Here is a 55,937-nt window from a genome sequence, read left to right as displayed (position 1 = left end):
ACGTGGATGTCGCTGAGCTGGACGATGGTGAAGCCGGCCAGCTCCGGCGGCAGACCGGCCAGCGGAATATCGACGCGGACCACGCCGGCCACGCGCCGTGCATTGACGAAGCCGACCACGCTGAACAGGCTGGCCAGCCCGACGACGGCCAGCGCCGTCGGCTCGGCCGCCGACGGTGCATCGGCAAGCAGCAGGCCGGCATCGCGCAGCACCGTCAGCACCAGCAGCGAGGAGAACAGGCCCATCGCCAGATTGCCGAGCCAGGACAGCCGGTCGGCCAGCGCCTGGTTGGCCACGACGAAGTGCCCCAGCAGGCCGAGCGGCACGAGGCCGGCGGATAGCACCAGCCCGCCGATAGCCAGCGCCAGGCCGGCCGTGCCCAGGTCGAGGGCTGGCAGCAGGCGCCAGCCGATGTAAGCGTGCAGCGCGCCGATCAGCGGCAGCATGCGCCACAGCGCGCGGCGCAGGCGGCTGGGCAGGGCATTCCGGCCGGTCGTCGGCCGTATCTCGGTTCGGGTCTGGGGCATGGCTGTATTCCGTTCCTGTCGTCTCAGGCGGTGCCGGACGGTTTGTCGTCGCTGCCGCCAGTGCTCTCCGGTGTTTCAACCTTGCCCGGCACCCCGCAGCGGCCCCAGCGGCTGTGGAAGCGTCCTTTGAGCTGCTGGCGCTCTTCCGGCGTCAGGCTTTCCCACTGCGCCCGGCGCTCGCGCCAGTGGCCGTGGCAGCCGCCGCGCAGCCCGCCGAAGAGGATCCGGCTGAGCACCAGCACGCCCAGCGCCTGCCAGTAGCCGATGCGCGAGACGCCGGCGAACAGGTCGGGCAGCAGGCAGTTCCACAATTCCATGACGACCCAGGTGAGGGCGCCGACGCCGGCCACGGCCAGCAGGCCGATCTTGATGCAGCGCGACACGCAGCTGGATTTCTCGGTAGAGCATTTCATCTTGGTGGTTTCCCGTTCAGTTTCGTTCGTCGTAAAGGGGCTGGAGGCGCTCACGCAGGTGCAGTACCGCCTGGCGTTTCCAGCCGAGCAAGGTGTTCAGGGGGACGCCGCCGTCGGCCGCCATGTCCTTGAAGCTGCGCCCGTCGATCTCGTGGCCGATGAAGGTGTCGCGCGGCCCCGGTGGTAGTTCGTCGAGGGCCGCCGCGATGGCTTCCAGCCACAGCCGCCGCAGGTGCGCCGCCTCGGGCCCGCCATCGCTGGCCGGCAGCGCGTCGTCCAGCCAGTGCGCGTCGTCGTCGCCGTCCTCCGGCCCGGCGAGCGGCAAGGGCTCTTCGCGCCGCTTGCGAAAGCGGTCCACGATCCGGTTGCGCGCCACCCGGAACAGCCACGCGCCGACCTGCTCGATCGGCTGCGGCAGGCGCCAGGCCTGGACCAGCTCGAAAAAGACATCCTGCAGGATGTCCTCCGCCTCGCCCGAATCCGGCACCCGCTGACGGATGAAACTGCCCAGCCGCCCGCTCTCGCGGGCGATGGTTTCAGTCAGGCGTTGGTCCTGCTCGGCCATCGGCGTGGGCTCTTCGTTGGGCAGAGGAAGTGAAAACGATGCGTCCATGCCTGGGTAGACGAACGCCAGGCGGGGATATTGTGGGGCGGGGGAAAAATAGTTGGGGGCGCGCCTAGGGGATCAGCCGGGCCAGCGTCTGGAGTTCTTCGCCGTTGAGGTCGGACACGGCCCAGAACTGCATGCCGGCGTTGCGCCAGCGGACGAGCTGGTAGCCCTGGTGGTTGTGCACGGTCGGGGCGGTCTGGCCATCGGCGGGCCATACGAAGAGGTTGATGAGGTGGCCGTGGCGGCGGTAGACCAGGGCCGCGACGGGGCGGCCGGCCACGTAGTCGAGGCGGCCGCCGATGAGCGGGTAGCCGTCGTCGGCGAGGTCCTTCACCGGCGGCGAGTAGTCCAGCTTGCCCTGGAACCAGGGTTTGACGGTGTGCTGGTCGGACGAGGCGACGTCGGTGAGGTGGGCGACCATCAGGGCGCGCACGTGGCTGCTGGCCAGTTCCTGTTCCAGTGCGCGGGTGCCGTCCGCCGGCGACAGCAGATGCAGCGTGACCGCGCTGGCCAGCACGCCGCAGGCGAAACCGGCGGCGGCGAGGCCCCAGGCCGGCCAGCGCCAGCGGCGGCCGGCTGGCGGCGTGGCCTGGCGCCGCTGGCCGGCCGCTTCCAGGGCGATCTCGGTGCGCACGGCGGATTGCAGCGCGTCGCCGGCCCGGTGGCGGGTGGCGTGTTCCCGCAGCAGGCGGCCCACGGCCCGGTCGGCGTCTTCTTCGTTCATGTCATTCCGTTCCAAGCAAATCCGCCAGCGCCGTGCGCAGGGCTGCGCGGGCGCGGGACAGGCGGGACATCACCGTGCCGATGGGGATGGCGGCGATCTGGGCGATCTCCGCGTAGGAGAGGTCTTCCAGCTCCCGCAACACGATCACTTCCCGGTAGGGCGGTTCCAGCGCGCGGATCGCCGCGTCCACCATCTGGCGGCGGTAGGCGTGCCACAGCTCGGTCTCGGGCGTGGCGCCGCGGCTGTCCGGCGGCACCGGCACGGCCGCCAGCAGCGCGTCGTCCGCGCCGTGGGCCACCCAGCGGGCGCTCATGCGCTCCTCTTCCAGCCAGGCGTAGCAGTTGTTGCGCACGATGCCCAGCAGCCAGGGCTTGGCGGCGTCGCCGCGCAGGGCGTCGAAGTAGCGGTAGGCCCGCAGGCAGGCGTCCTGCACCATGTCGTCGGCCACGTGCTCGTCCCGCACCAGCCAGCGGGCCAGGTTGTAGGCCGCGTCCAGGTGGGGCAGGACCAGCGCCTCGAAATCCCGCGTGTGCGCCATGGTCCGTCAGGTTTCCACGATCAGCATGCCGTTCATCTCCTCGTGGCCTTCGCCGCAGAAATTGTCACACAGAAAGGTCCAGCGCCCGGCGGGCAGATCGGCCACGCGGATGCGCGTCACCCGGCCCGGCGGCAGGTCGCTGCGCAGGCCCAGCTCGGGCATGCTGAAGCCGTGCACGAAATCCACCGAGCGGATGGCCAGGGTCAGGGTCTCGCCGGCGCGGGCGTGGATCTCGTTGGGCGTGTAGCGGAAGCGCCGTGCCTCCAGCTCGATGACCCGGCCTTCGCCCTCGGCGGCCCGCACGTGGCCGACGCCCAGTTCCAGCAGCGGCAGCGCCACGGCCACGCCCCCCAGGCAGCGCAGGACGTCGCGCCGCTTCATGTCGCCACCACCGGGAATTCCTGGATCGCCAGGTGGGCCGTGCGGGGCTCGGCGTCCACCTCGCGGAAGCCCAGGCCCTGGTAGGGCACCGCCGGATTCCACGGCAGTGGTGTGCGCTTTTCCTGGGAGCCGGGGGCGGGCAGCGGGAACATCAGGGACTTGGCCGAGTGGTGGGCGATGTGGCCGGTCAGGTGGTGGTGTTCCTGGTGGATGTGGCCGTAGAACACGGTCAGGTTGCGGTAGGGCATCAGCGTGGCGATCACCTGGGCGCCGTCCCGCGTGGCCCAGTCCCACTTGGGCACCAGGTCGAAGAGGGGACGGTGGGTGAACAGCACGATGGGAGCGTCCTTGTCCTGCCGCTCGAGGTCTGCCTTCAGCCACTCCAGCTGTTCGGTGCCGACGCGGGCTCCGGGGTCCGACACGTTGTCGAGGACGATGAAGTGGATGCCCTTGTGGTCGAAGGTGTAGTGGGTGGCGCCGAAGTACTCCTGGAAGGCGGCGCCACGGTCGAGGGAGGCGTCGTGCTCGCCGGGCATGAAATGCACGGTCGGCACCTTCAGCCCGGCCGCCACGCCCTTGAACTCGGCCATGCGCCGCCGCCGCTCCTCCGGGTCGTCGGTGGTGTGGGTCAGATCGCCGGTGAAGACGATGAAATCCGGCTGCCGGGGCAGGGCGTTCACCGCCGCGATGGCCTTCGGCAGCGTGCCGGTGGGGTCGGGGTTCTCGGGGCCGCGGAAGCCCCAATGCACGTCCGACAACTGGACGAAATAGAAGTCCGCGGCGTCTGCGTTCTTCGCGGTGCCCAGGCTGGAACAGCCGGTCAGCGCGGACGCGAACACCGCGCCGCCCCCGAGCCCGCACAATTCCAGAAACCGCCTGCGATCCATGGTGTTCATGTTGGTCCTCTCTGTGGGTCGGAATGCCCGGAAAGGGCGTCCCTACAGTGCATACTGTGCCGGGCCGCGGTTTATTCCCGCTTGCCCTGGCTTTTGAGGAATTCGATGAGATCGGCCCGGTCGCGGGCGTCCTCGACGCTCACGTTCATCCGCTGGCCGGGCAGGAAGCGCTCCGGATCGGTGAGCCAGCGGTCCAGGTTCTCTTCGGTCCATACGCCCTGGGCGTTGCGCAGCGCCGGGGAATAGTCGAAGCCCGGCGCCCGCCCGATGGCGCGCCCCACCACGCCGGCGTGGGCCGGCCCCTGGCCGTTGTAGCGGATCGAATGGCAGGCCGAGCAGCGCTCCCTGTACAGCGCCTGGCCCCGCTCGGCGTCGCCGGCGGCCAGGGCCGCGCCCAGCCCCAGCAGGCCCAGCCCGGCCACGCTGGCGCGCAGGACGACAGGGAATTGCAGAATGCCGCGTCCCATGGGGTGCTCCTTTCTCGAACGGGATCTCCTGCATTGCAATACCGGGTGAGGGCCGGATTTATTCCCGGCTCCCGTGGCGGGCTTGTCTTCAGGGAGCGCGTTCGCTCTAAAGATCGCAGAAATTCGCATAAGCACTGCCCTCTCCGCGCAAGGTTCGCCCCAGCCCCGCGCGTTATCATCAGCGCCCCTGCATCGCGCCCACCGGGCCCCGCGCCATCATGTCCCTGATCCCCCGTCGCCTGCCCCTGGCCGTGTTTCTTGCCGTACAGATGCTGATGCCCGCTGCGGAGGCCGCGGGGAAAACCGAGGCGGCCTTGCCCAAGGTGGAGGCCGAGGCGGGCGGGTTTGCGTCGTACCGGCTGGCCAATGGCTTCAAGATCATCCTGGCGCCGTTTCCGTCGGCGGCGAGCGTGCGGGTCGAGCTGCTGGTGAAGACCGGCAGCAAGCAGGAGGGCTATGGCGAGACCGGCATGGCGCATCTGCTGGAGCACATGCTGTTCAAGAGCGCCGGCCCGCGCGCCGACCTGAAGCGGGACCTGACCGCGCTGGGGGCGACGTGGAACGGCACGACGTCCACCGACCGCACCAACTATTTCGAGGTGGTGGCCGCCGAGCCGGAGAAGGTGGACGAGGTGCTGCGCCTGGAGGCGGACCGCTTCATCCGCGCCAGCTTCACCAAGGCCCACCTGGCCAGCGAGATGACGGTGGTGCGTAACGAGCTGGAGCGCAACGACACCGATCCGGGCAGCGTGGTGATGCGCGCGCTGCAGCGCCAATCCTATTTCTGGCACGGCTACGGGCGGCCGACCATCGGCGCGCGCAGCGACATCGAGGATGCGCCCTTCGAGGCGCTGCAGGCCTTCCACCGCAAGCATTACCGCCCGGACAACGCGGCGCTGATCGTCACCGGCAACTTCGACACGAAGCGCGTGCTGGCGCTGGCCAGCCGCCTGTTCGCCGAGGCGCGCAACCCGGCCGAGCCGAAGCCCGCCACGTGGACGCGCGAGGAGCCGCGCGCCGTCATCAACCGCAGCGAGTTGTTCCTGCCGGCCGGCACCACCATCGCCGCCAGCGGCTGGAAGCTGCCGGGCATGCGCGACCGCAGCGTGTATGCCTTCGACCTCGGCGTCAGCGCCATCTGCGCGCAGGACTGGGGCAGCCTGCGCAAGGATCTGGTGCTGGAGCGCAAGCTGGCGGTGTCGGCCCAGTGCCGCACCCAGATCCAGCCCGATTACAGCCTGCTGGTCGGCAGCGCCTCGGCGGGCAAGGACGCCGATGCCGAAGCCCTTGGCCGCGCGCTGCGCGAGCACCTGGAGACGGCGGCGCGCCAGGGCATCAGCCAGGAGCAACTGGAGCGCGCCCGCCAGGCGGAGCTGAACGGCTACGAGCGCCTTGCCAGCAACCACGAGAGCGTGGCCAGCCTGCTGTCCCGCGCCGAGGTGGCCGGCGACTGGCGGCTGTTCTTCTGGCAGCGGGACAGGGCCCGCGACGTGACGCTGGACGAGGTGAACGCGGCGCTGCGCAAGTGGGTGGTACCGACCAACCGGGCCGATGTGCTGCTGCGCCACGGCGACCAGCCGGAGGTGCCGGCGTGGACTGCCGCGCCGGCGGCGCAGGAACTGGTCGCCGGCGGCAGCTGGCCGGCACTGGCCCAGGCCAGCGACCCGATCCCCGCCAGCGCGGCGGAACTCGCCAAGGCCAGCGTGCTGGTGCCGCTGCCCGGCGAGACGGCCAAGGCCGTGCTGATCCCGCGCAAGACCCAGGGCGCGTTGGCCTGGATCAGCCTCAACAACGACTATGGCAACACCCAGGCCTTCACCGGCCGTCGCGTTGCGTGCAACTTCGGCAGCAGCCTGCTGGCCTACGGCGGCGCCGGCCTCGACCGGGACCAGCTCGACTCCAGGCTCGAAGCCCTGCAGGCCCAGTGGTCCCTGAGCCTTGGCGAGATCACGCTGGAAGTGCCGCGCAAGAACGCCGAGGCGGCCCTCGACATCCTGCTGTCGGTGTGGGCCAAGCCGAGCCTGCCGCAGAACGAGTTCGAGCGCATGAAGGCGGCCTCCATCGCCCGCCTCGAAGCCGCGCTGAAGGACCCGGCCTCCGTGGCTTCCAGCCAGGCCGCGCTGCGTTTCGACAATTACCCGGACGAGCATCCCAACCAGCCCTGGTCGCTGGAACGCCAGCTGGCCGCGGTGCGGGCCGCCACCTACGAGCAGGCCCACCAGTGCGTCGCCGACCTGCACGGCATCGGCCGGCTGCGCCTGGCGGCGGTGGGCGACTTCACGCCGGCCGACGTGCAGGGCGTGTGGGACAAGGTCGCCAGGCTGCCGAAATCTCCCGTGCCCTACGAACGCATCCGCGAGGAGGCGGCGCCGTCCGCCGTCGATACGGCGCCCATCGTGGTGAGCATGCCGGCCAAGCCGAACGCCTCGGTGGTCGGCCAGGCCCTGCTGCCGATCACCGACGATTCGCCGGATTTCCCGGCCCTGCGCATTGCCGCCAAGGTGCTCGGCGGCGACGCGGACAGCCGCATCTGGCAGCGCCTGCGGGAGAAGGAAGGCCTGGCCTACGGGGCCGGCGTCAGCCTCGGTGGGCGCAGCTTCGACCCGCGCAGCAGCTTCCGGCTGCAGGCATCGGCGGCCAGCCCGCAGGCGGAGGCCGCGCGGGCCAGCCTGCAGGCCGAACTGGCCCGTGCCCTGAAGGATGGTTTCAGCGAGCAGGAAGTGGAACGCGCCAAGCGCACCTGGCTGGAGGAGCGCAAGACCGGGCTGCGCAGCGAGAAGGGCTTTGTCGGCGTGCTGTCCGCCGGCCTGGAAAACGGCCACGACTACGCGTGGATCGCCCAGTACGACGAACAGATTTCCCGCCTCAGCGCCGCCGACGTGACCGCGGTGTTCCGCAAGTACCTGCAGGGCGCGCCGCTGGTGTGGTCCGTCGGCCGCGGCGAGTAGGCATGCCGTAGCCGGCTTATTGAGCCGGCGGCCGGGGCCGCAGCTCGTCCTGAGCGCCTCCAGGGCCGGGCTGTGAGCCCAGCCCGGCCTCCGCGGGAGCAGGAGTCCTGGGGCGCCTGGCGTTTCCTTGAGGGGTTTTAAGTCGCGGGTTCGGCGTGGACGGCGGCCAGGTAGTGCGCCATGTAGTCCTCGAAGCTGCCTTGTTGCTCCGCTTCCAGCCTGGCCTGGGCGGCCAGGGAATCGCGGGCGGCCTGCTCGAAGTGGGCTTCCGTGGCGGCGTCCAGCGGGTGCTGGCGGAACCATTCGGCGTGGCGCTCAGCCTGGCGGCGGCCGAAGGCGAACAGGCTCAGCTTGTCGTCCTGCAGGCTCTTCAGCACTTGCGCGGACGGGGTCAGCGACACGTCTTCCAGTTTGGCCCGCTGGGCGTCCAGTGCGCAGCGGTGCTGGTCGTGGCCGAAGGCGGCGTCGAGGCGGTCGGCACAGGCGCCGATGCGTTCGAGCAGTTCCAGCCCCCACGCCTGCAGGCCGATCGGCTTGCCGTGGCGGTTCAACTGCAGGCCCGGCTTGCGGCCTTCATTGACGCTGCGCGCGAAGTTGCCGGTGCATTCGCCGCATTCGCCGGAGATCAGGCCGGGGCCGTCCTCCAGCGCGCAGAACAGCAGGAAGGCGTCGAGGAAGCGCGTCTCGGTGAGGTCGATGCCCAGCGGCAGGAAAGGGTTGAGGTCCAGGCAGCGCACTTCCACGTACTGCACGCCGCGGGCGCCCAGCGCCTGCAAGGGCCGTTCGCCGCTGTTGATCACGCGTTTGGGGCGGATCGTCGAGTAGTACTCGTTCTCGATCTGCAGCACGTTGGTGTTGAGCTGCACCCACTCGCCGTCCCGCTGTGTGCCGATCGCCGCGTAGGGTGCGTAAGGCGTGGACACGGCGCGGAGCAGGCTGTCCAGGTAGCTGTCCAGGCTGTCGTAGCAGGGTGTCAGACTGGCCTGGGCCTCGCTCTGGTAGCCGAGGTCGCTCATGCGCAGGCTGGTCGCCCACGGCAGGTACAGGGTTTCGGCGTCCAGCGTGTCGAGGCGGTGCGGCTGGCCGCGGAAGAAGCTGGCGCCCACCGCCGGCGAGGCACCGAACAGGTAAGGCAGCAGCCAGCTGTAGCGGCGGAAGTTGCGGATCAGCGCGATGTAACAGGCCGATTGCCAGTCCTGCGCCGGGCGCGTGTCGCCTTCCTCTTTCTGCAGCAGCGGCCACAGGGCTTCGGGCAGCGAGAAGTTGTAGTGGATGCCGGCGATGCACTGCATCGTCTTGCCGTAGCGCACCGCCAGGCCCTTGCGATAGACGTGCTTGAGGCGGCCGACGTGGCTGTTGCCGTACTCGGCGATGGGGATGGTGGCCTCGTCCGGCAGCCGGCACGGCATTGAGTTGGGCCACAGCCGCTCTTCGCCGAGGTGGGCCTGGACGAAGCGATGGATGCCGTCCAGCTCGTCCAGCGTGTCGGCGGCGTCTTCGCGGGCGTCGGTGATGAACTCCAGCAGCGCTTCGGAGTAGTCGGTGGTGATCTGGGTGTGGGTCAGCGCCGAGCCGAGGGCCGGCGGGTGGGGCGTCAGCGCCAGGTCGCCGGCGGGATCGACGCGCAGGCTCTCCCTCTCCACGCCGTGTCGGCAGTGACGCAGCAGATCGTGCTGGTCGGCACGGTCGAAGAGGGCCAGGCGGCGCAACAGGGGATCGCTCAAAAGTCGGATTCCTAGGGGCAGATTCAGTCGGGGCGGATGGGGCGGCCGGGTCGCAAGGGGGCTGACCCGGCGCGGCTTCATCCTCCAGTATCGGGCGGCATTATGAAGTAATGGCGGTGCATGCACGCTTATTGTGCGCGCTCTATACGGAGCTGGGGACTGGGGGTTCCCGCAGTGGGATAGCCGGGCGCCGCGTTGGTTCCCGGCGCAAGGGGTGTCGTGACGCAAAAAAAAGCCTCCGCGCCGGGGACGGCGGGGAGGCTGAGGAGATGCGGATGCCGGGGCATCCGCGTCAGGGATCAGGCTTCGGCGAGCTGCAGTTGGGCTTCCGCTTCGATCTGCGAGCTGGCGCGGGTGTCGCGCATGAACCAGCACACCAGCAGCGTGCACCCGATCACCGCGGTGGCGTACCAGTAGAAGCCGCTTTCGAGGCCGGACTGCTTGAACCACAGGGCGATGTATTCCGAGGTGCCGCCGAACACCGACACCGCGAAGGCGTAGGGCACGCCGACGCCGGTGGCGCGGATCGACGCCGGGAACATCTCGGCCTTCACCAGCGCGTTGATGGAGGTGTAGCCGGACACGATGAGCCAGGCACAGGCGATCAGGCCGAAGGCTTCCCACGGGCCGCTGGCGTGGCGGATGGCGGTCAGTAGCGGCACGGTGAAGAGGGTGCCGAGCAGGGCGAAGCCAACCAGCAGCGGGCGCCGGCCGATGCGGTCGGACAGCGCGCCGTAGAGCGGCTGCAGACACATCGCGAAGATCAGCGAGGCTGCCGACACGGCGGTGGTCTGCGCGTCGGTGAGGCCCACCGACAGGCGCAGGAACTTCTGCATGTAGGTCGTATAGACGTAGAAGGCCAGCGTGCCGCCCATGGTCAGGCCGACCACCAGCAGCACTTCGCGGGGGTGCTGGGCGAGCTGCTTGAGGCCACCCATCGGCGAGGCCTGCTTGCGGGCGTTCTCGAAGGATTGGGTCTCCGGCAGGTCGTGGCGCATGCGCAGGGCCAGCAGGGCCAGACAGGCGCCGACGACGAAGGGGATGCGCCAGCCCCAGGCGCGCAGTTGCTCGGCGTCGAGCAGGAAGTTCTGCAGCACGAGGAGCAACAGCAGGGCCAGCAGCTGGCCGCCGATCAGCGTCACGTACTGGAAGCTGGCGTAGAAGCCGCGATGGCGCGAGTCGGCCATCTCCGACAGGTAGGTGGCGCTGGCGCCGTATTCGCCGCCGAGGCTGAGGCCCTGCAGCAGGCGGGCGAGCAGCAGCAGGATCGGCGACAGGATGCCGGCGGTGGCGTAGGTGGGCGCACAGGCGATCAGCAGGGAGCCGAAGCACATCAGCAGCACCGACAGCATCAGCGCCACCTTGCGGCCGTGGCGGTCGCCGATGTGGCCGAACAGCACGCCGCCGAGCGGGCGCACGAAGAAGCCCAGCGCGAAGATGCCGGCGGTGGACATCATCTGCGCGGTGGGGTCCTGGGCCGGGAAGAAGGAATTGGCGAAATAGAGGGCGAAGGCCGCGTAGCAATAGAAGTCGAACCACTCGACCAGGTTGCCCGCCGAGCCGACGATGATCGCGCGCAGGCGTTGCCCGCTGATGCGCTCGCCGCGGGTCGCCGCCAGCGGGCGCTCCAGGGCCAGATCTGCCGTACCAGTGCTCATGTCTTGTCTCCTGTGGAACCGCGTCTGCCCCCCGGATGGAGGTTCGCGTTATGGGGCCAGTATCCGCAGGCGGCGGGGCGGGCACATCCGCAGCATCAACCTCCGGCCTCTGCGTAAAACTACGCAGGGCGCCGCCGCCAGCCCCGTGGCGGGCGGCGGACGCGCTATCGTTGACGCATCCTCAATGCCGTTTCGCCGATGACGCCGCCCGCCCGTTTTTCCTTCCTGCGCCACTGGCGCTGGGGCCTCGCCGCCCTGGCCGCGCTGCTGCTGATCGTGGCGGTGGGGCGCTGGGCGGAGAACCGCGAGTTCCAGCTCAAGGCCGCCACGCTGCGCCAGGCCGCCGCCGCGCATGCGCTGGGCCTGCGCGGCATCGTCGAAAAGCACGACTACCTGCCCTACGTGGCGGCCCGCCATCCGGACGTGCTGGGCCTGCTGCTGCACCCGGCCGACCCGGCGCTGCCGGACCGGGTCAATCGCTACCTGGCCGACCTGCAGCAGCGCACCGGCGCCGCTGCGCTGTTCGTCGTCGATGCCCAGGGGCAGACGCTGGCGGCCAGCAATTGGGGCACGGCGATGAGCTTCGTTGGCCAGTCCTACCGCCAGCGCCCGTATTTCGAGGATGCGCTGCAGGGGCGGCGCGGGCTGTTCTATGGCCTCGGCCTGACCACCGGCCAGCCCGGCCTGTTCATCGCCGAGCCGGTGCGCAGCGGGGCGGCCATCGTCGGCGTGGCTGTGGTCAAGCTGGGGCTGGAGAGGCTGGAGCAGACCTGGTCGCGCAGCGTCGATCCGGTGGTGCTGCAGGACAGCCGCGGTATCGTCTTCCTGAGCTCGGTGCCGGAATGGCTGTACCACAGCGACCGGCCGCTGGAGCGCGCCGATCTGGACTGGCTGCGCCAGCACGGCCAGTACGGCGCGCGGGAGAACTACGAGCGCCTGCCCTGGCAGCTCGACAGCAACGGCGACGACGGCGGCTTCACCTTGCAGGCCAGCCTGCAGAGCCGCCGCAAGGACTATCTCGCGGTGCAGACGACGTTGCCGGAGCTGGGCTGGACGCTGACCGTCACCAGCGATCTGCTGGAGGTCCGCCAGGCCCGCCAGGAAGCCCTGGCCCTCGCCACGCTGGCGGCCGCCGTGCTGCTGCTCGGCGTGCTGTACTGGCGCCTGCGCGAGAAGCGCTACATCGAGCAGCGCCAGGCCCGCCTCGAACTCGAACGCCGCGTGCAGGAGCGCACCCACGACCTGCAGGAAGCCCACGCCTTCCGCAAGGCGATGGAGGATTCCCTGCTGATCGGCATGCGCGCCCGCGACCCGCAGGGCCGCATCATCTACGTGAACCCGGCCCTGTGCGAGATGGTCGGCTACAGCCAGGAAGAACTGCTCGGCTGCATGCCGCCTTATCCCTACTGGCACCCGGACGACCTGGACAAGCACATGCGTGAAAGCGACGACGCGCTGCAGGGCCGCGCCGCGCCGCACGGCTTCGAGTCGCGCATCCGCCACCGGGACGGCCACGACGTGGTCACCATGGTCTACACCGCGCCGCTGATCGACGCCGAGGGCGAACACCAGGGTTGGATGAGCTCGGTGGTGGACATCACCGCCCAGAAGCACGCCGAGGCCCGCCAGCGCGAGCAGGAGCGCCAACTGCAGCGCAGCGCGCGCCTCGCCAGTGTCGGCGAGATGGCGTCCACGCTGGCCCACGAGCTCAACCAGCCGCTGATGGCGCTGTCGAACTTTGCCGTCGCCGCCCGCGCGATGATCGGCCACTGCCCGCAGGACATGCTGGTCACGGCCCTCGACGAGATCGTCGAGCAGGCCACGCGGGCCAGCGAGATCGTCAAGCGCGTACGCGCCTTCATCAATCCCCAGCGGGGGAGCTACGCGGGGCTGGCCATCGACGGCGTGATCGCCCACTCGCTGGCACTGCTGCAGCCCGAGCTGCAGCGCGGCCACGTGGCGGTGCGCAGCGTGCTGGCGGACGGCCTGCCGCCGGTGCGCGGCGATCGCGTGCTGCTGGAACAGGTGCTGGTCAACCTCGTCCAGAACGCCGTGCAGGCCATGCACGATACGCCGCCGGCGCGGCGCCGCATCGAGTTGACCGCCCGCCAGGCCGGGCCGGCCGTCGAGGTGACGGTGGCCGACAACGGCCCGGGCATCCCGGCCGAGCAGCTGGAGCAGGTCTTTTCTGCGTTCTTCAGCACCAAGTCCGAAGGGCTGGGGCTGGGCCTCAACATCTGCCGCACCATCGTCGAGGCCCACGGCGGCCATCTGGCGGTGGCCAACCGTCCCGGCGGCGGGGCCGCCTTCACCTTCACCTTGCCGACAAGCCCATGAAAGACACGCCGCTGACCCTCTACGTGGTGGACGACGACGAGGCCCTGCGCCGCTCGCTGCTGATGTTGCTGTTCTCCCAGGGGTTGGCGGTGCAGGCGTTTGAGTCCGGCGAGGCCTTCCTGGACGCGGTGGACATGCGCCAGCCCGGTTGCGTCATTCTCGACCTGCGCATGGGCGGCATCAGCGGCCTGGAGGTGCTGGAGCGCCTGCGCTTCGGCCACAGCCCCCTGGTGACGCTGTTCCTGTCCGGCCACGGGGACATTCCCACCGCGCTGGAGGCCATGCGCAACGGCGCCTACGACTGGGTCGTCAAGCCGGACACCCAGCAACTGCTGCAGAAACTGCCCGCCGCAATGGCCGAAGCGCGGGCCCGCAGTACCGCGCTGCGCTTGTGGGCCGAGCTGACCCCACGGGAGCGGGAGGTCGCCCGCCTGGTCGGCGTCGGCCAGCCCAACAAGGAAATCGCCCGCCTGCTGGTGCCGCCATGCAGCCCGCGCTCGGTGGAAACCCACCGCGCCAACCTCTTCGCCAAGCTGCAGATGGCCAACGACAACGAACTGGGACGCTGGCTGGCGTCCCATCCGTGGTTGGCTTGACGGCGTCAGGGCGTCAGCGGCCGGCCTTGAGCTCGGTATATAGCCACTTCACGAAGCGTTCGGCGGTCTGCGGCCCCTGGGGCACCTGGGCGTCGAACTCGGCGGTGGGGCGGCTGGCCAGCACCTCGTCCAGGCTGCGGCCGGCGGCCACCGCCGGGGCGAGCTTGTCGCGCACCGCCTCCAGCAGATCGCGCTGGGCGATCAGGCCGTTGCGGTCGCTGATCGGGCCGTGACCCGGCACGACACGGGTGGCCTTGCCGCTCAGCCCGATGGTTTGCCCCAGGCCGTCGAGCAGGCCCTTGAGGGAGCCGCCGTTGTTGAGGTCGGCGAGGGGATAGCCGGTGGTGCGGAAGTAGTCGCCGATCGCCAGCACGTCGTGGTGCACGAACTGCACCAGCGTGTCGCCGTCGGTGTGGGCGCGGCGGATCGGGATCAGGCGGATCTCCTCGCCGTTGAGATGGATCGTGACCGGACCGTCGTAGGTGATCACCGGCAGCGCGCCGGCCGGCGCCGGCACGCCGGGGCTGCCGTCCGCCGCCGGGGCGGGGTGGATCAGGCGGTCGCGCAGCTGGTCGCGGCTGAAGATGGTGACGCCCAGCCTGGCGAAGTTCTCGTTGCCGCCGACGTGATCGGGATGCACGTGGGTGTTGATGAGGAAGCGCAGCGGCTTGTCGGTGAGCTTGCGGATGGCGTCGACGAGTTTCGGTGTCAGTGGCGCGAACTGGGCGTCCACCACCAGCACCCCTTCTGGACCGGTGAGCACGGTGATCGTGCCGCCCTGGCCTTCCAGGGTGTACAGGTTGTCGGCGAGCCGCGTGGTCTTGATTTCGACCTTCGAGAAATCCGGGCCGCGGGCCGGTGCAGCGGGCGCGGTCTGGGCCAGCGCGGAGCAGGCGGCCAGCGCCAGCAGGGCGCCGGCGAGGGCCTGGCCAAGCCGCCGGTGGGCGGCGCGCAGCGGGGAGCTTGTGTGCATGGTGTGCGTGAACGTCGGGATCATCCTGAATTTATAGCACCATCCATGCCATTTGGATGTGTTTGATTCAATTGGGAAAGATGCCCGGTGCCGGCGGCTGGCTGCTGCACTTCGCGCTGCGCTGCTGGGTTTGCAGCGGCGGCCTGTCCAGTCGCCGGCCGGACGTCAGCCATGTGGGATGGGCAGTGGGTCCATGTCGCGGAAGCCGGGAATCGCCGCCACGCGCGCCAGCCAGGCCTGGATGTGGGGGTAGGGGGCGAGGCTGATGCCGCCCTCCGGCGCGTGGGCGATGTAGGCGTGGCAAGCCAGATCGGCCAGCGTCGGGTGGTCCGCGGCGAGGAAACGGCGCTCCGCCAGGTGGGCTTCCATGAAGTTGAGCAGGCGCGCGGCGATGGCCTGCGCGGCGGCCAGATCACCGGGCAGCTTCCACTGGCTCACCGCCCGCGCGATGGCCGGGCCGAAGCGGACCTCGGCGGAGGCGATCGACAGCCAGCGCTGCACCTCGGCGCGGGTCAGCGGATCACGCGGTAGCCACGGGCTGTCCGGCGCGTATTTCTCCGCCAGGTAGATGAGGATCGCGGTGCTGTCGCAGATCACCGCGTTGCCATCCACCAGCACCGGGATCTGCCCCAGCGGATTCAACGCCAGGAATTCCGGCGTCTTGCGCACATCGGCCGTCGCCGTCACATAGGTGTAAGGCAGGCCCAGCAGGGTCAGGAAAACCTCCACTCGGTGGGCATGGCCCGACGGCGGGGTTCCGTAGAGGGTGATCGAAGCGGCGTGGCTCATCGCATTTCCTCGGCTTGATGGGGGAGGGGAGATGCTGAATGATTCGGCGGCGCGCCGCAATCGCGAATCGGCCCCGCGTCACCCGCCGTGATAGAACAGGTAACCCACGATGATCGCCCCGACCAGCCCGACGGCGTCGGCGATCAGGCCGCAGGCGACGGCGTAGCGGGTGCGGGTGATGTTGACGCTGCCGAAATAGACCGCCAGCACGTAGAAGGTGGTTTCGGTCGAGCCCTGGATGATGGCGGCGAGGCGGCCCTGGAAGGAGTCGACGCCGTAGGTCGTCATGACGTCCACCATCAGCCCGCGGGCGCCGCTGCCGCTGAGGGTCTTCATCAGGCCGACGGGCAGCGCCGGCACGAAGTCGGCGTTGATGCCGAGGGCCACCACCACGTGGCGGATGCCGTCGATCAGGTAACCCATGCAGCCGCTGGTGCGGAAGATCGAGATCGCCACCAGCATGGCGATCAGGTAGGGAATGATCTGCACCGCGACGCCGAAGCCTTCCTTGGCGCCCTCCACGAAGGATTCATACACGTCCACGCCGCGCCACGCGGCGACGCCGACGAACAGTACGATCAGCGAGACGATGATGCCGCTGCCGAGCAGGCCGATCATCTGCGCCATGTCGGCCGGCGGCAGTGGCGCGAGCCATGCGTAGAGCCCGCCCATCAGCAGCCCGAAGCCGGCGAAGAAGGCCAGTAGCGGGGCGGACAACAGGTTGATGCGCTGCCAGGCGGCCACCGCGACCAGGCCGGCGCAGAAGGAGATGAAGGTGCTCAGTAGCGTCGGCAGGAAGATGTCCGCCGCGTTGAAATGGGTCAGCCCCTGCTGCACGGCCATGCTCTGGCGGATCGCGATCACCGACGTGGGGATCAGCGTGATGCCCGCCGTGTTGAGCACCAGGAACATGATCATCGGGTTGCTGGCGGTGTCCTTGCGTGGGTTGATCTCCTGCAGCTCCTGCATCGCCTTGAGGCCCAGCGGCGTGGCGGCGTTGTCCAGCCCGAGCAGGTTGGCGCTGAAGTTCATGACGATGCTGCCGCTGGCCGGATGGCCCGGCGGAATGTCCGGAAAGACGCGGCGAAAGAAGGGCGCGACGAGCCGCCCGAAGAGCTGGATCAGGCCGCCTTTCTCGCCGATCTTCATCACGCCCAGCCACAGGCTCATGACACCGGCGAGGCCGAGGGCGATCTCGAAGCCGCTCTTGGCGGTGTCGAACAGGCCGGTCAAGAGGCGCGAGAAGATGTCGAGATCGCCCTGGACGGTCTGGACCAGGGCCGCGACGAAACCGACGAGGACAAACGCGACCCAGATCCGGTTGAGCACGATGACGGGAGCGGCCCGGCGCCTTGCGGGGCGCGGGCGGGGAAGGGTTGAAATGCCGGCAGTCTATCGACGGTGCCGGCGCCTGTCACCGCCGGGGCAGGCCCCAGGCGTGCTGGTTGCGGGCGAACTCCGCGTCCGGCAGCTGCACCAGCAGCGGCTGGCGGGCGCCGTCCAGCCAACTGGCTACGGTCTGCATGCCGGCCAGGCTCATCGCGGTGCAGCCCGCTGTCGGCGTGTCCGGTGTTTCCCACACGTGCAGGAAGATGCACGAGCCCGCTCCCGGCAGCGGCGGCGCGGCGTTGTGGGCGACGACGGCGCCGGCTTCATAGCGCCGATCCTGGCGCAGCATGTCCTCACAGGAGGCCCAGTCGGCTGCCACCACGGATTGATCGACGAGGCAGTTGTAATGGGCCGACGCCGGATCGTCGACGCATTTGAGTTCGGGGCGCGCCGCGAAGTAGGGCAGGCGCAGGCCCGCCGTCCACCCGTCGCCCGCCGCCGCGTACCCGAAAAGCCCGGTGATCGCGAAGACCCCGGCCGGCGCCCGGCCATCGCCTTCGCATTTGCCGGTGCCGTCCATTGGTGGATGTAGCCCGCGCCCCCACGCCATGCCGCTGCGCCCGAGCGTTACCGCGATCGGCGAACCCACCGCCTGCCAGTCTCCGCCGGCGCCTCGTTCGAAGCGCTGCAGGTGGCCGGCCGGGGCGTCCCAGTTTGGGGAAAGGCACACCAGCAATTGGGTGGAGTGGTCGGAAATCATGGCTGCATCGTCCCGCCGGCATCGCCCTGCACGTGCGGGCTCCTGAGCGGCAAGCTTACGACGAAGGTGCTGCCGACGCCGACCTCGCTGGACACGTCAATGCTTCCGCCGTGCTTCTTGATGATGTCGTAGGACAGCGACAGCCCGAGGCCGGTGCCTTTGCCGACCGGTTTGGTGGTGTAGAAGGGTTCGAAGATCCGTTTCAGCACGTCGGGCGGCATGCCCTTGCCGGTGTCGCTGATCTCGATGCGGGCGTGGTCCTGGTCGCTGTGGGTGCGGATCGTGATCGTGCCGTGCTTGTCGATGGCCTGGGCGGCGTTGACGACCAGGTTCATCACCACCTGGTTGATCTGCGCGGCGATGCACGGCACCGGTGGTAGCGCGCCGAAGTCCCGTACCACGTCGGCACGGTATTTCAGTTCATGGGCGACGACGTTCAGCGTGCTGTCGATGCCGGCGTTGAGGTCCGCGTCCTGCCATTCGGCGCGGTCCACGTGGGAGAAATCCTTCAGGTCGGCGACGATCTTCTTGACGCGGGTCAGGCCGTCGCTGGATTCGCGGATCAGGTCGACAATGTCCGTCTTCAGGTAGTCGAAGTCGATTGCGTCGTAGTCGGCCTCGCCGGTCTCGCCACGACGGCAGCGTTCCAGCAGGTCCACGAGGCTCGCGCTGTAGCGGTTCAGCGTGCCCATGTTGGAGCTGACGAAGCTGACCGGATTGTTGATTTCGTGGGCCACGCCGGCCGCCAGCTGGCCGATCGCCGCCATCTTTTCGGATTGCAGCAGCTGTCCCTGGGTGGTCTGCAGTTCCCGCACCTTGTCGTCGAGTTCCAGCCAGCGGCGTCGCAGCTGCTCCAGCAAGAGCCAGCCGATGGCGGTACCGAACAGGAACACCGCGCTGTGGGTGAGCAGCGAGTCGCGGATGCCGGTGTCGGCGGCGTCCTCTATCGGCTGCTGCCGTTGCGACACGCTGAGGCCGCCGCGCACGTCGCCGACCTTGTAGCCCTGGTTGCCATGGCACTGCAGGCAGCTCGCCTCGACCTTCAAGGGCGCCATGAAGCGCAGCATGCGGCCGTCCGGCCCGCCGGCGTTGCCGATGTACTCTCGCGCGCCGTGCTCGAAGGCACGCAGGGCTTCGGCCTCCCACGGGTCCGGGGCGTTGCCGGGGCGCAGCGGCTTGAGGCTGGTGAGACGGAACACCGCGCCGGACGAGGATTCAGCCGTCTCGCTGATGAGGCGAGTCATGTAGGCCGGGTTGACCAGGGTCAGCTGCTGCCCGTCGGTGGTCAGCACGTCCCGGTTCGGCACGTGAAGGTAGGGGTTGGGCTGCGTCTGTGGCGTGACCGGCACATAGACGCCGCCGTGGCTGGCGTTCCAGTTCCGGGCCAGCAGCACCGAGCGGAACATGTTGCGGGCGCCCTCGATGGCTACAGCCGTGGTTTGCAGCTTGATCTGCTCCACATGGGTGTATAGCGACAGGGCCGTGGCGGCGAACCACACGGCGAGCAGGAGCAGCCACCAGCTGCGGTTCCGGATGCTGCTGGGGACACGGCTGGCGGGGGGGGCCGGATTTTCCGGTGGGGGAGGCGGGCTGCTGGCAGGCATGGCGCGGGCGGGCGTGGATCGGATGGAGCCTAATTTATAGCAAGCCAGGCTTCCGCTTCCTTGAGACATATCATCACGGCGGCTCACCCGACCGCCGGTGCGCCCCGGACGCGCCGTTCAGTGCCCCGCCAGTGCCTGGCGCAGCACCAGCACGATCACCACGATGGCCAGCAACACGGTGCTGCATTTCCAGAACAGCACCGGGTCGCGTTCGATCAGCGGCGTGCTCCGCTGGCTGCGGAACTGCTGGCCGGGGGCGTGCAGGTCGTGGACGAATTCGGAGACGACTTCCTGGCGTTTGCCTGGCGTGACTTGCAGCGCCTTGCCCAGCACCGCGTCCACCCACGCCGGCAGATCGGGGCGGTGGTGGCGCAGCGGCACGTAGCGCAGCCGGCGCAGGTCCTGCGGGTTGCGCACGCGGGCCGCGTCGAGGCCATAGGGGAGCTGGCCGCTGAGCATGCGGTAGGTGAGCGCGGCGAGGGCGTAGAGGTCGGTGCGCGGGCTGCCGGCGTGGCCGAGCAGGCATTCCGGCGCCAGGTATTGCAGCGTGCCGGGGGCGGCGTCGGCGTGGCGGTCGGGCTGGTCCTCGGCCAGGCCGGCAACGTGGACGGTGGCCAGGTCGATGAGCTTGACCGTGCCTTGCGAGTCGATCATCACGTTCTCGGGGCGCAGGTCCTGGTGCACCATCTCGCGCCGGTGCAGGGCCTGCAGGCCCTGGCCCAGCTGCGTGACGATGGCGCGCACGCTGTCCAGCGCCGGCTGTGGGTGGTCCACCATCCACTGGGCGAGAGTCTGGCCGTCGATGTATTCCATCGCCACGTAGAGGTGGCTGCGCGGCCGCTCGCCGGCCCAGGCCTTGATGACGTGGGGGCTGTCCACGCGGCGGGCGACCCATTCCTCCAGCACGAAGCTGTCCAGGTAGGCGGCGTCCTCGCGCCGGTCGACGGATGGCGCCTTGAGCACCACCGCCGCGCCGCTGGCGTCATCGATGGCGAGGAAGACGTGGCTGCGGGCGCTGACCTGCAGCTCCCGCACGATGGTGAAGCCTTCAAAGGCCATCCGTGGCGCCAGTGGCGGCGGCAGCGCCAGCCCGTCGCGGCGCAGGTCGGCACGCGGCGCGCCGGCGTCGGGCAGCGCGTCGATGCGCAGCAGCTGCAGCGTGGCGTCGTCGCTGCTGCCGCGCAGGCGGGCCTGCTCCACCAGCCATGCCGCGGCGGCGTCCAGGTCTTGCGGGTGGCGGTGCAGCGCGTTGTGCACCGTGGCCGCGTCGAGCTGGGCATAGGCGCCGTCGGTGGCGAGCAGGTAGAGCTCGCCGGCTTCCGCCTTCCAGCTGCGGTAATCGATTTCGATGTTCGGGCCGATGCCCAGCGCGCGGCCCAGGTAGGATTCGACGGACGACAGCCGGACCCGGTGGTCTTCGGTGAGTTGTTCGAGGGCCTGGGCATGCACGCGGAAGATGCGCGAATCGCCGACATGGAACAGGTGCAGGTCGCGCCCTTTGAGGATCAGCGCGCTGAAGGTGCACACATAGCCCCGGTCCTTCTCGAAGCGGGCGTCGCTGGCGATGGTCTGGGAGTGCAGCCAGGAATTGGCCGCGCTCAGCACCCGCTCGGCGGCCCGGCGTACCGACCAGGCTTCGGAGGTGGCGTAATAGTCTTCGAGGAAGGAGCGGACGGCGGTCTGGCTCGCCACCTGGCTGACCTGGCTGGAGCTGATGCCGTCGGCGATGGCCAGCGCGATGCCCTTGCCGGCGAGCTGGCTGCCCCTGGGCAGCACGGCGCCGTGGAAGTCCTGGTTGGTGTCGTGGGCCCCGGCCAGGGAAGCCTGGCCGAGACTCACGCGCAGGGCTGCCGACATGGGGCGGCGGTCCGTGCGTCCGGGCCGATCAGGCGGCGCGGCGCTTGGGGGCGGTCTTGTAGTGGGTGGAGTACAGCGTGGCGCCGACGAAGGTCAGGCCGCCGACCACGTTGCCGAGCACGGTGGGGATCTCGTTCCAGATCAGGTAGTCCATGAAGGTGAAGTTGCCACCCAGCATCAGGCCCGACGGGAACAGGTACATGTTCACCACGCTGTGCTCGAAGCCCATGTAGAAGAACACCAGGATCGGCATCCACATGCCGATGACCTTGCCGGACACGCTGGTGGACATCATTGCGGCGACCACGCCGGTGGACACCATCCAGTTGCACATCACCGCGCGCACGAACAGCGTCAGCATGCCCGCCGCGCCGTGGGCAGCGTAGCCGACGGTACGGCCCTCGCCGATGTGGCCGATTTTCTGGCCGATGGCGTTGGGCGCCTCGGAGAAGCCGTTGGTGAAGATGATGGCCATGAAGACCGCCACCGTCAGCGCACCGGCGAAGTTGCCGGTGAACACCAGGCCCCAGTTGCGCAGCACGCCGCTCCAGGTGGCGCCGGCGCGCTTGTCGAGCACCGCCAGCGGGGCCAGCGTGAACACGCCGGTCAGCAGGTCGAAGCCCATCAGGTAGAGCATGCAGAAGCCGACCGGGAACAGCAGCGCGCCGATCAGCGGGTTGGCGGTGTTCACCGACACCGTCACCGCGAAGGCGGCGGCGAGGGCCAGGATCGCGCCGGCCATGTAGGCGCGGATCAGGGTGTCGCGGGTGGACATCAGCAGTTTGGATTCGCCGGCGTCCACCATCTTGGTGACGAACTCGGCGGGAGCGATATAAGCCATTTCAGTTCCTTTCCGGAGAGGGGCCGGGGCTCAGCCCAGGGCGACCAGCACGCGCTTGTCGTCGATGCGCACCGAGTGGGCGCGCACCGAGTGCTCGGGCGCTTCCAGGCAGGCGCCGGTGGCCAGGTCGAAGTGGTTCTTGTAGAGCGGCGAGGCCACCACGACGTGTTCGCCGAGGTTGCCCAGCAGGCCGCGCGACAGCACGCTGGCGCCGGACTTCGGGTCCACGTTGTCGATGGCGTAGAAGTCGGACTGGCCGACGCGGAAGACGGCCACGTGGCGGTCTTCCACCAGCGCGCAGACGCCGGTGTTGGGCAGGATTTCGTCCACTTTGCAGACGGTGGTCCAGACGAGGGGGGCGATGCTCATGTCGGGTCTCCTCAGGCGGGAATGGCGTTGTCGTCGAGTGCGTCGGTGGAGCGTTCGTCGGCGCGGGCGGGGCGGATCTGGCCACGCTCCTCCACGAAGACGATGTGCTCGTCGGCCTTGTCGCTATTGACGAAGGAACGGAAGCGCTGGCGCACCTCGGGGTTGGTGACGGCGGTCTTCCACTCGCACTGGTAGGTGTCCACCACGTGCTGCATCTGGCCCTCCAGCTCGGCGGCGAGGCCAAGGCTGTCGTTCACCACCACGTCCTTCAGGTAGTCGAGGCCACCGTCCAGGTTGTCGCGCCAGGTGCTGGTGCGCTGCAGGCGGTCGGCGGTGCGGATGTAGAACATCAGGAAGCGATCGATCAGTTGCACCAGCTGGGCCTTGGTCAGGTCCGCGGCGAGCAGCTCGGCGTGGCGCGGTTTCATGCCGCCGTTGCCGCACACGTAGAGGTTCCAGCCCTTCTCGGTGGCGATGATGCCCACGTCCTTGCCCTGGGCCTCGGCGCATTCCCGCGTGCAGCCGGACACGCCGAACTTGATCTTGTGCGGCGCGCGCAGGCCCTTGTAGCGGTTCTCCAGCTCCACCGCGAGGCCGACGCTGTCATCCACGCCGTAGCGGCACCAGGTGCTGCCGACGCAGCTCTTCACGGTGCGCAGGGACTTGCCGTAGGCGTGGCCGGATTCGAAGCCGGCGGCGATCAGCTCTTCCCAGATCAGCGGCAGCTGCTCGACGCGGGCGCCGAACAGGTCCACCCGCTGGCCGCCGGTGACCTTGGTGTAGAGGCCGTACTTCTTGGCAACCTGGCCGACGGCGATCAGGCCGTCCGGCGTCACTTCGCCGCCCGCCATGCGCGGCACCACCGAGTAGGTGCCGTCCTTCTGGATGTTGCCGAGGAAGTAGTCGTTGCTGTCCTGCAGGCCGGCCAGCTCCTTCTTCAGCACGAACTCGTTCCAGCACGACGCGAAGATGCTCGCCGCGGCGGGCTTGCAGATGTCGCAGCCGAGGCCTTGGCCGTGCTTGGCCAGCAGCTCGTCGAAGGTCTTGATCTGGCCGACCTTGATGAGGTGGAACAGCTCCTGGCGGGAGTAGGAGAAGTGCTCGCAGAGGTGGTTGTTCACCGCCATGCCCAGGCGGCCCATCTCGGCCTTCATCACCTGCGTCACCAGCGGCACGCAGCCGCCACAGGTGGCGCCGGCCTTGGTGCAGGCCTTCAGCGCGCCGATGGTGGTAGCGCCGTCGGCCACCGCCGCGCAGATCTGGCCCTTGCTGACGTTGTTGCAGGAGCAGATCTGGGCGCTGTCGGGCAGTGCATCGACGCCCAGGCCGGGCTTGGCCTTGCCGTCGCTGGACGGCAGGATCAGGAATTCGGGGTCGGCCGGCAGCGCGATGCCGTTGAGGGCCATCTGCAGCAGCGTGCCGTACTCGTCGGCGTTGCCGACCAGCACCGCGCCGATCAGCTGCTTGCCGTCGGCGCTGGTGACGATCTTCTTGTAGATCTGCTTCACCTCGTCCATGTAGCGGAAGCTGCGGCAGCCGGTGGTGCGCCCTTGCGCGTCGCCGATGCTGGCCACATCCACGCCCATCAGCTTGAGCTTGGTACTCATGTCGGCGCCGGCGAAGGCCGCGTCAGTCTGGCCGGTCATGTGGCGGGCCGCCACGCGGGCCATGTCGTAGCCGGGGGCGACGAGGCCGAACAGCTGGTCTTTCCACGCCGCGCATTCACCGATGGCATACACGTCGGGGTCGGTCGTGCGGCAGTGGTCATCCACCGCAATGCCGCCGCGGGCGCCGACGGCCAGCGCGTTCTGGCGGGCCAGCTCGTCACGCGGGCGGATGCCGGCGGAGAACACGATCATGTCGGTCTCGAGGTAGGTGCCGTCGTCGAACACCATGCGGTGGCGGGCGCGGGCGCCGTCGGTGATCTCCGTCGTGTGGCGGCTGGTGTGCACGCGCACGCCCAGCTCCTCGATCTTGTTGCGCAGGATGCGGCCGCCGTCGTCGTCCACCTGCACCGCCATCAGGCGCGGCGCAAACTCCACCACGTGGGTTTCCAGGCCCAGGTCGCGCAGGGCCTTGGCGCATTCCAGGCCGAGCAGGCCGCCACCGATCACCACGCCGCTCTTCGAGCGCTTGCCGGCCTCGGTCATGGCTTCCAGGTCTTCGATGGTGCGATAGACGAAGCAGTCGGCCCGGTCGGCACCGCGCAGCGGCGGCACGAAGGGCACGGAGCCGGTGGCCAGCACCAGCTTGTCGTAGGACAGCACCTCGCCGTCGGCGGTGGTCACCGTCTTCTTGCGGCGGTCGATGGCGCTGGCACGGGTTTTCAGGCGCAGCGCAAAGCCGCTCTCGTCGAAGAAGCCGGGCGCCACCAGGGACAGCTCGTCGGCGCTCTTGCCGGCGAAGAATTCGGACAGATGGACCCGGTCGTAAGCCGCACGGGGCTCCTCGCAGAGGACGCTGACTTCAGTGGGGACGGATGCCAGTTGGTGAAGTTCTTCGAGGAACTTGTGACCCACCATGCCATGGCCGACAACGATGATTTTCATATTCGATCCTGCGAGTCCGGCTCCATGGGAAGCCTCGCAGGATCACCGGCGATTCACGGACGTGAATGGCACGGCGCATCAAGGGCCCCCGCGGAACGCGGCTCAAACTCGGGTTGGAACTGGCGAGCGGCGCCAACAGAGGCATCCTGCTCACTCGAATCCCGCCGTCGTTGGCGGAGGCAAAATCCCCTTCGGCAACGTTGCCAGCCGGGGTCTGGTTCCTTCTTAGCAAAAGGTGGGCCAGGAGCAAATCTGGCAGAAATGGCGCCTTTTCCGGCGCGTGAAGGCGTGAACCCGGCTGGAGATGCACTTCGTTGGTGCGCGTGAGCCCATTCTTGGAGCAGCCCCGCCACGCGATCCCCGCATGGCAGCGATCCGTCGGGCGTCGCCATCGATTCAACAAGCTGTCTGTTTCCTGACGCCAGTTTTATGCAAGTTTTATTAAAAGAATAAAAAACATATCCATCACGTTAATTGCACTTTCATTTTCAAGAATGGCCGGCACGATCAACCCGACGTACTCAATAGGCCATGAACTCCACGACATTCACTCGCAAGCTTGTTATCGGTGCCGTTGTTACGGCGGGCACCGCCACCCTCGTTGCCTGCGGCAGCGGCGGCGGCTCCGCTTCTTCTTCGTCCCTGCTGTCCGGCCAGTCGATTTCGCACGCGCTGCTGATCAGCGTCGACGGTCTGCACCAGCAGGACATCGCCAACTGCATCGCCGCCAATACCTGTCCCAACATCGCCAGCCTGGCCAATAACGGCGTGACCTACACCGGCGCAAACACCCCGGGCCTGTCCGATTCCGTGCCCGGCCTCGCGGCGCTGGTTACCGGCGGCAGCCCCAAGACGACCGGCCTGTTCTACGACGACATCTACGATCGCAACCTCTATTCCGGCACCGATACAAACTGCACAGGCAGCCAGGGCGTGGAAGTCTTCCTGCAGGAGCAGGCCGGCATCGACGGTTACAACGGGGGCAATCTGGCGCACCTGGATGGCGGCGGCGATTTCAACCCGCAGCAGCTTCCGCGCATGAAGAACGCCAATGGCGCCTGCGTACCGGTCTATCCGCACAATTTCATCAAGACCAATACGATCTTCGAAGTCGTCCGGGAGAACATGGCAGGGGCGTTCACCGCCTGGGCGGACAAGCACGCCTGGGGGACCGACTGGGTCAATGGCCCGTCCGGCAGCGGCGTGAATGACCTGGCGCGCACCGAGATCAATTCCGACTTCAATACCGCCCAGGGCCAGGCCACCGCCGCCGGGTTCGATTTCACCAACACCCCGACCCAGACCAAGGTCTTCGACCACATCCACACCCAGATCATCATCAACCAGATCGATGGCCTGGACTCCACCGGTGTCGTGAGCGCCGCAATGGGTGGTTCCGTGCCCAGCAACAAGATCCCGGTGCCCGCCGTCTTCGGCACCAATTACCAGACCCTCAGCGTTGCCCAGAAGGCGCTCAACGCCAAGGGCGGCGGCTATACCGACGCCAACTTCACCCCCAATACGCTGACCGCCGACGCGATCAAGTTTCTCGACAATGAGATCGGCCTGATCAAGACCGAACTGGCCAACAAGAGCCTGCTCAATTCCACCGTGGTGATCATCACCGCCAAGCATGGCCAGACCCCGGCCGATCGGACCAAGCTGCGCAAGATCGGCGACACCATCGGCTCCACGCTGACGGCCGCCACGCTGGGTGCCAACAGCAACATCGGCTCCGCTTCCGATCCGGTGACCGGCAACGTGCTCGGCACGGGCCAATTCACCGAGGACGACGTCGGCTTCATCTGGCTGAACGACCAGAGCGACGCCAATCGCGCTGCCGTCGTGGCCACGCTCAAGGCCAACGCCAGCTGCCCGACCGTCGACGACACCAGCAAGATCATCGTGGCCGGCCAGGTCAATCCCGGCATCTGTGCGGGGGCCGACAGCGGCAGCGGCGTCATCGACCTCAAGGCCGACGGCCGCTTCGGCGATCCGTCCCTCGGCCGTACGCCGGACATCATGGTCCAGCCCAACTCCGGGGTGATCTTCAGCAAGTCCGGCAAGAAGGATGCGGAGCACGGCGGTGCCGCGCCGACCGATACCAATGTCGGGCTGCTCGTTTCCCATCCGGCGCTGGCCAAGCAGACGATCTCCACGTCGGTGCTGACCACCCAGGTTGCGCCGACCATCCTGAAAGCCCTGAAGCTCGACCCGAACCTGCTGAACTCGGTCAAGTCCGAAGGGACGGCGGTGCTGCCCAATCTGTTCTGAGTCGCTTCTCCCTGAGCGCATCGGGGACGCTGTAAATGGATTCGCCCCCGCAGGTTGCCCTGTGGGGGCGAATCCATTCCGTGTGCCGAAGATGCCGCGCGGCTCAGGCGCAGCGCGCAAGGAGCATGGCGCGGAATGCCGCAAAGGCTTTCCGCATCACCTGGCCCTTGTAGGGGAACATATCGACCGGGTCGATGGCATGAATCCAGGCGCCGGTATCCGCCTCGAACAACAGGAGGCGCCCGTCCGGCAATTCCGAACAATCGAGCACCACGTATTCGAGCCCCAGCCAGGCCGCAATTGCCGTGAACGCAGCCCGATGGCGGTGGGCAAACGAATCGTCGAAAAACAGCATGACCTGCTTCTCTTCGTCGCGCTTCCAGGCCGCCTGATCCATGCCGGCGGTGTTGTAGTGGACGATCCAGTCATCCCCGATGGCAACGTGGCATACATGGGGCACGCCATCGATAAGCGCGACGCGCAGTTTCCGGAAATGGCCGTCCTGGCTGCGGTAGTCGATGTACTCGGATACGAAAAAGGCGGCGTCGGGGTTCGCGTCGAGATAGGCAGGCACTTCCGCCAGGTCGGAAATCCTGCTCAATCCCATACCCGCATGTGCCCCCACCGGCCGCACTATGGCGGGTAGCGGCAGGGGAAAGGAACGGGACAGTTCTTCCCTCGAGACGCGAAGCGCCTGCGGAACGCACAGCCCCGCAATGTCGCGCAGCCCCCGGCCGAGCACATCGCGGGCGCAGCGTCGCATCCTGTCCGGGCGATTGAGCAGCGGCCGCGGCCAGTCCGCAGCCAGGCGCTCGAACAGCGCGAGCACCGACTGATCATCCTCGGCATCGCTGTACGCAAGAATGGCGATGTCGTGGTCCGGCGCGCTCGTCGGAACGGGTTGGCCCGGTACGACAAAGAGCTGATCGAGACGGATATCGCTACCGCGGACGACGAACTCCAGCGGCGCATTGACCATTCGCCCGCCAGGCGCCATCAGGGCCAGCAGCCTGACCGCAGGCTGCGCAGGGTGCTCGACCCGGAAACAGGATCGGTGCTCCAGCGCCTTGCGCTGCATCTCGAGCGCAAACGGCTCGTTGCCGACGGCGTTGAATACGTAATGGCACTGGAAATAGGTATCGGCGCAATCCGGGTGTGTCTGTGCCTTCGCCAGCACCTCTGGAATGGCTGTCGGTGGCATCGTGGCCAGTGCCGCCGACGAAACAAGCCCCGGAAGATCCGGGTCGATGAGTTGAATCGGGTCTGAAGGTATTTGGGATTCGGTCATCGCGTTACAGGAGTCAGCCTTCCGGAACGAGAAATTCCGGTTGCCGGTATTTGGGCAGGCGCAGTGCCACCAACTGGTGGGCACGCGTCAGCGCAGCCTTCAATTCGGCCTCGCCAAGAGGATAGGGCAGGTCCATCGCGATCCAGCGCGCACGGGCCAGGTAGGGCGCTGGCCGGATTCCGGGGCGGTCGGTATAAGCCAGGAACAGATCACCGTCGACCTTGAAGGCCAGCCCTTCCACGCCCTTCGCCGGAGCGTTGAGGATGGCGAACATCTTCTCGTCTGCAATCGAAAAAACCCGGTTGCTGCCCCATTTGAGAGACTCATGGCTACCCGGCAGGCTCAGGCAGAACTCGGCAACCTGGTTCGGCGTCATCGACATGTGCGGCGCTCTCTTTCGGTGTGACATCGGCGCTGGGCATCGCGGATCTTCCACACCTGCCCCCGGAGGCGCCAGTTTAGTCCCATCGGCATTACCGTCTGATCCATGGCTACTTATTCAGATGCACCGGAAATGTTTCCGCGAGCCAGTCGATGAATACCCGGAGACGATGCGTCAAATGCCGGTTCTGCGGATACACCGCATGAAACGGAAACCTCGAAGGGCGCCAGTCTTTCAGCACTTCGACCAGTTCGCCACGCTGCAGCGCCTGTCGGGTGCAGTAGGCAAAGGTCTGAATGATGCCCAGACCGGCCTCGCCGGCGGCCACATGGGCATTGCTTTCGTTGATCCCGACCCAGTGCTCGGTCTTGATCTCGGATTTCACCCCATCGCGTTCGAAGCGAAACGGCATCGCCCTGCCTGTCGCGGTGGACACATAGGCAATCAGGCGATGTCCGTTCTTCAGTTCCTCGGGATAGGCCGGAACGCCATAGCGCTTGAGGTAAGCGGGTGACGCACAGGTCACCATGTCGGCATGGCCGATGGCCTTGGCGACCAGGGACGACTCGACAAGCTGGCCGCCCCGGATGACGCAATCGACGCTATCGCTGATCAGATCGACCGAGCGGTCGGAGACCCCGAGGTCGATCCGGATATCGGGATAACGCTCCAGGAAATCCGGCAGTGCGGGAATGAGCACGTCGCTCGCGGTTGAAGAACCGACATCGATCCGCAAATGTCCGCGTGGCTTGCTGCGCGCCACCGCAAAGCTCGTGTCGATATCCTCGAGATCGGCCAGCACCCTGGCGGTCTTCTCGTAATAGTCCTGCCCCTCGGGGGTCACGCTGACGCGCCGGGTCGTGCGCTGCAGCAGCTTCACACCCAGATGGGCTTCCAGTTCCTGCACCAGCTTGCTGATCGTCGCGTTGGGCATGTCGAGCGAATCGGCCGCCCGCGTGAAATTGCCTGCCTCGACCACCCGGCCAAAAGCGCGAATCGCCAGCAACTGGTCCATCGGGAGTGCCCTCAATAATTATCCATGAGCATGGATAATGTTTTCTAATTTGCTCACTTTATCAACAAATCCCTGGGCCATACAGTTCAACCCATGCGCTGCACGTCATGCACCTGGCGCTGACGGGCAGGCATCTCGATCAATGAACTTACCCAAGGATGAATCATGAACACGTCACTGAATGGAAAAATCGCTCTCGTCACCGGCGGCACCACGGGGATCGGGCTGGCCACGGCACAGGAACTGGTCGCCCAGGGGGCCCGGGTGTTCATCACCGGCCGCCGCCAGACCGAACTGGATGCTGCGGTTGCGGCCATCGGCCCGGCGGCCACCGGCATCCGGGCGGATGCGTCGGTCTTGAGCGACCTGGACCGGGTCTATGCACAAATCGCCAAGGAAGCCGGCCATCTCGATGTGCTGTTCGCCAACGCAGGGGGCGGCGACATGATGCCGCTGGGCGCCATCACCGAAGAACACTTCGATCGCATCTTTGGAACCAACGTGCGCGGCGTGCTTTTCACGGTGCAGAAAGCGCTGCCCCTGCTGGTCAACGGCAGCTCGATCATCCTGACGGCATCGACCGTTTCCGTTAAAGGCACGGCCAACTTCAGCGTGTATAGCGCCAGCAAGGCCGCTGTCCGCAACTTCGTCCGCTCCTGGGCGCTGGATCTCAAGGATCGCCAGATCCGCGTGAATGTGGTCAGCCCCGGGCCGATCCGCACGCCCGGCCTTGGCGGGCTGGTGGACGACGAGAGCCGTCAAGGCCTGTTCGATTATCTGGCCGCGCAAGTCCCGTTGGGCCGCCTGGGGGAACCCCAGGAAATCGGCAAGGCCGTCGCCTTCCTGGCATCGGATTCCGCGAGCTTCATCAACGGCATCGAGCTGTTTATCGATGGTGGTATGGCGCAGGTTTAACGCGGATTGGATAGGGGGCCAAAGCCAGCGTAGTTCAGCATCCAGCCCTGGCTTCATCCCTCCTGACCGTGCGTATGGCCGATCTGTGTGCAGATCGGCCATTTTCTTGACTACCCCCATGACTACGCCCGGGCCCGGCAATCTTGGATGGGCTCGCGAGTACCTCCGGGGTACTCGCGACTATCCCGGAGGTACTCGCGAGCCCCGCCGAGGTAGTCCGTCCTGTATCAACAGTCCTCGATTGGGCGCGGGGGATAGGACGGGACTGTCTCCGCGCTGCTCGCTTCTATATCCCGGATAGGCGGCCCCTATCCCGGAGCTCCTCGCGAGCAGCTCCGAGGTCCCCGCGAGTGTCTTTCGGACAGGGCGGGGGTATAGGCGGGATAGGGGCGGTCTGTCCCGGAGGGGCTCGCGAGAGATTCGCGGACAGGGCAGGACATTCGCCGGGCTCCTCGTGAGGAGCTGGCGGATAGTCGGGACGGGGGCGGGGAGGGGCTGGTGGGGTGGATTGCGTGCGTGGAGTGAGTCGGTGGGGGACGAGCGGATGGCAGCGCAAGGGGGCAGTGGCCTCCGTAATGGGGCGACCGTCCCTTGACGCTCCTCGAGGGAGTGTCAGATATTTTGTGTTCAAGGCGGTTCGATTCTTCCTGCCCTGCCGCGGCAGGGCAGGAAGAATCGGCTCATCGTGTCATCGCCGGGATGAAACGATCGGTGTAGAGGATGGCAAACTGGTTCATCGCCTGCCTCCAGTACAGCATCGGCTTCTTCCACTCGGCCGTAATGTTGCGCAGCGCCAACCAGATCAACTTGGTCGCCGCCTCGTCCGTCGGGAAGTGGCCCCGCGTCTTGATGATCTTGCGTACCCGCGCATTAAGACTCTCGATAGCATTGGTCGTGTAGATGACCCGGCGCACCTCGGGTGGGAAGGCAAAGAACGGGATCACCTGCTCCCAGGCCCGTCGCCACGACAGCGTGATGGTCGGGAAGCGCTGCCCCCATTCCCCTTCTGCAAACGCCTCGAGCGCCGCCTCCGCCGCCTCGACGCTCACCGCCTGGTAGATCGGCTTCAAGGCATCGGCGAGCCCCTGACGGTCCTTATAGCCGGCGTAGCCCAGGCTGTTGCGCAGTAGATGCACGATGCAGGTCTGTAGCGTCGTGCGCGGATACACCGCTTCGAGCGCCTCGGCCATGCCTTTCAGACCGTCGGTGACGGCAATCAGGATGTCGTCGCAGCCGCGCAGCTTCAGGTCGTTGAAGACCTTCAGCCAGAACTTCGCTCCTTCGGTCTGCTCGATCCACAGGCCCAGGATGTCCCGGCTACCGTCCGAGCGCACGCCCAGCGCCAGGAATACCGCCTTGCTGCACACCACCGCATCCTCGCGGATCTTCACCCGCAAAGCATCGAAGAACACCACGGGGTACATCGCCTCGAGTGGCCGGCTCTGCCACTCCCGCACTTCTTCCATCACCGAGTCGGTGACCTGGCTGATGAAGTCCGGCGACACCTCTGTGTTGTACATCTGCATTAGAAATGCCTGGATCTCGCGCACGCTCATCCCGCGGGCGTACATCGCAATGATCTTGTCGTCGAAACCCGTAAAGCGCCGTTCGTGCTTGCCGATCAACTTCGGCTCGAACTGTCCGGCACGGTCCCGCGGCACGTCGATGCGCAGCGGCCCCTCGTCGGTGAGCACCGTCTTGCCGCTCGTGCCATTGCGCTGGTTGGCGCTCGATTCAGGCTTCTCCTCGCCCGCTGCGTAGCCAAGGTGATGGCTCATCTCGGCCTGCAGCGCCCGCTCGATCAGCGCCTTCTTGAAACCGCGCATCACGTCCTCGACCGCCTCTGCCGTCATCGGACCTGTCACCATCTGCTCCAGCCATCGCTTCGCCTCTTCCGGCAACTCCGCAACGGCGGGCAGGGGCTGTTTCTGTTTCTTCCTTGGCATAACCTTCCCTTTCAGGGCTTACGTTATGCCTCAAACACAAAAATTCTGACAGGCTCCCTCCTCGACGGCCGAGGCTGACTTAAAAATACAACCTATTGAGCGTCAGGACTAGCTACCAGTGCTTCCGTATATCCGTCGGGAGTCAGGCCGCAGCGGCTTGCTTTCCAGTGCCGAGGGATAGTGCTCAGTCAGCCTGGACGGGAATACGCATCATTGAATCAGCTCTCGACCTGTTTTTGCTGGGAGGCTGGGTACCTGTCCCCGATGATCCGAATCTTCGAAACGGCACTTTCCAACTCGCACACCTCATCCGGGGTCAGTTTCAAAGTGGCTGCCCGCAGGTTCTCGTCGAGATGCGCCAGCTTGGTTGTGCCGGGAATGGGAACAATCCGTGGCGACTTCGCCATCAGCCACGCCAGCGCCACCTGCGCAGAGGTGGCGCCCCTGGTTCGGCCAAACGAATTGAGTACCTCTACGACAGCCAGATTTGCCCTGATAGCTTCCGGCGCAAAGCGCGGCAAAATGGCGCGGTTGTCATTACCCGAGTCGAACCGGGTGTACTCGTTGATCGTGCCGCCGAGAAAGCCTCGGTTGAGCGGGCTATAGGGCACAAAGCCAATACCAAGCTCTTCCAGCACCGGAAAGACTTCCTTCTCCGGTTCACGCCACATCAGGTGATATTCGCTTTGCACGGCGGTCACGGGTTGCACCGCGTGGGCGCGGCGAATGGTCTGCGCACTGACTTCGCAAAGGCCGAACCGTTTAACCTTGCCTTGCCGGATCAATTCTTTGACCGTGCCTGCAACGTCCTCAATCGGCACGGCTGGGTCAGCTCGATGCTGATAGAAAAGATCGATGACGTCGATCCGAAGGCGCTTTAGAGACTCTTCCGCAACACGACGGATGTTCTCGGGACGGCTATCCAGCGCACCATCCACGTGTTTCCCGTCAACGATCCGGTGTCCAAACTTGGTCGTCACGCTCACCTGGTTCCGGAACGGGTGCAAGGCTTCGCCGGCCAACTCTTCATTGATCAGCGGCCCATAAACCTGGGCCGTATCGAATAGCGTGACGCCGCGGCCCACCGCCTCATGCAGCAACGAGATCAACGCTTTGCGATCCGGATGAGGGCCACGGTTGTAGTTCATGCCCATGACGCCCAAGCCCAGCGCGGAAACCTCCATACTGGAAGCACCTGAGCCCAGAGTGCGACGATGGGTGATGATGGGCAGATCCATTTCAAGAGCCCCCCATCGGAGTTGCCTTCATCTGTTCTGTTGCGTTAACGCCTTCTATCGCAGGTGGAACGCACATCACTGTGGCAATCAGCGCACCAGTATTAAAGAAGCCTCGACGGCTCGAACGATTGGAGTGATTCATCGGGGGGTATTTCCGTTAAGTGCCAACTTCGATGAGGACACAGCGCTACGCTGTTGGCCGTAGCGCGCCTGTTGAAAAGCTCTGTAAATATGCCATATGGCTCATCGCATGATGAATCCGCCGTCAACCGAGATCGACTGGCCCGTTATATAGCTTGCCGCATCGCTACAAAGGAACAAGACAGCATCCGCGATTTCTTCGGGCTGGCCATGCCGGCCCATGGGAATGCTCTTCGTCATTGCCGCGAGTGCTTCACCCTGGCCGGAGGCGACCATCTGGTCAGCCATCGGCGTCCAAATCAGCCCCGGACAAACGGCATTGATACGAATTCCGCGTGCCGCATATTCAAGGGCTGCGCTCTTGGTCAGCCCGATCACGCCGTGCTTGGCTGCGTGATAAATACCGCGCTCGGCGCCACCTACCAGTCCGCCCAGCGACGAGCAATTGACGATGGCACCGCTTCCCTGCTTGCGCATCTGTTGCAGCTCGAACTTCATGCAACTCCAGACGCCGCGGAGATTGATCGCCATGACCCGGTCGTAATCGTCGCGGGAGGAGTCGGCCGTCTCGGCAAGGATGTTTTGAACACCTGCATTGTTGTAGGCGGCATCGAGGTGCCCGAAAGTCGCGACAGTCTGTGCGAGCATCGCTTCCACTTGCGCGTCATCAGCTACATCACAACGAAGGGCGAGTGCCTGATGACCTTGGGCATTCAATTCCGCCGCAGCAGACCTTACCGACTCTTCATGCCAGTCCGCCAGTACCACCGAGGCACCCGAGGCCGCGAAGGCTTTGGCTGCTGCAAGGCCGAGGCCCGATCCTGCACCGGTAACAAGTGCGACTTTGTTTTCAAACGAAACATTCATGATGGCTTCCTTCAATTCAATCGTTGCTTCTGATGGGTTATTGACCGCGCTTCGCGAAAACATCCTTGGCGACAGGCAAGGCCGAGAAAACATTGGGCCAGCCGGCATAGAACGCCAGATGGGTGAGCGCCTCCGCGGCCTGTGGCTGCGAGAGGCCGTTGTCCATGGCCCGGTTGAGGTGATAGGCGACCTGCGCGGTCTGTCCCGAGGCGATCAGGGAACTGACCGTCACCAGGCTCCGGTCCCGCGGCGCCAGCCCTGGGCGCAACCAGATGTCGCGGAACAGAATCTCCGTGGTGTAGTGCACGACCCCTGGGGCCACCTCACCAAAATTGCTGCTGACTTGCGCTGCGCGCTGAACCTCGGCGGCTTCGTTCAGTGGAAGAAGGTCCGCTGACGCTGGCGGCAGCTGCCCGGCCTCGATTCCTCGCCGCTCGAATACGCTCTTGGCGATGGCGGCGGCCGACGTGGCATTTCCCCAGCCGGAATAGAAGGCCAGGTGCGTGATGAGTTCGGAGATTTCACCGGGCTTGACGCCATTGTCCAGCGCCAGGTTGATGTGGAAGGGCAGCTCGATGGCGTGGTTGCGCGCTATCAGCACCGAGAGCGTCACCAGGCTACGGTCTCGCGGGGACAAACCGGGGCGCTTCCAGAGCTCGTTCAGAACTGTCGTACTCGTATGGTGAGCCAAGGCAGGCGCAACCAGACGGAGTTCCTCAAGCGTCAGTGCAATGGGCGCTTGGGCAGGGGCTTGCGCGACCGCTGCCATTCCAGTTTGGGCGCATGCGGACAGCGACAACGAAGCCGATGCAAGCATTGCCGTGAGGGGCTTCATTGCGGCTAGCCATTGCCTTGTCGTTACGAGCATCGATCGAACGGTGTTTGAGGGTTTATTTGAGGTATTGCTCATCGCTGACCTTCTCCTTCCATTCGACGTTTTTCCCATCCAGCGTTTCCTGGATCGCGATATGCGACATGCTGGTGGTCGCCGTTGCGCCATGCCAGTGCTTCACGCCCGGTGGACACCAGACCACATCGCCGGGACGAATTTCCCGCTTCTCCCCATCCCATTCCTGCACCCAGCCCTTGCCGGACGTCACGATTAGAATCTGACCCAGCGGATGGGTATGCCAGGCGGAACGTGCCCCCGCGTCAAAGGTGACTTGACCACCGGAGGTACGTGACGGCGCTGTCGGGGGGAAAAGCGGATCAACGCGAACGGAGCCCGTAAAGTACTCTTCAGCCCCTTTGATCGAGGCTTGCGTGCCATTCGGCGTGATGATCATCTTTGAAGCAACCGCCCGTTCCGCATGAACGGCAGTCGAAGCCAGCAGGAGAAGCGACGTGGCCATCGCAAAGCAGGTACTAGTCATAAGATTCAGTCCGCCGTCCTGAGTGAAGCCATGTCAATCACGAAGCGGTATTTCACGTCGCTCTTGAGCATGCGGTCGTAGGCAGTATTGATGTCCTGCATGCGGATCAACTCGATATCGGACGTAATGCCGTGCTTACCGCAGAAATCGAGTATCTCCTGGGTGGCGGGAATGCCACCAATCAGCGATCCGGCGACCGCCTTGCCGCCCAGCACCATGGGCATCGAGTCGAGCGCAGGCTCCAGCGGACCGAGATACCCCACCAGTACCAGCTTGCCCTTGTAGGCCAGGGTCGGGATGTAGGGATTCAAGTCGTGCTGGTAAGGCACGGTGTCCACGATCAACTGGTAAGTGCTAGCCACCCTCGCCATCTGAAGCGCATCGGTCGAGACCACGACGTGATCCGCTCCGAGGCGCCTGGCATCGGCTTCCTTGCCCGGCGACCGGGTGAAGAGTGTTACCTCCGCGCCCAGCGCTTTCGCCAGCTTGATCGCCATGTGGCCGAGACCACCAAGACCGACCACGGCCACTTTACTGCCGGGACTAATATCTGCGTTCTTCAGCGGCGACCAAGCGGTGATGCCCGCACAGAGCAGCGGTGCCGTTGCGCTCAGTTCGAGATTGTCGGGCACGCGCACGACGAAATCCTGCTTCACCACGATCTTCTCGGCGTAGCCACCCTGGGTTGGCATGCCATCGATGCGATCGACGCTGCCATAAGTGAAGGTGGCACCTTCGCTGCAATGCTGCTCGTGGCCTTCCTCGCAAGCCGTACAGTGGCCGCAGGCGTCAACCATGCAGCCGACGCCGACCGCATCGCCGACCTTGAAACGTGTCACGTCAGCACCCACGCTCACGACGCGGCCAATGATCTCGTGGCCCGGCACGATGGGGTAGCGTGTCCATCCCCAGTCATTCTTTGCGGTGTGCAGATCCGAGTGGCACACACCGCAGTAGAGGATCTCGATCTCGACATCGTCCTTGCGGGCGCTGCGTCGGTCAATTTTGTAGAGGCCAAGTGGCGTGGTCGCAGAAACGGCTGCATACGCTTTTACCGTGCTCATGGATATCCTTTCGGGTGGCCTTCTCGGCATGGATGCTGAAGTGCGGTAACTTCACGACCGCCTTTGTGTTACTGAAGTATGGTGTTGGAGTAAGAGACACCGATAGTTCAAGCCTGCCGATTTCTTGCCTATTCGTCCGTCGGTGCGGTTGAATAGCTAAAGAGAAGCTCTGCTTTGAGCAGGTGAAGAACCCGTCGCAAAGGACATGTCATGGCAAATCAAAAGGATCAGAACTTAGAAACTGCGCTTGAGGCTCTGGCCTGCAGCATTGCCGATCTGACGGCCGGCGGATCCCCGGCGGCAAGCGCCATTCCCGGCCTGACGTTCTACCGTCACGACACGCCGACGGACCCTTTGAGCTGCCTGTATGAGCCCAGCATCTGTCTGGTTGCACAGGGAGTCAAATGCGTAACGCTGGGCGATGAGAGCTACGTCTATGACGCTAAGAACTATCTGATCTCAGCCCTGCATTTGTCCGGCCTGGTCCAGATTTTGGAGGCCAGCCACGACCGGCCTTATCTCGGATTGGTACTGAAGCTTAATCAGCGGGAAATCTCGCAACTCGTCCTGGACACCAATCTCCCTCCGCCGCGTCGCTATCCATCTCGTCGCGGCATGGCGACCGGCGAGGTTGGCCTGCCGTTGATTTCCGCGTTTCAACGGCTGGTTGATCTGCAGTCCGACAAGGAGGACATCCCGATCCTTGCACCTGTAATCCAGCGCGAGATTTTCTACCGCTTGCTCGTGGGCGAGCAAGGCGAGCGTTTGCGTCAGATGACGACGGTCGGTAGCCAGAGCTATCAGATTGCCCAGGCGATCGAGTGGTTAAAGGAAAATTTCCGGCAGCATATTTCGGTCGATGATTTAGCCGGAAAAGTACGAATGAGTACTACCACCTTTTATCACCACTTCCGAGCCATCACCGCGATCAGCCCCCTGCAATTCCAGAAACAACTCCGTCTGCAAGAAGCTCGGCGCCTAATGCTCGAAGAACGCTTCGATGCCGCCACCGCAGCATTTAATGTTGGCTACGAGAGCCCTTCGCAATTCAGCCGGGAATACACTCGCTTGTTCGGCGGGCCGCCGATGCGTGACATCGCCAATCTCAGAAGGACCATTGCCGGGGAGCGCCGAGTCGACGTGTAATTTGCCTGGTTAAATTGGCAAGCTTTCGCGCTGCCCGCATCCGACAGGGCTTAAGCTTAATAAAGCTTGAATTGCGGAGTGCAGTAGGAAGCGGCTTTCTCATTTCAATGTCGGAAATCCGTTTGTGGATTCAATCGGTCGATGCAACAGTTTGGTGAAAGCGCTCCGCTGGTGTTTCGTAGTGTAGTGTTTTCCGTGGCCGCTCGTTCAATCGTCAAGATATGTTGTTAATATATTTATGCAAAAAGCTAAGATTCCACGGTCAGCCTGACACTCATCATTTGGTCTCTCATGACTTCATTCCCAGAAATGGATTTTCAATTCTGTTTTGATGCCCGCCGAGCGGGCCGGGGAATAGGTTTTCACCCGATTCCAGGTTTCGCCTCATGCCGTACGCCCCGTATCCTGCAATTTCGCAATCCGCAGCAGGTTATAGAGGCCGCCGCCGACAGGTAGGCGGCAATCTGGGTTCTCGCTTCTCCGAGGAACCGGGTCTTTCTCATTCCTCCCACCGTCTTCAGCCAGCCGAAGATCTCCTCCACCCGCTTTCGTTTGCGTTGGCTGACCTTGTAGCCTTCGGTGCAGGTCATCCGTCCGTCGAGCCCCGGTGTCTTGCGCCCGTCAATGTGGGCGATATGCGGCTTGATCTTGTGCTCGCCGTCGGGGTCGGTGGTGCTCTGATGAGTGGCGTTGGAGCGCTTCTCGCCCTTGAAATCCACCATTCCGGTGCCGTCCCCGCCGGAATTGGGCGGCTCATCGTCGTCCTTGCGCCTGAAGCTCTTGAAGGACGCCGAGGCGTCGATCAAGGTGCCATCCATGGTGAAGTGATCGGAGGACAGCAGCCTGTCCTTGCGGGCCAGGCGTACCACCTCGTCGAAGAAGCGCCGGGCGATGTCGGTTTCTACCAGCTGCTCCGGCGGAGTCGAGGGGGGGACCGCCCTTGGCATAAAGCCCATCGAGCTCCGCCGAAATGGCCGACAGCGCCGAGTCGGCCAGCTTCTTTACCTGCAGCAATGGATGATCGGCCGGAATTCGGGACTCGACCGAGAAATAGTGAAACATCGAGGACTGGGGATCGACTTCGCCGCGGCCTCGTCGCTAGGGAAATGCCCCCGCGTCTTGATGCTCTCGATGGCATTGCTTGTGTAGATCACCCGGCGGATCGGGGGTGGAAAAGCAAAGAAGGGAATCACCCGATCCCATGCCCGACGCCAGGCGGCGACCACTGGCGGAAACTTCTCGCCCCAGGGGCTTTGGGCGAAGGCGTCGAGTTCGGCTTGCGCGGCTTCGACCCTGGATGCGGCGAACATCTCGTTCAAGCTGCTCAAGGTCGCCGCCGGCGACAAGCTGACGGTCGGGCCGATGCTGCTCGGCGCGGCCCAGCCGGTCAATATCCTCACTCCGACCGCGACTGTCCGCCGTATCGTCAACATGACGGCGCTGACCGTCGTCGATGGTCATTGACGCGCCGCTGCCTCCGGCGGTCGCCCAGCGTGCCCGCACGGTGTTCTCCGCGCTGCTGCCGCCGGAGCTGGAGGCGGGCGCGGTCTTCCACGCGGACCTGCGCGCCATGCTGCCGCACAGCCGGTTCCTGTCGCTGCACGTGCCGGGCGGCGCCGGATCGACTGGGGTGATTTCCTATCGCCCCAAGCACGTCTTCCAACTCCCGTGCTGCGTGATGTCCTCCGCCCCCGTCGGCCCTCATTTCCAACCCGCCTGCCAGCGATAGAAAAGTCTTTTGGCGACCTCCACCGTCAGGAGGTAGGCGATCACCATCGCGCCGAGCACCAGGTAGAAACTGGCCGGCGGTGGAACGAAGCCGAAATAGCGGCCGAGTGGCGTGAAGGGGAGTCCGGCGGCGCAGGCGATGACGGCCAGGGAGGTGACGATGAGCAGTGGATGGGGCCTGCTGTGCCAGGGCCTGCCGCGGGTGCGGATGATGAAGATGACCAGGACCTGGGTGAACAAGGACTCCACGAACCAGCCGGTATGGAAGAGCTGTTCGTCGGCCTTGAGGATGACCAGCAGGATGTAAAAGGTCAGAAAGTCGAACAGGGAGCTGATGGAACCGATCACCAGCATGAAATTGCGCACGAAGGCCATGTCCAGCACGCGGGGGGCGCGGACATCGACGTTGTCCACCTTGTCCAGCGGGATGGGGATTTCCGAGATGTCGTAGAGGATGTTGTTCAGCAGGATCTGCGCCGGCAGCATCGGTAGAAACGGCAGGAACAGGGCTGCGCCGGCCATGCTGAACATGTTGCCGAAATTGGAGCTGGTCCCCATCAGGATGTACTTCATGATGTTGCCGAAGGTCCGCCGTCCTTCCTGCACGGCGGTGTGCAGCACATGCAGGTCGTGGCGCATGAGGATCATGTCGGCGGCTTCCTTGGCCACGTCGACGGCGGAGTCCACGGAAAGCCCCACGTCGGCGCCATGCAGCGAGGGCGCGTCGTTGATGCCATCGCCGAGGTAGCCGACCACATGGCCGCGGGCCCTGAGGGCCCGGATGACCCGCTCCTTCTGGGCCGGATTGACGCGGCAGAACAGGTTGGCGGCCTCGACGCGGGCCTGCAGGGCGTGGTCGTCCATCCCGGCGATCTCCTGGCCGAGGAGGATCCCGTCGACCGGAATCTTCAACTCGATGCACACGTGCCGGGTCACCCGTTCGCTGTCGCCGGTGACGATCTTGATCGCCACGCCATCGTTCCTCAGCGTGGCCAGGGCCGAGGCGGCGCTGGGCTTGGGCGGGTCGAGGAAGGCCGCGAAGCCGGCCAGGATCAGCTGGCTCTCGTCATCCACCACGGCATGGGGATGATCCAGCGGCACCTCGCGCCACGCGATGCCCAGGGCCCGAAAGCCCTCGCTCTCGAGGGCGTGGTAGTGGTCCTGCACGGTGGCGCGGGCCTTCGCGTCCAGTTCCAGCGGGAGCGGGGCGTCGGCGTCCTCGTAGCGGGTACACAGCCCGACGATCTCATCCGGCGCGCCCTTGACCACCAGCCAGCGGCGGCTGCCGTCGTCGATCAGCACCGACACCCGGCGCCGCTCGAAATCGAAGGGCACTTCGTCGATCTTCTGCCAGGTGCCGGGGTCGATCTGGCCGTGGGCCAGGATGGCTTCGTCCAGCGGGCTCTTCACGCCGGTTTCGAAGAAGCTGTTGAAGTAGGCCAGTTCGAGCACCCGCTCGCTGGGCTTGCCGGCCGCATCCACGTGCCGCTCGAGGCGGATCCTGGCCTCGGTCAGGGTGCCCGTCTTGTCGGTGCACAGGATGTCCATCGAGCCCAGATCCTGGATCGCGCTGAGCCGTTTGACGATCACGTGGCGGCGGGCCATGCGCAGGGCGCCCCGCGACAGGGTCACCGAGACCACCATGGGCAGCAGTTCCGGCGTCAGGCCGACGGCCAGGGCGACCGCGAAGAGGAAAGATTCCAGCCAGGGCCGGTGGAAGAAGGCATTCACCAGCAGCACGAACATCACCATCAGCACGGTGAGCCGCATGATCAACATGCCGAAGCGTCGGGTGCCCAGCTCGAAGGAGGTCGGCGCGGCCGGCCGCGAGATGCTGTCCGCGATGTTCCCGATGGCGGTGTTCGCACCGGTGCGGGCCACCAGCACCTGCGCCGTGCCGCTGATCACCGTGGTGCCCATGAACACCGCGTTGCCCGCTTCCTGCAGGTCGTTGCCGGCGGCGGGCGTGCCCGCCCGCTTCTCGACCGGGTAGGTTTCCCCGGTGAGCAGGGCCTGCTTGACGAAGAAGTCCCGTGCCTCGATCACCCAGCCGTCGGCCGGAATCAGATCCCCGGCGGACAGCTGGATCAGGTCGCCGGGGACCAGGCTGCTCACTGCCACCTCCAGCAGCTTGCCGTCGCGTTGCACGCTCGCCTTTACCGACACTTCCTGGCGCAGCTTGTCCGCGGCGGCGCCGGCCCGGTATTCCTGGACGAAATCCAGCGTCACGCTGAGCAGGACGATGCAGGCGATGATGATGAAATCCGCCACAGCCCCGGTAAAGGCCGATACGGCGCTGGCGGCCAGCAGGATGACGACCAGGGGGTTTCTGAAGCGGGACAAATACTGGCGGAGCAGTGATGCCTCCCGGTGCTGCCGGAAGACATTGGGTCCGAATTCGACCTGGCGCGCCTTCGCCTCGGCCCCGGACAGGCCGGTGACCGGGGCTGGTGGCGTTTCCCGCCACCATGCTGAGTCAGTGTCCCTGGCATCACGCGGCATGGCGTGGTATCCCTCTTAAGGTTCTTCCGCGAGGCTCCACGATCATAGGCCAATGGATCAGGCATGGCCGAAGAGATATCCGGCTTTCAGTCAAGGGTCCGTGCTAGATTGCAGCCAGCCCCGCCACCAGGGTACGCCACGAGGGCGTGCGGCCATACCATGACAGTTGCACACTGGTCCCTCCTGATCGGCATCCTGCTGATCACCATGCTCCTGACGGGAACGCTGCTGGCGCGCCTGCCGGTGAGTGCGGCCATGGTCTATCTCGGCCTGGGTTATCTCCTCGGGCCTGGCGGCATGGGTGTCATCGAGCTCGATCCGTTCGGCCAGGCGGGGTTGCTGACCCTGATGAGCGAGGTGGCGGTGCTCATCTCCCTGTTTGCCATCGGCCTGAAGCTGGGCGTGCCCATGTTCGACCGGCGTTGGCTGGTGCCCTTGCGCCTGGCCTTTCCGGTCATGCTCATCACCGTTGGGCTGATCGCTTGCCTCGGCGTCTTCGGACTGGGTTTGTCGCTGGGGGCGGCCGTACTGCTCGGCGGCATTCTGGCCCCCACGGACCCCGTCCTGGCGGCTGGTATTCAGTCCGAATCCGGGAACAGTCCTGACCGGGTGCGCTTCAGCCTCGCTGGAGAAGGTGCCCTCAATGATGGCTCGGCCTTTCCTTTTGTCCTGCTTGGCCTCGGTCTATTGGGTCTGCACCCGCTCGGTAATGGTGGCTGGCATTGGCTGCTGGTGGACCTGCTGTGGTCGACGGCGGGTGGGTTGCTCATCGGGGCGATCCTCGGTGCGCTGATCGGCGAACTGGTTGTCTATCTGCGCACGCGGCACCAAAGTGCAGTGGGCCTGGACGAATTCCTGTCGCTCGGGCTCCTTGCGGTGTCCTACGGTGTCGCCCAGCTATGCCTGGCCTCCGGTTTTCTGGCGGTGTTTGCTGCCGGCTTTGCCATCAGCCGCGTCCGGGATGTGCCGTTGAGCGGTGAGGTGGCGCACCCCGAGCAGACAACGGTCTCTACCGGTGACCGTGCCAACTGGGCCACCCATCCCCACCATGCCAGCTCGGCCATGAATCGGGCGGTTCGGGGGTTCAACGAGCAACTGGAAAAGCTGGCGGAACTGGCGATCGTCCTCGTCATCGGAATCCTTCTTCCCACCGTTTCATCCGTGCCGGCAGCATGGTGGTTCATTCCGGTGTTGTTCCTGCTGGTCCGCCCCCTTGCCATCGTCGCTGGCATGGCCGGCGGGTCTTTCAGCAGAGCGCAGATGGGCATTGTCGGCTGGTTCGGCATTCGTGGTATCGGTTCGATCTTTTACCTGATGTTCGCCCTGGATCATGGTGTCAGCGGTCCGCTGGCCCAGGATCTGCTGAGCCTGAGCCTGCTGACGGTCACCACCTCGATCCTCGCCCATGGGATATCCGCGTTGCCGTTGATGAGCTGGTACGCGTCGCGCAAGGAGCGGGCGGGTAGGCCATGAGTGGCGATGTTGCCTGGCTGTTCGCGTTGGCTGAATCGTGGCGCATCCCCGCGTGGCTGGAGTGAGCGGGACGCAGAATTGACCGGCATCAATTCCGCGATCTGTATCGGCAGTAAACCATTTCGTCTGTTCCTTCTGCGGCCGGGCTGGTGGCGAAGAATGGCGGCTGCCGAGAAATGGGGAAAACGATGACTGCCGAGATCATGACTGCAACTGTAGCGGGACCAGGCTTCGAGGAGGCGCCGGGCGGGCGGATTCCTGGAAACAAGGGAATCTGGGTCGGAATCTGCTGCGAGTTCGTCGAATTCCTGGTCCTCTTCGTCGTCTATTTCGTCGCCCGCGCCCATTTCCCGGAGGCCTTCGAGAAAGGCGCGGAGGGCTTGTCCACCACGCTTGGCACCGTCATCACGCTGGTGATGATCAGCAGCAGCTTCTGCATCGCCTGCTCCACGGCGCTGATCCGCGCCGGGCGGCGCAGGGCCTCGATCGCCTGGCTGGTCGGTGGGCTGGTGTTGGCGCTGGGCTATCCGCTCGCCAAGAGCATCGAGATCCAGTGGAACCTGGCCCATGGCATCAATGGGCAGGCCGGCATCTTCTCGGGTGTTTATTACTACCTGACCTTCAACCACATGGTGCATGCGGTGTGGGGCATCCTCGGCATCCTGTGGGTGCTGGCGCGCCACCTGGCGGGCGGCTATTCGGCCGACGACTACAGCGGCCTGGAGGCGCTGGCCTGCTACTGGCACGCCACCGACATCATCTGGCTGGTTATCTTCTCCTTCTTCTACGTGCTGGTGTGAGCATGAACGACATGCACCGTGAATCGGCGGCCCCGCTGGCGCCGTTCGTGAAGACCTGGCTCGGCCTGCTCGCGCTGACCGGGCTGTCGCTGCTGCTGGGCCATGTCCTGCATGGCCAGGCCGGGCTGCAGTGGTTGGTCGCCGCCGTCCTGTGGCTGAAGGGCTGGCTGGTGATTCGCCATTTCATCGAGGCCGACAGCGCCCATCCGCTGATCCGCCGCGTGCTGTACGGCTTCATCACGATCACGCCGGTGCTGCTGCTGGTGACCGCCCTGTTCGGCCGCCAGCTGGCGCGGCTGACGACGCTGTAGCCGGCGCGGCCGTGCATCCGGTAACCGGAGCTTTCACGGTCTTTACACGGGCTTAAAGAAATCTAACCCGCGCCACGGCAATACTCGGGGCATTTCCCTCTGCCCCCCGGATTGCCATGAAGACCCGCTTCCTGCCCCTGCTGACGGCTTCCACCCTAGTCATTGCGTCCTGCGCACCCCTGCGTGGGCCTGGTGGCCCCGGCGGCGAGCCGCCGGGGCAGGGCGGCATGGGCCGTGGCGGCGGTGGGGCGATGGTGGTGGAGCAGATCCAGGCCCAGCTGCAGCAGACCGCCGAGGCCCTGCAACTGACGCCGCGCCAGCTGCCCCTGTGGGAGGCCTACCAGGAGAAGGTCGGCGCGCTGATGGCCGACCAGCTCAAGCTGTCGTCCTACGCGGCGGTGTCCCAGAGCGCGCCGAAGCAGGTCGCCCAGAAGGTGGAGGTGGTGCGCAATCGCCTCGCCGCGATGGAGGACATCCAGGACGCCGCCGAGAAGCTGTACGCCACCCTCGACGACACGCAGAAGAAGATCGCCGACCAGCGCCTGGCGCAGACCGTGCCGGCGCTGTATTCCGGCCTTGGCGATGCCGCTGGCGGGTCCGCCGAACGGAAGGACGGCCAGGACCAGCGCGGTGCCGGTGGCCGCGGCCGCCGTGGTGGCGGTAGCGGTGGCGGCCCGGGCAGCATGGGCGCGCCCGACGGCATGGGGGGCGGCTTCGGCCGCATGTAAGCCGCCAATAATTGCCGGATCCCGATAGCCGTCTGCCGTTTCCGGACAGGCGGCGGCCTCGTCCCGACATATCGTCCTTCCGCCCGCCCGGCCCTCCGGGTTTCAGGGCGGGCGCGTCAAGCGGACCACAACGATATGAGGAGACAAGGCATGACGGCGAATACTTTGACGGCCGTTCTGGATTCCGTACTGGACCAGGCGGTGAACCGGGCCGGCGGCGTGCCCGGCGTGGTGGCGATGGCCACCGACCGGGACGGCAATTTCTACGAAGGCTGCGCGGGGCTGCGGGAGCTGGGCGCCGAGCCGGCGATGACGCTCGATTCGGTCTTCGCGATCTTTTCCACCACCAAGGCGCTGACCGGCACCTGCGCGATGCAGCTCATCGAGGAGGGGCGCCTGTCGCTTGCCGACCCGGTGCGCAAGTACCTGCCCGAGTTCGCCGAGCTGCAGGTGCTCGACGGCTTCGACGCGGCGGGCCAGCCGCGCACGCGGCCGCCAAAGCGTGACGTGACGATCAACGACCTGTTCCTGCACACCTCCGGCCTCGGCTACGAGTTCTTCAGCCAGGACGACCTGCAGTACCGCACGGCCAACGAGATCCCGACCATCGTGTCGTGCGAGTTCCCGTCCATCCGCAGCGTGCTGCTGCACGATCCGGGCGAGCGCTGGACCTATGGCGTCAACATCGACTGGCTTGGGCTGGTGGTCGAGGCGCTGCGTGGCAAGCGCCTCGGCGAGGTGATGCAGGAGCGGATCTTCGCGCCGCTGGGCATGGCGGACATCGGCTTCACGATGTCCGAGTCCATGCGGGCGCGCCGCGTGACCATCCACGAGCGGGCCGCCAACGGCGCGCTCAGCCCGTTGCCCGAACTGGTGCTGCCGCAGCCGCCGGCGATGGACTGCGGCGGCCACGGGCTGTACGCGACGGTCGGCGAGTACATGAAGTTCATCCGCATGCTCCTCAACGACGGCGCCGGCCCCCACGGCCGCGTGCTGCGCCCTGAGACGGTGGCACTGATGACCCGCGACGGGCTCGGTTCCCTCGAATGCACCGGCTGGCCCACGTCGATCCCGTCCCTCGCCAACGCCGGCAGCTTCTTCCCCGGTGTGTCGAAGGGCTGGGCCTACACCTTCATGACCAACCGGGCGCCGACACCGTCGGGCCGCCCGGCCAATTCCCTGGCCTGGGCCGGGCTGGCCAATTCCTTCTACTGGATCGACCGCCAGACCGGCATCGGCGGCTACTGGGCGACCCAGCTGCTGCCTTTCCAGGACTGCGTGGCCTACCCGCAGTTCGTGGAGTTCGAGACGGCGGTCTATCACCACCGCTGAGACCAGAACCCCTTCCGAAAAATTGCCGGCGCGCGACAGGCGCATGCCGGAACGAGACATGGCCCGATCGGGGGCCTGTCACAGTAAGCCCCGGCGTCAGGCCGTCCCGAACGCGAGAGACGGCCGCCGCCACCCAGAGGAGATGTGGAGACATGAAACGACGTACCCCCATGGGCCGTCGCGGGCACGCTGCTGCCTGCGCCGTGGCCCTCGCCGTGCCCGGGCTGGCTTCCGCCGTGACCATCGATGCCGGCGACTACACCTACCTGCCGGCCGGCACCAGCCTGGCCGTCGGTTATTACCAGCACACCGAGGGCCGCCAGCTCTACGCCGGCGGCAAGCGGGTGGCCGACCAGGCCCGCGTCGAGGCGGACGTGGGCATCCTGCGCGGCGTGCATTACGTGGACATCGGCGGCCTCACCATGGCGCCCCAGTTCCTGCTGCCCTTCGGCCGCGTGCATACCGGTGGCGACCTGGCCGGCGTGGACGCCACCAACGGCGTCGGCGACCTGATCCTGGCGTCCACCATCCACCTGATGAAGGACCCGGAAGGCCGTCGCGCCTTCGCGGTGACGCCCTGGCTGTGGCTGCCCACCGGCCACTACGACCGCAACGCGCCGCTCAACCCCTTCGGCGAGAACCGCTGGAAGTTCGCGCTGCAGACCGGCTGGATCACGCCGCTGTCGGAGCGCTTCACGCTGGACCTGATCGCCGACGGCCAGGTCTTCGGCCGTAACGGGGACTATGGGCCCACCGGCGCGTCGCTCCGGCAGCGCCCCGCCTGGGAGCTGCAGTCCCACCTTCGCTACAATCTCGGCGCGGCCACGTGGGTGGGCGGCATGCTGTCCCAGGCGGGCGGCGGCGAGACGGAGATCGACGGCATCGCCCAGGGCGACCGCCAGCGCCGTACCAAGGCCTTGCTGAGCGTGGCGCATTTCGTGGCGCCGGGCTGGCAGGTGCTGACCTCGCTGGGGCGGGATCTGTCCGTCCGCACGGGCGTCAAGGAGGATGCGCGGCTCAACCTGCGCCTGCTGAAAGTGTTCTGAGTTCGCCCTTCGCCCCGGGAGCGCCGCCCGGGGCGGTCGCAAGGTCTTGGGAGCTGCCATGGAAAGCCTGTGTAATGCCCTCGTCGTGGACGCCGGCGGACGGCCGACCGACGCCCACCAACTGATCGCCACCCGCGACTTCGACGAGCTGGAGGCGTGGACCCGGCGCGTCTACATGCCCTATTCGGTGCGCCCCACCGGCAACATTCTGGTGCCGAGCTCCGACCTGCACGCGGTGCCCATCGGCAGCATGATCCTCAGCCGTTTCTCCTACGGCATTCCGGTCCATCTCAGCGATTTTTCGGAAGGGGCCGGTATGGGCATGGCGCTGACCACCGTGCGCGGCGCCGGCCGCCATTGGGTGGACAGCCACGATCCGGCCGAGACGGCGGCCGGCGAGAGCTTTCTCGTCGATACCAGCCGCACCGAGTACTGGGCCGATTTCGATCCGGAGCACCTGCAGGTGAACGTCACCTTTCCGCACCGCTACTTGGAAGAGCTTTACCTGCGGTGGACCGGCCAGCCGGCCCATGACGCCCTGTGGCGCCTGAAGATCCGCTTCGGCGGCGCCGGCTCGCCATGGCATGCGCTGCTCGCCTACTGCTGCCGCTGCGTGACGGAGTACCCGCGCCAGGTCAGCGAGGGGCCGCTGGGACGCCAGTTGGAGGAGATGCTCGGCACCCAGATGCTGATGGAGTGGACGCGCCGCTGGGGCGAGCTGCCGGCCCGCCCGTGCGCGCTGGCGCCGCGCTACGTGCGCCAGGCCGAGCAGTACATGCGCGAGCATGCCCGCGAGGCGCCGACCCTGAGCGCGGTGGCGGCGGCGGTAGGGATCAGCGTGCGGGCGCTCAGCGGTGCGTTCCGGGAGTTCCGCCGCACCACGCCGATGGCTTTCCTGCGGGAGGCGCGCCTGCAGGGTGTGCGTCAGGCCTTGCTGGCGGCGCCGCCGGAGAGCACCGTCGCGGCGATTGCGGAGCAGTGGGGCTACTACAGCCTCGGCGTCTTCGCGGCGCGCTACCGGGCGCGCTTTGCCGAGAACCCGTCGGACAGCCTGCGGCGGGTGGGGCGCTGATACGGCGGCGCCGCGATGGACTAAAAACCACAATCACGGTGTGGTTTATTACAAAGCGGCACGTTCGTGTCTGCCACAAAACAGTGGAGCGCACTCAAATAGTTGATATAACAAAACTTGTATAACTGGTACGGAACGTGCAGGCCATGGCGTCCTGCTTCCCGCAGGTCGTCCGGCGACAGAACCGGTGCCGCGGAGGCATGTGCTGATCGCCTTGTGATTCACTGAAGAAAGGATTCGCCTCATGTTCCGCCGTTTTGTCAGCCTCGCGCTCGCCCTGCTGGGTGCGTTCGCGGCTACCACCGCCTTCGCCGGTCCCGACTGGTACCTGATCGAACATGGCCGCCAGCTGAAGCGCGCCGCCCTCGCCAGCGGCGAGGCCCAGGTAGCCGTCCAGCCGGTCGGCTACGGCCCGCGCGCCCAGCCGGTGGCGGCCAACCGCAGCATCGAGCAGGCTCCGGCCGTCGCCGTGCCCACCAAGCTGGCCTGCGGCCAGACCACGGCGGCCAAGGGCTGCTGACGCGTCGCTGCCGCCGGCAGCCCGCTTCTATCGGCCATCCCGGGCTCACAGGCCCGTGATGGCCGATCTGCTTTTTTAGGCGTGGGGATTTCAGGCGATGCCTGCGAATGGATGGACGCGCCCTTATGGAAGGCGGTGCGCGAGGTCTGCGTGAAGGCTGGCCATGAAGCGTTCGACGGCGTGCGTATAGGCGTTGTCGAGGCCCAGCTGGCTGTTGATGTCCCCGTGGGACAGGTCTTCGCCGAGTACCTGGACCTGCATGCCCAGCCCGTCCGCGCGGGCGGCGAGGCGCCGGGCCTGGTCGCAGGAGTCCTCCCGCCGCGTCGAGCACACCGCCAGCAGCGGCGCAGCGCCCGGTGTCAGCGCGTGGTAGGGCGACAGCGCACGCCAGTAGGACGGGTCGGTGCCGAAGGGGCGGTCGTAGAGGCGCAGGTGGCGCTGGTTCATGATCGCCTCCACGTCCATCGCGGCGCTGTCCAGCGCCACCGTGCCGAGCACCGGCAGCGGTGGCGGCGTGAAGCGGGCCGCCGGCGAGACGGCCAGCAGCGCCGCCAGGTGGGCGCCGGCCGAGTGGCCCATCAGCACGAAACGCTGCGGGTCGCCGCCCCAGGCCACGGCCTTCTGCTGGGCCATTGCCAGGGCCCGCGCCACGTCGCGCAGCTGCACGTCGACGGCGGCCTGCGGCAGCATGCGGTAGTTGATCGAGATGAAGACGATGCCGCGGGCTACCCAGCGCGCCACCTTGGCATCCACGACGCGCTCCATCGCCTTGTCGCCGATGGCCCAGGCGCCGCCATGGACCATCAGGATCACCGGTGCGTTGTGGGCCTCGGCCGGGATGTACACGTCCATCGTCTGGGCCGGGTCGGCGCCGTAGGCGACGTCGGCCAGCTTGCGGGCGCCGGCCGGCAGGCCGTGGCCGGCGTCCTCGTCGGCGGCGCCGAGGCGGGCCGCCCGCCGTTCGCGCAGGCGGTCGAGGAGGGGGCCGGCATGGACGGCGGAAGCGGCCGCGGCGAGGCCGAGGGCGGTGAGCAGGTAGCGCCGGCGGGCGAGGGATAACGGATTGTTCATGGGACCTCCTGTTGTCGGCCTGGTGCGCTTTGCTACGGCTGTCTCCGCTTAAGCCGCGTTGCCCGTGGCCAACATGCCCTCGATGCGTTCGTAGAGTTCCTGGGCCTTGATCGGCTTGGTCAGGTAGTCGTCCATGCCGGCGTCGAGGCAGCGTTCCCGGTCGCCGTTCATCGCGTTGGCGGTCATCGCGATGATCGGCACCCGTGGCTGTCCGGCCGCCTGTTCCAGGCTGCGGATCCGGCGCGTGGCCTCGAGGCCGTCGAGCACCGGCATCTGCATGTCCATCAGGATCACGTCGAAATGGCCGGCGCCGACCATGTCCACCGCGTCGGCGCCGTTCTCGGCCAGGCTCACTGCGTAGCCGCGCTTCTGCAGCAGGACCTGCGCGAGGCGCTGGTTGACCGGGTTGTCCTCGACGAGCAGGACCCGCGCGCCGCTGGCGGATGCCTCTGCCGGCAGCGCGGACGCCGCGTTGGCCGGTGCGGCGGCAGCGGCCGCCACCGCCGTCCGGCAGGGCAGGGTGAAGTGGAAGGTCGAGCCCTCGCCCGGTGCGCTGTCCACCCAGATGCGGCCGCCCATCAGCGCGATCAGGCGGCTGCAGATCGACAGGCCCAGGCCGGTACCGCCGAACTTGCGGGTGATCGACGTATCTTCCTGGGAGAAGGCGTCGAAGATGTGTTCCTGGGCCGCCGCCGCGATGCCGATGCCGGTGTCGCACACCGAGAACAGCAGTTCCCGGTCGTCGCCGCGGCGGACTTTCACCGCCACCTCGCCGGCCTCGGTGAACTTCACCGCATTGCTGAGCAGGTTGATGAGTACCTGGCGGATGCGCACCGGGTCGCCGCCGAGCATTGGTGGCACGTCGTCGGCCACCTGGCAGCGTACCTGCAGGCCCTTTTCCTCGCCTTGCAGGATCACCGGGCGCAATGCGTCCTGCAGCAGTCCACGCAGGTCGAAGTCGATGTGCTCGATGGCCAGTTTGCCGGCCTCGATCTTCGAGAAGTCGAGGATGTCGTTGATGATGGTCAGCAGCGCGCCGGCGGAGGAGCTGACGATGTTCAGGTAGTCCCGCTGCTCGGCGTTGAGTTCGGTGTCGAGGGCCAGTTCGGTCATGCCGATGATGCCGTTCATCGGCGTGCGGATCTCGTGGCTCATGTTGGCCAGGAAGTCGCTCTTTGCCCGGTTGGCTGCTTCGGCGGCGTCGCGGGCCTGTTCGAGCGCGACGCGGCTGGCTTCCCGTTCGGCGACCAGCCGGCCGATGGCGGCAGTGACCGCCTCGATATCCTCGTCCGACGGCGTGCTCGGCACCGGGCTGGGCAGGGCCTGCATGCCGGCCAGCACCTCGCGCAGGGAGGCCAGCGCCTTTTCGCGTTGGGCGAGTTCCTGCCGCAGGCGGGCGGCGGTCTGGTTGAGCACGTCGAACATCGGGCGGAATTCGAGCGGCAGGTCGGCCAGCAGCTCCGCCTCGTCCTGGGGCACGCGCGCTTCGTGCCGGCTTTCGTCGAAGCCCTTGACGCGGCCCAGGCTGCCCAGCCATAGCTTGAGCGGGAACCAGATCAGCACGAGGCCGCCGCTGAAGCCCAGCAGGGTCAGCAGCAACGCCGTACGGAACAGTTTCCACAGCCCGCCGGCGATCATTTCCGAGTCGAATTCCAGGCGCAGTACGCCGTAGTCGCGGCCGCCGGCCGAGATGTTGCGATTGACCTCGTAGAGGTCGGCGGCAACGCGTTTGCGCAGCCAGTCCGGCGGTACGACCGGCGGCTTTTCCTGGTTGACGCTGTGCAGGCCCCCGCCGGCCAGGTCGATGAAGGTGGCGGAGGCGAACTGGGAGCCGAGGATGGATTTGTCGAGGGTGCGCTGGATGGTGTCGTAATCGCCGATCACCGCGCTGTCGGTGATGGTCTGGGCGGTCACCTCGATCAGCATGGTGGCCGACTGCTGGGCGGTTTCCAGTTCCTGGGCGAACTGGTACTGGTAGAACAGCGCCAGGCCGCCGCCGATGAAGAACAGCAGCGCGGCCGAATACAGCGCGTAGATGCGTGTGACCAGTGACTGCGGCAGCAGTCTCGAGAGCTTGCCCATGGGCCGGGGCCTCTATGCGTCAGCGCAGGGCGGCGGGTGCGCTCTGGTAGAACTTGCGATACGACGCATAGTCTGCGCCGCTGGCGGAGATGAAGTAGGCGTCGCTGCCGAGGCCGACTTCCTGGGACGCGCGGTGCAGGATCTCCTGGCCGCGCGGGTCCTTGTGCATGCCGAGGAAGGCCGCCGAGACGGCCTTCAGGTCCTTGTCAGGCACCCGGCCGGAGACCATCAGCGCCAGGTCGTGGTAGGGCTCGGACGTCCACAGCACGCGGAACTTCTTGCCTTCCCGGTTGGCGTAGCCCTCCACCAGCATGGAGTTGCTGCCCACCGCCTTGGCCTTGCCGGCGAACAGCTGGGCCATCGCGGCGTTCTGGTTACCGCCGAAGACGGCCTTCACATCCACGTTCCGGGACAGCAGGTAGGCGTAGGGCACCTTGTAACCGATGAAAGCTTCGGGGCCGGCGAAGGCGACTTCCTGGCCCTTCAGGTCCTCGACGCGAGTGATCGGCGAGTCGGCTGGCACGACGATCTGGCCGCGCAGCGGCGGTGCGTTGCGACGCCCGAAGACTTTCCAGCCCAGGGATTCCCGTTCGGGGCTGAACAGGTGGTTGGTGAACACGAACTCCACTTCCTGGGCCAGCACATAGCTGGTGGTGTCGGCCGAGGTGCGGCCAATCTTGAGCTGCAGCCTGACCCCGCTTTTTTCGGAGACGTACTGGATGATCGGGTTCCAGTAGGCGGCCGTCTTGTTGATGTCCCACTGGTTGACCGGCGAGAAGCGGTAAACCGTCTCCTCCGCATGGGCGGTGGCGATGCCCAGGGCCAGGGCGAAAACGGCGGCGAGGCGCACGAGCATGTCGGATCTCAGCAAAAGGAAGCGTCGCCGATTATAGACATTCAATCCCGGCGCTGCCTTGGTGCGCCTCAAGGGGCCAGCCGTGCCTTGTGCCAGCTGCCGTCCGGCTGCAGGCGGTAGGCGATGCGGTCGTGCAGGCGCGAGCTGCGGCCCTGCCAGAATTCCCAGTAGTCCGGCACCAGCCGGAAACCACCCCAGTGCGGCGGGCGCGGCGGGTTGAGGCCGAAGCGCAGGCCATATTCGGCGGCGCGGGCGACCAGCACGCCGCGGCCGGCAATCGGCTCGCTCTGCGGCGAGGCCCAGGCGCCGACGCGGTGGCTCAGCGGGCGGCTGGCGAAGTAGGCGTCGGACTCCTCGGCGGACACCCGTTCGACGCGGCCCTCGATGCGCACCACCCGTTCCAGCTCGACCCAGTGGAACTGCAGCGCGGCGAAGGGATGGGCCTCCAGTTCGCGGCCCTTGCGGCTGGCGTAATTGGTGTACCAGACGATGCCGCGCGCGTCGTAGCCCTTGATCAGTACGATGCGGGTGGACGGCCGCCCGTCGGGGCCGACCGTCGCGACGGTCATCGCGTTGGGTTCCGGCAGGCCCTTGTCCAGCGCCTCCTTCAGCCAAGCGGCGAACTGGTTCAGCGGAAATGCGGCGGCCTCGTCGTCGTCGAGGCTGCCGTGCTCGTAGCTCTTGCGCAGGTCGGCAAGGTCGGGATCGTCGCTCATGGTGGATCTCGCTGCATGTGGGGGCAGGGCACCGTCCGTGGTGTCCGGTGCCGCCATTGTCCCATGAGCGGCAGCGCCGGCGGGACGGGGGCGGCTAGAATGGCTGCGCTCCCCATTTCCGCGCCGCCGCAGCCCATGAGTTCTCCCGCCCAACCCGCCGTATCCGATGAGTCCTCCTGGCACCTGGCCGCCTCGGAGGCGGAGCGGGTGGTTGCCGAATTCGAGCATGCGCTGATCTGCCTGTGCGAGGCCTTCGGCCGCTACAACCAGCAGGGCCTGGCCAGCGTGGCCGACGGCTACACCTTCAGCGGGCAGGACAACACGATCCTGCATATCGTCGCCACGCTGGACCGCCCGAAGAGCCTCTCGGACATCAGCCGCTTCATGAACCGGGACGACCTGGCCAACATCCAGTACAGCGTGCGCAAGCTGCTCAAGGCCGGCCTCATCGAGAAGGCCAGCGACCGCTCGGCGCGCGGCACCACTTATCAGGTTACCGCCGCGGGGCGCCAGGAGGTGGCGGCCTTCGTCGCCAACCGGCGCGAACTGCTGCTCGCCCCGGCCGAGGAGATGGAGCAACTGCGCGAGCAGTTGCGCGCCGCCACCAAGGTGATGAGCCACTTCATCGGCCTGTACGACCAGGCCGCCCGGGTGATGAGCACGCGGCGTTGAGGGGGCGGCGCGTCAGCCGTCGAAGCGCCGCTTCATCGCCAGGATGGCCAGCGCCAGCAGCAGGATGATGCCGTTGGTGACCACCAATGCGCCGTCGCCACGGCGCAGGCCATGGATCATCCACAGCAGCACGCCGGCGATCAGCACCGCGTACATCGCCCACGACACGTCGCGGGCGCTGCGGCTCTTCCAGATCTGCCAGGCCTGGGGCAGGAAGGCGGCGGTGCTGAGGCAGCCGGCCAGCGGGCCGATCAGGTTGTCGAGGTTCATTCGCGGGCCTGCTCAGAAGAAGCGGTCGAAATGGATGTGCTGCGGTGCGACCCGGTGGGTGACCTGCAGCAGCTGTTGCAGGGCTTCGACCATCGGCGGTGGGCCGGCCAGGTAGAACTCGGCGGTGGGGATGCGTTCGCCGAGGGTGCGTTCCACCAGTTCGTGCACCGGTCCGATGGCGCCCGGCCAATGTGCAGCCTGGGCAGCGGCCGGGTCGGA

51 protein-coding genes and 3 pseudogenes (2 of these 54 only partly in view) are annotated in these 55,937 nt (G+C 66.5%); 17 read left to right on the top strand and 37 right to left on the bottom strand.

Going from position 1 to position 55,937, the window contains the following annotated elements; translation table 11 throughout:
* From AC3QL2_RS10575 to AC3QL2_RS10540, 8 genes are all read right to left on the bottom strand, one after another.
* Positions 1-527: the beginning of a metallophosphoesterase gene (locus AC3QL2_RS10575; protein WP_493234350.1), read on the bottom strand. Its footprint begins 649 nt before the window's first position; 527 of the gene's 1,176 nt are visible here — the first part of the coding sequence; its start codon is at positions 525-527; the stop codon falls past the left edge of the window.
* Positions 528-550: 23 nt separating this feature from the next.
* A complete protein-coding gene (locus tag AC3QL2_RS10570; RefSeq protein WP_493234349.1) occupies positions 551-940 on the bottom strand; it encodes a hypothetical protein in 390 nt (129 codons plus the stop codon).
* Between the two features lie 16 nt (positions 941-956).
* The gene (locus AC3QL2_RS10565; RefSeq protein ID WP_493234348.1) at positions 957-1,505 is read right to left on the bottom strand and encodes an RNA polymerase sigma factor; all 549 of its coding nucleotides are present in this window, start codon (positions 1,503-1,505) and stop codon (positions 957-959) included.
* Between the two features lie 112 nt (positions 1,506-1,617).
* On the bottom strand, positions 1,618-2,274 hold the full coding sequence (locus AC3QL2_RS10560) for an anti-sigma factor family protein (protein ID WP_493234347.1): 657 nt from the start codon (positions 2,272-2,274) through the stop codon (positions 1,618-1,620).
* 1 nt (position 2,275) lies between these two features.
* Positions 2,276-2,812, bottom strand: coding sequence for a sigma-70 family RNA polymerase sigma factor (locus AC3QL2_RS10555; protein WP_493234346.1), 537 nt, complete (start codon positions 2,810-2,812; stop codon positions 2,276-2,278).
* A 6-nt stretch (positions 2,813-2,818) separates the two neighbouring features.
* Positions 2,819-3,193, bottom strand: coding sequence for a cupredoxin domain-containing protein (locus tag AC3QL2_RS10550; protein ID WP_493234345.1), 375 nt, complete (start codon positions 3,191-3,193; stop codon positions 2,819-2,821).
* Entirely contained in the window at positions 3,190-4,089 is a 900-nt protein-coding gene (locus tag AC3QL2_RS10545; protein WP_493234344.1) for a metallophosphoesterase family protein, read from the bottom strand. Before AC3QL2_RS10545 ends, AC3QL2_RS10550 begins: the two co-directional genes overlap by 4 nt.
* A gap of 71 nt (positions 4,090-4,160) precedes the next feature.
* Positions 4,161-4,556, bottom strand: coding sequence for a c-type cytochrome (locus AC3QL2_RS10540; RefSeq protein ID WP_493234343.1), 396 nt, complete (start codon positions 4,554-4,556; stop codon positions 4,161-4,163).
* A 218-nt stretch (positions 4,557-4,774) separates the two neighbouring features.
* Here AC3QL2_RS10540 and AC3QL2_RS10535 point away from each other — a divergent pair, with 218 nt between their 5' ends.
* Positions 4,775-7,504: a M16 family metallopeptidase gene (locus AC3QL2_RS10535; protein ID WP_493234342.1), complete on the top strand. Its 2,730-nt coding sequence runs from the start codon at positions 4,775-4,777 to the stop codon at positions 7,502-7,504.
* Positions 7,505-7,641: 137 nt separating this feature from the next.
* On the opposite strand, the gene gshA is transcribed toward AC3QL2_RS10535, so the two are convergent.
* Both gshA and AC3QL2_RS10525 read right to left on the bottom strand, forming a co-directional pair.
* Complete coding sequence (gene gshA / locus AC3QL2_RS10530; protein WP_493234341.1) at positions 7,642-9,228, bottom strand: glutamate--cysteine ligase; 1,587 nt, start codon at positions 9,226-9,228, stop codon at positions 7,642-7,644.
* 299 nt (positions 9,229-9,527) lie between these two features.
* Positions 9,528-10,886 (bottom strand): MFS transporter, encoded by a 1,359-nt coding sequence (locus tag AC3QL2_RS10525; protein WP_493234340.1) that lies wholly within the window; start codon positions 10,884-10,886, stop codon positions 9,528-9,530.
* Between the two features lie 198 nt (positions 10,887-11,084).
* Here AC3QL2_RS10525 and AC3QL2_RS10520 point away from each other — a divergent pair, with 198 nt between their 5' ends.
* Positions 11,085-13,223 carry a sensor histidine kinase gene (locus AC3QL2_RS10520; RefSeq protein WP_493234339.1) on the top strand — a complete coding sequence of 713 codons (2,139 nt, stop codon included), beginning with the start codon at positions 11,085-11,087 and terminating at the stop codon, positions 13,221-13,223.
* A complete protein-coding gene (locus AC3QL2_RS10515; RefSeq protein WP_493234338.1) occupies positions 13,220-13,819 on the top strand; it encodes a response regulator transcription factor in 600 nt (199 codons plus the stop codon). Before AC3QL2_RS10520 ends, AC3QL2_RS10515 begins: the two co-directional genes overlap by 4 nt.
* A 13-nt stretch (positions 13,820-13,832) precedes the next feature.
* On the opposite strand, the gene AC3QL2_RS10510 is transcribed toward AC3QL2_RS10515, so the two are convergent.
* The 9 genes from AC3QL2_RS10510 to nirB form a co-directional block, all read right to left on the bottom strand.
* A complete protein-coding gene (locus tag AC3QL2_RS10510) occupies positions 13,833-14,792 on the bottom strand; it encodes an MBL fold metallo-hydrolase (RefSeq protein WP_493234337.1) in 960 nt (319 codons plus the stop codon).
* 165 nt (positions 14,793-14,957) lie between these two features.
* Positions 14,958-15,581, bottom strand: a complete 624-nt coding sequence (locus AC3QL2_RS10505) for a glutathione S-transferase family protein (RefSeq protein ID WP_493234336.1) — start codon at positions 15,579-15,581, stop codon at positions 14,958-14,960.
* Positions 15,582-15,659: 78 nt separating this feature from the next.
* Positions 15,660-16,910, bottom strand: a complete 1,251-nt coding sequence (locus AC3QL2_RS10500; protein WP_493234335.1) for a nucleoside recognition domain-containing protein — start codon at positions 16,908-16,910, stop codon at positions 15,660-15,662.
* Positions 16,911-16,995: 85 nt separating this feature from the next.
* Positions 16,996-17,670: a L,D-transpeptidase family protein gene (locus AC3QL2_RS10495; protein WP_493234334.1), complete on the bottom strand. Its 675-nt coding sequence runs from the start codon at positions 17,668-17,670 to the stop codon at positions 16,996-16,998.
* Entirely contained in the window at positions 17,667-19,274 is a 1,608-nt protein-coding gene (locus AC3QL2_RS10490) for an ATP-binding protein (protein WP_493234333.1), read from the bottom strand. Before AC3QL2_RS10490 ends, AC3QL2_RS10495 begins: the two co-directional genes overlap by 4 nt.
* Before the next feature lie 117 nt (positions 19,275-19,391).
* The gene (locus AC3QL2_RS10485) at positions 19,392-21,131 is read right to left on the bottom strand and encodes a bifunctional protein-serine/threonine kinase/phosphatase (RefSeq protein WP_493234332.1); all 1,740 of its coding nucleotides are present in this window, start codon (positions 21,129-21,131) and stop codon (positions 19,392-19,394) included.
* A gap of 28 nt (positions 21,132-21,159) precedes the next feature.
* Positions 21,160-21,972 carry a formate/nitrite transporter family protein gene (locus tag AC3QL2_RS10480; RefSeq protein WP_493234331.1) on the bottom strand — a complete coding sequence of 271 codons (813 nt, stop codon included), beginning with the start codon at positions 21,970-21,972 and terminating at the stop codon, positions 21,160-21,162.
* Positions 21,973-22,002: 30 nt separating this feature from the next.
* Entirely contained in the window at positions 22,003-22,341 is a 339-nt protein-coding gene (gene nirD / locus AC3QL2_RS10475; protein ID WP_493234330.1) for a nitrite reductase small subunit NirD, read from the bottom strand.
* An 11-nt stretch (positions 22,342-22,352) separates the two neighbouring features.
* Positions 22,353-24,890, bottom strand: a complete 2,538-nt coding sequence (nirB, locus tag AC3QL2_RS10470) for a nitrite reductase large subunit NirB (protein WP_493234329.1) — start codon at positions 24,888-24,890, stop codon at positions 22,353-22,355.
* Between the two features lie 531 nt (positions 24,891-25,421).
* Between nirB and AC3QL2_RS10465 the strand changes: the two genes are divergently transcribed.
* A complete protein-coding gene (locus AC3QL2_RS10465) occupies positions 25,422-27,164 on the top strand; it encodes an alkaline phosphatase family protein (protein ID WP_493234328.1) in 1,743 nt (580 codons plus the stop codon).
* Positions 27,165-27,267: 103 nt separating this feature from the next.
* Here AC3QL2_RS10465 and AC3QL2_RS10460 read toward each other — a convergent pair whose 3' ends face one another.
* The 3 genes from AC3QL2_RS10460 to AC3QL2_RS10450 all read right to left on the bottom strand — a co-directional run bounded on the left by AC3QL2_RS10460 (position 27,268) and on the right by AC3QL2_RS10450 (position 29,849).
* Positions 27,268-28,452, bottom strand: a complete 1,185-nt coding sequence (locus tag AC3QL2_RS10460) for an ATP-grasp domain-containing protein (protein WP_493234327.1) — start codon at positions 28,450-28,452, stop codon at positions 27,268-27,270.
* Between the two features lie 13 nt (positions 28,453-28,465).
* Positions 28,466-28,834 (bottom strand): MmcQ/YjbR family DNA-binding protein, encoded by a 369-nt coding sequence (locus AC3QL2_RS10455; RefSeq protein ID WP_493234326.1) that lies wholly within the window; start codon positions 28,832-28,834, stop codon positions 28,466-28,468.
* A gap of 109 nt (positions 28,835-28,943) precedes the next feature.
* Positions 28,944-29,849, bottom strand: coding sequence for a LysR family transcriptional regulator (locus tag AC3QL2_RS10450; protein WP_493234325.1), 906 nt, complete (start codon positions 29,847-29,849; stop codon positions 28,944-28,946).
* Positions 29,850-30,014: 165 nt separating this feature from the next.
* On the opposite strand from AC3QL2_RS10450, the gene AC3QL2_RS10445 reads away from it, so the two are divergent.
* Positions 30,015-30,764, top strand: a complete 750-nt coding sequence (locus tag AC3QL2_RS10445; protein ID WP_493234324.1) for an SDR family NAD(P)-dependent oxidoreductase — start codon at positions 30,015-30,017, stop codon at positions 30,762-30,764.
* Positions 30,765-31,444: 680 nt separating this feature from the next.
* Here AC3QL2_RS10445 and AC3QL2_RS10440 read toward each other — a convergent pair.
* The 6 genes from AC3QL2_RS10440 to AC3QL2_RS10415 form a co-directional block, all read right to left on the bottom strand.
* Entirely contained in the window at positions 31,445-32,710 is a 1,266-nt protein-coding gene (locus tag AC3QL2_RS10440; protein ID WP_493236435.1) for an IS256 family transposase, read from the bottom strand.
* Positions 32,711-32,928: 218 nt separating this feature from the next.
* Positions 32,929-33,948 carry an aldo/keto reductase gene (locus tag AC3QL2_RS10435; protein WP_493233542.1) on the bottom strand — a complete coding sequence of 340 codons (1,020 nt, stop codon included), beginning with the start codon at positions 33,946-33,948 and terminating at the stop codon, positions 32,929-32,931.
* A gap of 243 nt (positions 33,949-34,191) precedes the next feature.
* Positions 34,192-34,971, bottom strand: coding sequence for a glucose 1-dehydrogenase (locus AC3QL2_RS10430; protein WP_493233540.1), 780 nt, complete (start codon positions 34,969-34,971; stop codon positions 34,192-34,194).
* A gap of 22 nt (positions 34,972-34,993) precedes the next feature.
* On the bottom strand, positions 34,994-35,866 hold the full coding sequence (locus AC3QL2_RS10425; protein WP_493233538.1) for a carboxymuconolactone decarboxylase family protein: 873 nt from the start codon (positions 35,864-35,866) through the stop codon (positions 34,994-34,996).
* A complete protein-coding gene (locus AC3QL2_RS10420) occupies positions 35,847-36,329 on the bottom strand; it encodes a (R)-mandelonitrile lyase (RefSeq protein ID WP_493233536.1) in 483 nt (160 codons plus the stop codon). Before AC3QL2_RS10420 ends, AC3QL2_RS10425 begins: the two co-directional genes overlap by 20 nt.
* Positions 36,330-36,334: 5 nt before the next feature.
* On the bottom strand, positions 36,335-37,393 hold the full coding sequence (locus AC3QL2_RS10415) for an NAD(P)-dependent alcohol dehydrogenase (RefSeq protein ID WP_493233534.1): 1,059 nt from the start codon (positions 37,391-37,393) through the stop codon (positions 36,335-36,337).
* A gap of 210 nt (positions 37,394-37,603) precedes the next feature.
* Here AC3QL2_RS10415 and AC3QL2_RS10410 point away from each other — a divergent pair, with 210 nt between their 5' ends.
* Entirely contained in the window at positions 37,604-38,539 is a 936-nt protein-coding gene (locus AC3QL2_RS10410; protein ID WP_493233532.1) for an AraC family transcriptional regulator, read from the top strand.
* Positions 38,540-38,923: 384 nt separating this feature from the next.
* Here the strand turns inward: AC3QL2_RS10410 and AC3QL2_RS10405 are convergent.
* Both AC3QL2_RS10405 and AC3QL2_RS10400 read right to left on the bottom strand, forming a co-directional pair.
* A pseudogene (locus AC3QL2_RS10405) lies at positions 38,924-39,601 on the bottom strand (transposase).
* Between the two features lie 11 nt (positions 39,602-39,612).
* A pseudogene (locus AC3QL2_RS10400) lies at positions 39,613-39,834 on the bottom strand (transposase); the annotation flags it as partial.
* Between AC3QL2_RS10400 and AC3QL2_RS10395 the strand changes: the two are divergent.
* A pseudogene (locus AC3QL2_RS10395) lies at positions 39,830-40,003 on the top strand (phosphate acyltransferase); the annotation flags it as partial. The pseudogenes AC3QL2_RS10400 and AC3QL2_RS10395 sit on opposite strands and share 5 nt — an antisense overlap.
* On the top strand, positions 39,993-40,268 hold the full coding sequence (locus AC3QL2_RS10390) for a hypothetical protein (RefSeq protein ID WP_493233530.1): 276 nt from the start codon (positions 39,993-39,995) through the stop codon (positions 40,266-40,268). The pseudogene AC3QL2_RS10395 and the gene AC3QL2_RS10390, both read left to right, overlap by 11 nt.
* Here the strand turns inward: AC3QL2_RS10390 and mgtA are convergent.
* On the bottom strand, positions 40,241-42,769 hold the full coding sequence (mgtA, locus tag AC3QL2_RS10385) for a magnesium-translocating P-type ATPase (RefSeq protein ID WP_493233529.1): 2,529 nt from the start codon (positions 42,767-42,769) through the stop codon (positions 40,241-40,243). The genes AC3QL2_RS10390 and mgtA overlap by 28 nt on opposite strands.
* Before the next feature lie 159 nt (positions 42,770-42,928).
* Between mgtA and AC3QL2_RS10380 the strand changes: the two genes are divergently transcribed.
* From AC3QL2_RS10380 to AC3QL2_RS10345, 8 genes are all read left to right on the top strand, one after another.
* A complete protein-coding gene (locus tag AC3QL2_RS10380) occupies positions 42,929-44,242 on the top strand; it encodes a cation:proton antiporter (protein ID WP_493233527.1) in 1,314 nt (437 codons plus the stop codon).
* A 188-nt stretch (positions 44,243-44,430) separates the two neighbouring features.
* Positions 44,431-45,042 carry a cytochrome c oxidase subunit 3 family protein gene (locus AC3QL2_RS10375; protein WP_493233525.1) on the top strand — a complete coding sequence of 204 codons (612 nt, stop codon included), beginning with the start codon at positions 44,431-44,433 and terminating at the stop codon, positions 45,040-45,042.
* Positions 45,043-45,044: 2 nt separating this feature from the next.
* Positions 45,045-45,353: a hypothetical protein gene (locus tag AC3QL2_RS10370; RefSeq protein WP_493233523.1), complete on the top strand. Its 309-nt coding sequence runs from the start codon at positions 45,045-45,047 to the stop codon at positions 45,351-45,353.
* Positions 45,354-45,469: 116 nt separating this feature from the next.
* On the top strand, positions 45,470-46,081 hold the full coding sequence (locus AC3QL2_RS10365) for a Spy/CpxP family protein refolding chaperone (protein WP_493233522.1): 612 nt from the start codon (positions 45,470-45,472) through the stop codon (positions 46,079-46,081).
* 150 nt (positions 46,082-46,231) lie between these two features.
* Positions 46,232-47,413 carry a serine hydrolase domain-containing protein gene (locus AC3QL2_RS10360; RefSeq protein WP_493233520.1) on the top strand — a complete coding sequence of 394 codons (1,182 nt, stop codon included), beginning with the start codon at positions 46,232-46,234 and terminating at the stop codon, positions 47,411-47,413.
* A 152-nt stretch (positions 47,414-47,565) separates the two neighbouring features.
* Positions 47,566-48,459: a transporter gene (locus AC3QL2_RS10355; protein ID WP_493233518.1), complete on the top strand. Its 894-nt coding sequence runs from the start codon at positions 47,566-47,568 to the stop codon at positions 48,457-48,459.
* 58 nt (positions 48,460-48,517) lie between these two features.
* On the top strand, positions 48,518-49,531 hold the full coding sequence (locus AC3QL2_RS10350) for a helix-turn-helix transcriptional regulator (RefSeq protein ID WP_493233517.1): 1,014 nt from the start codon (positions 48,518-48,520) through the stop codon (positions 49,529-49,531).
* 244 nt (positions 49,532-49,775) lie between these two features.
* Positions 49,776-50,051, top strand: a complete 276-nt coding sequence (locus tag AC3QL2_RS10345) for a hypothetical protein (RefSeq protein ID WP_493233515.1) — start codon at positions 49,776-49,778, stop codon at positions 50,049-50,051.
* Between the two features lie 123 nt (positions 50,052-50,174).
* Here the strand turns inward: AC3QL2_RS10345 and AC3QL2_RS10340 are convergent, their stop codons facing one another.
* The 4 genes from AC3QL2_RS10340 to pdxH form a co-directional block, all read right to left on the bottom strand.
* Complete coding sequence (locus AC3QL2_RS10340) at positions 50,175-51,122, bottom strand: alpha/beta hydrolase (protein ID WP_493233514.1); 948 nt, start codon at positions 51,120-51,122, stop codon at positions 50,175-50,177.
* A gap of 48 nt (positions 51,123-51,170) precedes the next feature.
* On the bottom strand, positions 51,171-53,204 hold the full coding sequence (locus AC3QL2_RS10335) for an ATP-binding protein (RefSeq protein WP_493233512.1): 2,034 nt from the start codon (positions 53,202-53,204) through the stop codon (positions 51,171-51,173).
* Positions 53,205-53,223: 19 nt separating this feature from the next.
* The gene (locus AC3QL2_RS10330; RefSeq protein ID WP_493233510.1) at positions 53,224-54,060 is read right to left on the bottom strand and encodes a phosphate/phosphite/phosphonate ABC transporter substrate-binding protein; all 837 of its coding nucleotides are present in this window, start codon (positions 54,058-54,060) and stop codon (positions 53,224-53,226) included.
* Positions 54,061-54,128: 68 nt separating this feature from the next.
* A complete protein-coding gene (gene pdxH / locus AC3QL2_RS10325) occupies positions 54,129-54,776 on the bottom strand; it encodes a pyridoxamine 5'-phosphate oxidase (protein WP_493233509.1) in 648 nt (215 codons plus the stop codon).
* Positions 54,777-54,911: 135 nt separating this feature from the next.
* Between pdxH and AC3QL2_RS10320 the strand changes: the two genes are divergently transcribed.
* Positions 54,912-55,448, top strand: coding sequence for a winged helix DNA-binding protein (locus AC3QL2_RS10320; RefSeq protein ID WP_493233507.1), 537 nt, complete (start codon positions 54,912-54,914; stop codon positions 55,446-55,448).
* A gap of 12 nt (positions 55,449-55,460) precedes the next feature.
* Here the strand turns inward: AC3QL2_RS10320 and AC3QL2_RS10315 are convergent, their stop codons facing one another.
* Entirely contained in the window at positions 55,461-55,718 is a 258-nt protein-coding gene (locus AC3QL2_RS10315) for a SemiSWEET family sugar transporter (protein ID WP_493233506.1), read from the bottom strand.
* A 12-nt stretch (positions 55,719-55,730) separates the two neighbouring features.
* Positions 55,731-55,937: the 3' portion of a 2Fe-2S iron-sulfur cluster-binding protein gene (locus AC3QL2_RS10310; RefSeq protein ID WP_493233504.1), read on the bottom strand. The gene runs 810 nt beyond the window's last position; only the last 207 of its 1,017 coding nucleotides appear in the window; its start codon lies off the right edge, out of view — the gene reads right to left on this strand; its stop codon occupies positions 55,731-55,733.

It is taken from the genome of Zoogloea sp. GW822-FHT05C07 (genome assembly GCF_058800215.1).
Note: the sequence above shows the minus strand (reverse complement) of the source record. Positions and strands in the feature narration are given on the sequence as shown.

Coding starts and splice junctions, on each gene's coding strand:
- AC3QL2_RS10560 (WP_493234347.1), bottom strand. CDS start 2,274: ATGAACGAAGAAGACGCCGACCGGGCCGTGGGCCGCCTGCTGCGGGAA.
- AC3QL2_RS10345 (WP_493233515.1), top strand. CDS start 49,776: ATGTTCCGCCGTTTTGTCAGCCTCGCGCTCGCCCTGCTGGGTGCGTTC.
- AC3QL2_RS10445 (WP_493234324.1), top strand. CDS start 30,015: ATGAACACGTCACTGAATGGAAAAATCGCTCTCGTCACCGGCGGCACC.
- AC3QL2_RS10425 (WP_493233538.1), bottom strand. CDS start 35,866: ATGAGCAATACCTCAAATAAACCCTCAAACACCGTTCGATCGATGCTC.
- AC3QL2_RS10570 (WP_493234349.1), bottom strand. CDS start 940: ATGAAATGCTCTACCGAGAAATCCAGCTGCGTGTCGCGCTGCATCAAG.
- AC3QL2_RS10355 (WP_493233518.1), top strand. CDS start 47,566: ATGAAACGACGTACCCCCATGGGCCGTCGCGGGCACGCTGCTGCCTGC.
- AC3QL2_RS10525 (WP_493234340.1), bottom strand. CDS start 10,886: ATGAGCACTGGTACGGCAGATCTGGCCCTGGAGCGCCCGCTGGCGGCG.
- AC3QL2_RS10390 (WP_493233530.1), top strand. CDS start 39,993: ATGGTCATTGACGCGCCGCTGCCTCCGGCGGTCGCCCAGCGTGCCCGC.
- AC3QL2_RS10515 (WP_493234338.1), top strand. CDS start 13,220: ATGAAAGACACGCCGCTGACCCTCTACGTGGTGGACGACGACGAGGCC.
- AC3QL2_RS10510 (WP_493234337.1), bottom strand. CDS start 14,792: ATGCACACAAGCTCCCCGCTGCGCGCCGCCCACCGGCGGCTTGGCCAG.
- AC3QL2_RS10360 (WP_493233520.1), top strand. CDS start 46,232: ATGACGGCGAATACTTTGACGGCCGTTCTGGATTCCGTACTGGACCAG.
- nirB (WP_493234329.1), bottom strand. CDS start 24,890: ATGAAAATCATCGTTGTCGGCCATGGCATGGTGGGTCACAAGTTCCTC.
- AC3QL2_RS10415 (WP_493233534.1), bottom strand. CDS start 37,393: ATGAGCACGGTAAAAGCGTATGCAGCCGTTTCTGCGACCACGCCACTT.
- AC3QL2_RS10320 (WP_493233507.1), top strand. CDS start 54,912: ATGAGTTCTCCCGCCCAACCCGCCGTATCCGATGAGTCCTCCTGGCAC.
- AC3QL2_RS10555 (WP_493234346.1), bottom strand. CDS start 2,812: ATGGCGCACACGCGGGATTTCGAGGCGCTGGTCCTGCCCCACCTGGAC.
- AC3QL2_RS10505 (WP_493234336.1), bottom strand. CDS start 15,581: ATGAGCCACGCCGCTTCGATCACCCTCTACGGAACCCCGCCGTCGGGC.
- AC3QL2_RS10375 (WP_493233525.1), top strand. CDS start 44,431: ATGACTGCCGAGATCATGACTGCAACTGTAGCGGGACCAGGCTTCGAG.
- AC3QL2_RS10520 (WP_493234339.1), top strand. CDS start 11,085: ATGACGCCGCCCGCCCGTTTTTCCTTCCTGCGCCACTGGCGCTGGGGC.
- AC3QL2_RS10460 (WP_493234327.1), bottom strand. CDS start 28,452: ATGACCGAATCCCAAATACCTTCAGACCCGATTCAACTCATCGACCCG.
- AC3QL2_RS10490 (WP_493234333.1), bottom strand. CDS start 19,274: ATGCCTGCCAGCAGCCCGCCTCCCCCACCGGAAAATCCGGCCCCCCCC.
- AC3QL2_RS10330 (WP_493233510.1), bottom strand. CDS start 54,060: ATGCTCGTGCGCCTCGCCGCCGTTTTCGCCCTGGCCCTGGGCATCGCC.
- AC3QL2_RS10315 (WP_493233506.1), bottom strand. CDS start 55,718: ATGAACCTCGACAACCTGATCGGCCCGCTGGCCGGCTGCCTCAGCACC.
- AC3QL2_RS10335 (WP_493233512.1), bottom strand. CDS start 53,204: ATGGGCAAGCTCTCGAGACTGCTGCCGCAGTCACTGGTCACACGCATC.
- AC3QL2_RS10545 (WP_493234344.1), bottom strand. CDS start 4,089: ATGAACACCATGGATCGCAGGCGGTTTCTGGAATTGTGCGGGCTCGGG.
- AC3QL2_RS10540 (WP_493234343.1), bottom strand. CDS start 4,556: ATGGGACGCGGCATTCTGCAATTCCCTGTCGTCCTGCGCGCCAGCGTG.
- AC3QL2_RS10440 (WP_493236435.1), bottom strand. CDS start 32,710: ATGCCAAGGAAGAAACAGAAACAGCCCCTGCCCGCCGTTGCGGAGTTG.
- AC3QL2_RS10455 (WP_493234326.1), bottom strand. CDS start 28,834: ATGTCGATGACGCCGAACCAGGTTGCCGAGTTCTGCCTGAGCCTGCCG.
- AC3QL2_RS10480 (WP_493234331.1), bottom strand. CDS start 21,972: ATGGCTTATATCGCTCCCGCCGAGTTCGTCACCAAGATGGTGGACGCC.
- AC3QL2_RS10550 (WP_493234345.1), bottom strand. CDS start 3,193: ATGAAGCGGCGCGACGTCCTGCGCTGCCTGGGGGGCGTGGCCGTGGCG.
- AC3QL2_RS10565 (WP_493234348.1), bottom strand. CDS start 1,505: ATGGCCGAGCAGGACCAACGCCTGACTGAAACCATCGCCCGCGAGAGC.
- mgtA (WP_493233529.1), bottom strand. CDS start 42,769: ATGCCGCGTGATGCCAGGGACACTGACTCAGCATGGTGGCGGGAAACG.
- AC3QL2_RS10350 (WP_493233517.1), top strand. CDS start 48,518: ATGGAAAGCCTGTGTAATGCCCTCGTCGTGGACGCCGGCGGACGGCCG.
- AC3QL2_RS10495 (WP_493234334.1), bottom strand. CDS start 17,670: ATGATTTCCGACCACTCCACCCAATTGCTGGTGTGCCTTTCCCCAAAC.
- AC3QL2_RS10410 (WP_493233532.1), top strand. CDS start 37,604: ATGGCAAATCAAAAGGATCAGAACTTAGAAACTGCGCTTGAGGCTCTG.
- nirD (WP_493234330.1), bottom strand. CDS start 22,341: ATGAGCATCGCCCCCCTCGTCTGGACCACCGTCTGCAAAGTGGACGAA.
- AC3QL2_RS10340 (WP_493233514.1), bottom strand. CDS start 51,122: ATGAACAATCCGTTATCCCTCGCCCGCCGGCGCTACCTGCTCACCGCC.
- AC3QL2_RS10450 (WP_493234325.1), bottom strand. CDS start 29,849: ATGGACCAGTTGCTGGCGATTCGCGCTTTTGGCCGGGTGGTCGAGGCA.
- AC3QL2_RS10435 (WP_493233542.1), bottom strand. CDS start 33,948: ATGGATCTGCCCATCATCACCCATCGTCGCACTCTGGGCTCAGGTGCT.
- AC3QL2_RS10365 (WP_493233522.1), top strand. CDS start 45,470: ATGAAGACCCGCTTCCTGCCCCTGCTGACGGCTTCCACCCTAGTCATT.
- pdxH (WP_493233509.1), bottom strand. CDS start 54,776: ATGAGCGACGATCCCGACCTTGCCGACCTGCGCAAGAGCTACGAGCAC.
- AC3QL2_RS10380 (WP_493233527.1), top strand. CDS start 42,929: ATGACAGTTGCACACTGGTCCCTCCTGATCGGCATCCTGCTGATCACC.
- AC3QL2_RS10370 (WP_493233523.1), top strand. CDS start 45,045: ATGAACGACATGCACCGTGAATCGGCGGCCCCGCTGGCGCCGTTCGTG.
- AC3QL2_RS10485 (WP_493234332.1), bottom strand. CDS start 21,131: ATGTCGGCAGCCCTGCGCGTGAGTCTCGGCCAGGCTTCCCTGGCCGGG.
- AC3QL2_RS10535 (WP_493234342.1), top strand. CDS start 4,775: ATGTCCCTGATCCCCCGTCGCCTGCCCCTGGCCGTGTTTCTTGCCGTA.
- AC3QL2_RS10465 (WP_493234328.1), top strand. CDS start 25,422: ATGAACTCCACGACATTCACTCGCAAGCTTGTTATCGGTGCCGTTGTT.
- AC3QL2_RS10420 (WP_493233536.1), bottom strand. CDS start 36,329: ATGACTAGTACCTGCTTTGCGATGGCCACGTCGCTTCTCCTGCTGGCT.